52 protein-coding genes, 1 pseudogene and 1 riboswitch (1 of these 54 only partly in view) are annotated in these 57,216 nt (G+C 65.5%); of the genes and pseudogenes, 36 read left to right on the top strand and 17 right to left on the bottom strand.

The annotated features are described in order from the left end of the window. The 5 genes and pseudogenes from F4827_RS21365 to F4827_RS21385 all read left to right on the top strand — a co-directional run. A pseudogene (locus F4827_RS21365) lies at positions 1-408 on the top strand (hopanoid biosynthesis associated radical SAM protein HpnJ); the annotation flags it as partial. After that, positions 405-1,289: a hopanoid biosynthesis-associated protein HpnK gene (gene hpnK / locus F4827_RS21370; RefSeq protein WP_183726836.1), complete on the top strand. Its 885-nt coding sequence runs from the start codon at positions 405-407 to the stop codon at positions 1,287-1,289. The pseudogene F4827_RS21365 and the gene hpnK, both read left to right, overlap by 4 nt. Further along, a complete protein-coding gene (locus F4827_RS21375; protein ID WP_183727252.1) occupies positions 1,283-2,371 on the top strand; it encodes a lysylphosphatidylglycerol synthase domain-containing protein in 1,089 nt (362 codons plus the stop codon). The genes hpnK and F4827_RS21375 overlap by 7 nt, the downstream gene beginning before the upstream one ends. Positions 2,372-2,470: 99 nt before the next feature. Beyond that, positions 2,471-3,052 carry a hypothetical protein gene (locus tag F4827_RS21380; protein ID WP_183726838.1) on the top strand — a complete coding sequence of 194 codons (582 nt, stop codon included), beginning with the start codon at positions 2,471-2,473 and terminating at the stop codon, positions 3,050-3,052. A 69-nt stretch (positions 3,053-3,121) separates the two neighbouring features. Beyond that, entirely contained in the window at positions 3,122-4,135 is a 1,014-nt protein-coding gene (locus F4827_RS21385; protein ID WP_183727254.1) for a patatin-like phospholipase family protein, read from the top strand. 24 nt (positions 4,136-4,159) lie between these two features. Here the strand turns inward: F4827_RS21385 and F4827_RS21390 are convergent, their stop codons facing one another. Then, a complete protein-coding gene (locus tag F4827_RS21390) occupies positions 4,160-4,783 on the bottom strand; it encodes a histidine phosphatase family protein (RefSeq protein WP_183726840.1) in 624 nt (207 codons plus the stop codon). Between the two features lie 69 nt (positions 4,784-4,852). Continuing rightward, positions 4,853-5,009, top strand: a riboswitch (cobalamin riboswitch). A 60-nt stretch (positions 5,010-5,069) separates the two neighbouring features. On the opposite strand from F4827_RS21390, the gene F4827_RS21395 reads away from it, so the two are divergent. From F4827_RS21395 to F4827_RS21460, 14 genes are all read left to right on the top strand, one after another. Beyond that, the gene (locus F4827_RS21395; RefSeq protein ID WP_183726842.1) at positions 5,070-5,291 is read left to right on the top strand and encodes a CbtB-domain containing protein; all 222 of its coding nucleotides are present in this window, start codon (positions 5,070-5,072) and stop codon (positions 5,289-5,291) included. A gap of 12 nt (positions 5,292-5,303) precedes the next feature. Next, entirely contained in the window at positions 5,304-6,047 is a 744-nt protein-coding gene (locus F4827_RS21400; RefSeq protein WP_183726844.1) for a CbtA family protein, read from the top strand. Between the two features lie 345 nt (positions 6,048-6,392). Next, positions 6,393-7,082, top strand: a complete 690-nt coding sequence (locus F4827_RS21405; RefSeq protein ID WP_183727256.1) for an ABC transporter permease — start codon at positions 6,393-6,395, stop codon at positions 7,080-7,082. A 10-nt stretch (positions 7,083-7,092) separates the two neighbouring features. Then, positions 7,093-7,806 carry an ABC transporter permease gene (locus tag F4827_RS21410; RefSeq protein WP_183726847.1) on the top strand — a complete coding sequence of 238 codons (714 nt, stop codon included), beginning with the start codon at positions 7,093-7,095 and terminating at the stop codon, positions 7,804-7,806. A 39-nt stretch (positions 7,807-7,845) separates the two neighbouring features. Beyond that, positions 7,846-8,643 carry an ABC transporter ATP-binding protein gene (locus tag F4827_RS21415; protein ID WP_311674062.1) on the top strand — a complete coding sequence of 266 codons (798 nt, stop codon included), beginning with the start codon at positions 7,846-7,848 and terminating at the stop codon, positions 8,641-8,643. Positions 8,644-8,826: 183 nt separating this feature from the next. Beyond that, positions 8,827-9,807 (top strand): GlxA family transcriptional regulator, encoded by a 981-nt coding sequence (locus F4827_RS21420; protein ID WP_233178495.1) that lies wholly within the window; start codon positions 8,827-8,829, stop codon positions 9,805-9,807. A gap of 146 nt (positions 9,808-9,953) precedes the next feature. Beyond that, positions 9,954-11,171 (top strand): aspartate aminotransferase family protein, encoded by a 1,218-nt coding sequence (locus F4827_RS21425; protein ID WP_183726849.1) that lies wholly within the window; start codon positions 9,954-9,956, stop codon positions 11,169-11,171. A gap of 34 nt (positions 11,172-11,205) precedes the next feature. Then, complete coding sequence (aruF, locus tag F4827_RS21430; protein WP_183726851.1) at positions 11,206-12,312, top strand: arginine/ornithine succinyltransferase subunit alpha; 1,107 nt, start codon at positions 11,206-11,208, stop codon at positions 12,310-12,312. Then, a complete protein-coding gene (gene astA, locus F4827_RS21435; RefSeq protein WP_183726853.1) occupies positions 12,309-13,352 on the top strand; it encodes an arginine N-succinyltransferase in 1,044 nt (347 codons plus the stop codon). Before aruF ends, astA begins: the two co-directional genes overlap by 4 nt. A gap of 16 nt (positions 13,353-13,368) precedes the next feature. After that, on the top strand, positions 13,369-14,832 hold the full coding sequence (astD, locus tag F4827_RS21440) for a succinylglutamate-semialdehyde dehydrogenase (protein WP_183726856.1): 1,464 nt from the start codon (positions 13,369-13,371) through the stop codon (positions 14,830-14,832). Positions 14,833-14,841: 9 nt separating this feature from the next. Further along, on the top strand, positions 14,842-16,206 hold the full coding sequence (astB, locus tag F4827_RS21445; protein ID WP_183726858.1) for an N-succinylarginine dihydrolase: 1,365 nt from the start codon (positions 14,842-14,844) through the stop codon (positions 16,204-16,206). Next, on the top strand, positions 16,190-17,227 hold the full coding sequence (gene astE, locus F4827_RS21450) for a succinylglutamate desuccinylase (protein WP_183726860.1): 1,038 nt from the start codon (positions 16,190-16,192) through the stop codon (positions 17,225-17,227). Before astB ends, astE begins: the two co-directional genes overlap by 17 nt. 230 nt (positions 17,228-17,457) lie before the next feature. Continuing rightward, positions 17,458-18,258: an ABC transporter substrate-binding protein gene (locus tag F4827_RS21455; protein WP_183726862.1), complete on the top strand. Its 801-nt coding sequence runs from the start codon at positions 17,458-17,460 to the stop codon at positions 18,256-18,258. Between the two features lie 363 nt (positions 18,259-18,621). After that, positions 18,622-19,959 (top strand): EAL and HDOD domain-containing protein, encoded by a 1,338-nt coding sequence (locus F4827_RS21460; RefSeq protein ID WP_183726864.1) that lies wholly within the window; start codon positions 18,622-18,624, stop codon positions 19,957-19,959. Between the two features lie 78 nt (positions 19,960-20,037). Here the strand turns inward: F4827_RS21460 and F4827_RS21465 are convergent, their stop codons facing one another. Together F4827_RS21465 and F4827_RS21470 are read right to left on the bottom strand one after the other, a co-directional pair. Then, positions 20,038-21,480, bottom strand: a complete 1,443-nt coding sequence (locus F4827_RS21465) for an HDOD domain-containing protein (protein ID WP_183727262.1) — start codon at positions 21,478-21,480, stop codon at positions 20,038-20,040. A 54-nt stretch (positions 21,481-21,534) separates the two neighbouring features. Next, on the bottom strand, positions 21,535-23,535 hold the full coding sequence (locus F4827_RS21470; RefSeq protein ID WP_183726866.1) for a bifunctional diguanylate cyclase/phosphodiesterase: 2,001 nt from the start codon (positions 23,533-23,535) through the stop codon (positions 21,535-21,537). Between the two features lie 443 nt (positions 23,536-23,978). Here F4827_RS21470 and F4827_RS21475 point away from each other — a divergent pair, with 443 nt between their 5' ends. From F4827_RS21475 to F4827_RS21495, 5 genes are all read left to right on the top strand, one after another. Further along, entirely contained in the window at positions 23,979-25,397 is a 1,419-nt protein-coding gene (locus tag F4827_RS21475; RefSeq protein ID WP_183726869.1) for an EAL and HDOD domain-containing protein, read from the top strand. A 158-nt stretch (positions 25,398-25,555) separates the two neighbouring features. Continuing rightward, positions 25,556-26,119 carry a peroxiredoxin gene (locus F4827_RS21480; RefSeq protein ID WP_183726871.1) on the top strand — a complete coding sequence of 188 codons (564 nt, stop codon included), beginning with the start codon at positions 25,556-25,558 and terminating at the stop codon, positions 26,117-26,119. A gap of 196 nt (positions 26,120-26,315) precedes the next feature. After that, entirely contained in the window at positions 26,316-26,783 is a 468-nt protein-coding gene (locus F4827_RS21485) for a hypothetical protein (protein WP_183726873.1), read from the top strand. A 66-nt stretch (positions 26,784-26,849) separates the two neighbouring features. After that, the gene (gene bamE / locus F4827_RS21490; RefSeq protein WP_183727264.1) at positions 26,850-27,389 is read left to right on the top strand and encodes an outer membrane protein assembly factor BamE; all 540 of its coding nucleotides are present in this window, start codon (positions 26,850-26,852) and stop codon (positions 27,387-27,389) included. A 50-nt stretch (positions 27,390-27,439) separates the two neighbouring features. After that, positions 27,440-27,706 (top strand): hypothetical protein, encoded by a 267-nt coding sequence (locus tag F4827_RS21495; RefSeq protein WP_183726875.1) that lies wholly within the window; start codon positions 27,440-27,442, stop codon positions 27,704-27,706. An 18-nt stretch (positions 27,707-27,724) separates the two neighbouring features. Here the strand turns inward: F4827_RS21495 and F4827_RS21500 are convergent, their stop codons facing one another. Continuing rightward, positions 27,725-28,360, bottom strand: coding sequence for a LysE family translocator (locus tag F4827_RS21500; protein WP_183726877.1), 636 nt, complete (start codon positions 28,358-28,360; stop codon positions 27,725-27,727). Between the two features lie 149 nt (positions 28,361-28,509). On the opposite strand from F4827_RS21500, the gene F4827_RS21505 reads away from it, so the two are divergent. Continuing rightward, the gene (locus F4827_RS21505; protein ID WP_167059470.1) at positions 28,510-28,962 is read left to right on the top strand and encodes an Lrp/AsnC family transcriptional regulator; all 453 of its coding nucleotides are present in this window, start codon (positions 28,510-28,512) and stop codon (positions 28,960-28,962) included. Positions 28,963-29,029: 67 nt separating this feature from the next. On the opposite strand, the gene F4827_RS21510 is transcribed toward F4827_RS21505, so the two are convergent. The 4 genes from F4827_RS21510 to F4827_RS21525 form a co-directional block, all read right to left on the bottom strand. Further along, positions 29,030-32,350: an efflux RND transporter permease subunit gene (locus tag F4827_RS21510; protein WP_183726879.1), complete on the bottom strand. Its 3,321-nt coding sequence runs from the start codon at positions 32,348-32,350 to the stop codon at positions 29,030-29,032. Positions 32,351-32,354: 4 nt separating this feature from the next. After that, positions 32,355-35,504, bottom strand: a complete 3,150-nt coding sequence (locus tag F4827_RS21515) for an MdtB/MuxB family multidrug efflux RND transporter permease subunit (protein ID WP_183726881.1) — start codon at positions 35,502-35,504, stop codon at positions 32,355-32,357. A gap of 5 nt (positions 35,505-35,509) precedes the next feature. After that, positions 35,510-36,877 (bottom strand): MdtA/MuxA family multidrug efflux RND transporter periplasmic adaptor subunit, encoded by a 1,368-nt coding sequence (locus F4827_RS21520; RefSeq protein WP_183726883.1) that lies wholly within the window; start codon positions 36,875-36,877, stop codon positions 35,510-35,512. Between the two features lie 543 nt (positions 36,878-37,420). After that, positions 37,421-38,275: an IclR family transcriptional regulator gene (locus F4827_RS21525; protein ID WP_183726885.1), complete on the bottom strand. Its 855-nt coding sequence runs from the start codon at positions 38,273-38,275 to the stop codon at positions 37,421-37,423. A gap of 764 nt (positions 38,276-39,039) precedes the next feature. Between F4827_RS21525 and F4827_RS21530 the strand changes: the two genes are divergently transcribed. Then, positions 39,040-39,957, top strand: coding sequence for a LysR substrate-binding domain-containing protein (locus F4827_RS21530; RefSeq protein ID WP_183726887.1), 918 nt, complete (start codon positions 39,040-39,042; stop codon positions 39,955-39,957). A gap of 132 nt (positions 39,958-40,089) precedes the next feature. Continuing rightward, positions 40,090-40,827, top strand: coding sequence for an SDR family oxidoreductase (locus F4827_RS21535; RefSeq protein WP_183726889.1), 738 nt, complete (start codon positions 40,090-40,092; stop codon positions 40,825-40,827). Positions 40,828-40,913: 86 nt separating this feature from the next. On the opposite strand, the gene F4827_RS21540 is transcribed toward F4827_RS21535, so the two are convergent. Further along, complete coding sequence (locus tag F4827_RS21540; protein ID WP_167059490.1) at positions 40,914-42,116, bottom strand: ammonium transporter; 1,203 nt, start codon at positions 42,114-42,116, stop codon at positions 40,914-40,916. 451 nt (positions 42,117-42,567) lie between these two features. Here F4827_RS21540 and F4827_RS21545 point away from each other — a divergent pair, with 451 nt between their 5' ends. Then, the gene (locus F4827_RS21545) at positions 42,568-44,298 is read left to right on the top strand and encodes an ATP-binding protein (protein WP_183726891.1); all 1,731 of its coding nucleotides are present in this window, start codon (positions 42,568-42,570) and stop codon (positions 44,296-44,298) included. An 18-nt stretch (positions 44,299-44,316) separates the two neighbouring features. Here F4827_RS21545 and F4827_RS21550 read toward each other — a convergent pair whose 3' ends face one another. Both F4827_RS21550 and F4827_RS21555 read right to left on the bottom strand, forming a co-directional pair. Further along, a complete protein-coding gene (locus F4827_RS21550; protein WP_183726893.1) occupies positions 44,317-44,643 on the bottom strand; it encodes a hypothetical protein in 327 nt (108 codons plus the stop codon). A 172-nt stretch (positions 44,644-44,815) separates the two neighbouring features. Continuing rightward, positions 44,816-45,397, bottom strand: a complete 582-nt coding sequence (locus F4827_RS21555; protein ID WP_183726896.1) for a DJ-1/PfpI family protein — start codon at positions 45,395-45,397, stop codon at positions 44,816-44,818. Between the two features lie 59 nt (positions 45,398-45,456). Here F4827_RS21555 and F4827_RS21560 point away from each other — a divergent pair, with 59 nt between their 5' ends. The 5 genes from F4827_RS21560 to F4827_RS21580 all read left to right on the top strand — a co-directional run bounded on the left by F4827_RS21560 (position 45,457) and on the right by F4827_RS21580 (position 50,572). Further along, positions 45,457-46,008 (top strand): GNAT family N-acetyltransferase, encoded by a 552-nt coding sequence (locus F4827_RS21560; RefSeq protein ID WP_260175361.1) that lies wholly within the window; start codon positions 45,457-45,459, stop codon positions 46,006-46,008. A gap of 2 nt (positions 46,009-46,010) precedes the next feature. After that, positions 46,011-46,529 (top strand): hypothetical protein, encoded by a 519-nt coding sequence (locus tag F4827_RS21565; protein ID WP_260175363.1) that lies wholly within the window; start codon positions 46,011-46,013, stop codon positions 46,527-46,529. Positions 46,530-46,653: 124 nt separating this feature from the next. Continuing rightward, a complete protein-coding gene (locus F4827_RS21570; protein WP_183726898.1) occupies positions 46,654-47,127 on the top strand; it encodes an Rrf2 family transcriptional regulator in 474 nt (157 codons plus the stop codon). A 94-nt stretch (positions 47,128-47,221) separates the two neighbouring features. Further along, positions 47,222-47,866 (top strand): NAD(P)-dependent oxidoreductase, encoded by a 645-nt coding sequence (locus F4827_RS21575; RefSeq protein ID WP_183726900.1) that lies wholly within the window; start codon positions 47,222-47,224, stop codon positions 47,864-47,866. Positions 47,867-47,992: 126 nt separating this feature from the next. Beyond that, positions 47,993-50,572, top strand: coding sequence for a mechanosensitive ion channel family protein (locus F4827_RS21580; RefSeq protein ID WP_183726902.1), 2,580 nt, complete (start codon positions 47,993-47,995; stop codon positions 50,570-50,572). Positions 50,573-50,625: 53 nt separating this feature from the next. Here F4827_RS21580 and F4827_RS21585 read toward each other — a convergent pair whose 3' ends face one another. After that, positions 50,626-51,231 carry a cysteine dioxygenase family protein gene (locus F4827_RS21585; RefSeq protein ID WP_260175364.1) on the bottom strand — a complete coding sequence of 202 codons (606 nt, stop codon included), beginning with the start codon at positions 51,229-51,231 and terminating at the stop codon, positions 50,626-50,628. 125 nt (positions 51,232-51,356) lie between these two features. Between F4827_RS21585 and F4827_RS21590 the strand changes: the two genes are divergently transcribed. Continuing rightward, entirely contained in the window at positions 51,357-51,815 is a 459-nt protein-coding gene (locus tag F4827_RS21590; protein ID WP_027818230.1) for an Lrp/AsnC family transcriptional regulator, read from the top strand. A gap of 116 nt (positions 51,816-51,931) precedes the next feature. Further along, positions 51,932-52,132, top strand: coding sequence for a hypothetical protein (locus F4827_RS21595; protein ID WP_183726904.1), 201 nt, complete (start codon positions 51,932-51,934; stop codon positions 52,130-52,132). A gap of 13 nt (positions 52,133-52,145) precedes the next feature. Here F4827_RS21595 and F4827_RS21600 read toward each other — a convergent pair whose 3' ends face one another. Together F4827_RS21600 and F4827_RS21605 are read right to left on the bottom strand one after the other, a co-directional pair. Beyond that, positions 52,146-54,668, bottom strand: coding sequence for an FUSC family membrane protein (locus tag F4827_RS21600; RefSeq protein WP_183726906.1), 2,523 nt, complete (start codon positions 54,666-54,668; stop codon positions 52,146-52,148). 135 nt (positions 54,669-54,803) lie between these two features. Further along, positions 54,804-55,505: a VC0807 family protein gene (locus F4827_RS21605; protein ID WP_260175365.1), complete on the bottom strand. Its 702-nt coding sequence runs from the start codon at positions 55,503-55,505 to the stop codon at positions 54,804-54,806. Between the two features lie 235 nt (positions 55,506-55,740). On the opposite strand from F4827_RS21605, the gene arfB reads away from it, so the two are divergent. Continuing rightward, entirely contained in the window at positions 55,741-56,145 is a 405-nt protein-coding gene (arfB, locus tag F4827_RS21610) for an alternative ribosome rescue aminoacyl-tRNA hydrolase ArfB (protein WP_183726908.1), read from the top strand. A gap of 141 nt (positions 56,146-56,286) precedes the next feature. On the opposite strand, the gene F4827_RS21615 is transcribed toward arfB, so the two are convergent. The 3 genes from F4827_RS21615 to F4827_RS21625 form a co-directional block, all read right to left on the bottom strand. After that, complete coding sequence (locus F4827_RS21615) at positions 56,287-56,547, bottom strand: DNA-binding protein (protein WP_167059529.1); 261 nt, start codon at positions 56,545-56,547, stop codon at positions 56,287-56,289. Between the two features lie 210 nt (positions 56,548-56,757). After that, positions 56,758-57,000: a hypothetical protein gene (locus tag F4827_RS21620; RefSeq protein ID WP_183726910.1), complete on the bottom strand. Its 243-nt coding sequence runs from the start codon at positions 56,998-57,000 to the stop codon at positions 56,758-56,760. A gap of 203 nt (positions 57,001-57,203) precedes the next feature. Then, positions 57,204-57,216: the 3' end of a YdcF family protein gene (locus F4827_RS21625; RefSeq protein WP_311674076.1), read on the bottom strand. Its footprint extends 677 nt past the window's final position; only the last 13 of its 690 coding nucleotides appear in the window; its start codon lies off the right edge, out of view — the gene reads right to left on this strand; its stop codon occupies positions 57,204-57,206.

Genomic DNA, 57,216 nt, shown 5'->3' on the forward strand with positions numbered 1-57,216 from the left:
ATTCACGGCACCTTTATTCTGGGCCTGCCGGGCGAGACGCAGGAAACCATCGCGAAGACCATCGAGTACGCGAAGGAGATCAATCCGCACACGATTCAGGTGTCGCTGGCGGCGCCGTATCCGGGCACCACGCTCTATAAACAGGCCGTGGAAAACGGCTGGATGGAAGAGAACAAGGTCATCAATCTGGTGAGCAAGGAGGGCGTGCAGCTGGCGGCGATCGGTTATCCGCATCTGTCGCGCGAGGAAATCTATCACCACCTCGAACAGTTCTATCGCCAGTTCTATTTCCGCCCGTCGAAGATCTGGGAAATCGTGCGTGAAATGCTCACCAGCTGGGACATGATGAAACGCCGTCTGCGTGAAGGCGTGGAGTTCTTCCGCTTCCTGCGCGCGCACGAGGCATGACGGCGTCCGCGCTGCCCGGCGCTGAAGTTGCAGCCGCACGCGCGCTCATTTTCACCGCCGACGATTTCGGTCTGCACGAGCGCGTGAACGCGGCCGTCGAGCATGCGCATCGCGACGGCGTGCTCAACGCCGCGAGTCTGATGGTGGCCGCGCCCGCGGCCGCCGATGCCGTGGCGCGCGCGCGGCGTCTGCCGAAGCTGCGCGTAGGCCTGCATCTCGTGCTCGCCGACGGCGCGGCGATGCTGCCGCGCGAACGCATTCCCGCGCTGGTCGATGAATCCGGCCGGTTCGGCGACAACATGGTGCGCGACGGCTTTCGCTTCTTTTTTCTGCCGCAGGTGCGCGCCCAGCTCGCGCTGGAGATTCGCGCGCAATTCGAGGCGTTCGCGGCGACCGGTCTCGCGCTCGATCACGTCAATACGCACAAGCATTTCCATCTGCATCCCACGGTGCTTTCGCTGATCCTCTCGATTGGCCGCGAATACGGTTTGCGCGCGATGCGCCTGCCGCTGGAGGCGGGCGCCCCGTTCGCCTTGCGGCCGTGGCTCGCGCTGGTGCGTGCGCGTCTCGCGCGGGCGGGCGTGGCGCACAACGACTACGTGGTCGGTATCGCCTCGACAGGGGCGATGGACGAAGCGGTGCTGCTCGAAGCCATCGCGCAGCTGCCTGAGCGGGGCGTGGGCGAGATCTATTGCCACCCTGCGATTGCGCCGGCGCCGGGCGAAGGGCCGATCACGGCGTCGATGCAGACTTATCGCCACGCCGACGAACTCGACGCGCTGCTTTCCCCGCGCGTGGCCGAAGCGCTCGTGCGCAGCGGCGTGAGTCACGGCGGCTTTACCGATGTGTTCTTCGCATCGCAGGCGCAGGGCGCATCATGAAGTGGCTCAAATGGCTGGGGCTGCCGGTCGGGATCGCGATCCTCATCGGCCTGGTCGTGCATGACGGCGCGCATGATGTGATGCGCGTGATCGGCACGGCAGGGCCAGTGCTGCTCTGGCTCGTGCCGTTCCACGCGCTGCCGCTGCTGCTCGACGCTTACGCCTGGCATCTGCTGCTCGACCGGCGTGCACCCCTGAGCTTCCTCTGGTGGGTCGCCACCGTGCGCGAAGCGATCAACCGCCTGTTGCCCGCCGCGGGCGTGGGCGGCGAGATCGCGGGCGTGCGCCTCGCGCGCTGGAAGGTGCGCGGCCACGACAAGGGCAGCGAAGCGCGCGCCGCGAGCGAGGTGACGGCCTCGGTGATCGTCGAGGTGTTCGTGACGATTGCCGTGCAGTACGCGTTCTCCGCGCTTGGCGTGGTGCTGATCGTTGCGGCGACGGGCCAGTCGGGATCGCTGGGCACCATCGTCACGATCGCGCTTGCGCTGCTGCTGAGCGCGCCCTTGCCCTTGCTCGCCGTCATCCTGCTGCGCCGGGGCGGCGTGTTCCATGCGATCGAGCGCTGGGCGGGGCGTCTGCTGGGCGCGGATCACCCCGTCATGCAGGGCATCGACGGTCAGCGGCTCGATGCCGATCTCGACCGTCTGATGTCGCGCACGGGCTTGATGGTCCGCGCGTTCTTCTGGCAACTGGGCGGCTATATGCTCGGCGCGTTCGAAACCTGGTGGGCGCTGGCGCTGCTTGGCCACCCCGTTACGGTGGGCGACGCGCTCGCCATCGAGGCCATCACCCAGGCGGTGCGGCACGCGGCCTTCATGGTGCCCGCGGGCCTGGGCGTGCAGGAAGTGGCCGTGGTGCTGCTGGCGCAACTCTTCGGTGTGAGCCAGGAGGTGGCCTTTTCGCTGGCGCTCGTCAAACGCATGCGCGAGGTCGTGTTCGGCGTGCTGGCGCTGCTGTCGTGGCAGGCCGCCGAGATCGTCCGTACGCGCCGCTCATTGCGCGATGCGCGCCCCGCCGATGCCCCGAAACAGGCGCAAGCCCACGCAAGCGCGCGAGCGGTCCGCCACGACCGGACCCTTTGAAGGTACATTGTGGGAAGTAAGCACGCGCTGAGGCTCGCAACGATCGTAGCCGGCGTGTGCTCCACACTCCACCCGACGCGCCAGCCGAGCCTTCACGCCATGCCGCCCACGCATCGTTTCACGCGGTCAGCGACCGCCGGAATCGTCCTGCTGGCGGCGCTCACGCTCGGCGGCTGCGACGCCCCGCGGCTCGATTCGATGCTCGACACCCTGCGCCAGGCCTTCAAGATATTCTTCGATTCGGTCAAGCCCGATGTGCTGCTGCTCAAGGGGCTGACGCCGGGCGTCTCCACGCTCGAACAGGTGCGCGCGCAGATGGGCAAGCCCGAGACCGAACGCGTGTTCGACGACGGCTCGCGCCGCCTCGAATATCCGCGCGGTCCACAAGGGCTCAAGACCTGGATGGTCGATATTGGCCCGAACGGGCGGCTCGTCGCGATCACGCAGGCGCTCACGGCGGAGAATTTCGCGAAGGTGCGCATCGGCATGCGCGAGGACGAGGTGCGCAGCCTGCTTGGCAAGCCGGGCCAGATAGCGGCTTACCGGCTCAAGCAGGAGACCGTCTGGAGCTGGAAGTGGCTCGAAGGGGGCGTGACGCCCGAAGCGTATTTCAACGTGCATTTCGGCCCGGACGGGCGCGTCTCGACGACGTCGCGTTCGGACGTGATGCGGGGGCATTGAGGTTGGGTGCAAGTCGTCCGACTCACGCTTGAGTGAACAACTGGATATTGGACGCAGGAGACGCACATGGTGATGCATCGGCGACGTCCCCCGCGCGTGGGGCTCGTGCTCGGCGGCGGCGCGGCGCGCGGCTGGGCGCATATTGGCGCGATCCGCGCGCTGGAAGAGGCCGGCATCAAGCCGGACGTGGTGTGCGGCACCTCGATCGGCGCACTGGTGGGCGCGGTCTACGCGAACGGCGATCTCGACTGGCTGGAGGACTGGGTGGGCAAGCTCACCTGGCATACGGTGGTGCGCCTGCTCGACTTGCGTTTTTCGGGCGGCCTGCTGGGCGGGCGCAAGGTCATCGACCTGTTCGCGCGGCAGTTCAACGGCCGCGCGATCGACGACCTGCGGATGCCGTTTACGGCGGTGGCCACCGAACTCGATACGGGCCGCGAGGTCTGGTTGCGCGAGGGCGGCGTGGTGGACGCGGTGCGCGCCTCGATTGCGATTCCCGGCATCTTCACGCCGATCTGGCATGACGGCGTCTGGCTTGTGGATGGCGGCCTGAGCAATCCGGTGCCGGTTTCGGCGGCGCGCGCGATGCGCGCGGACACCGTGATCGCCATCGATCTCAATCACGACATTCTCAATGGCCGCGACCTGGGCGGCGCCATCGACACGGTGCCGCGCGAGACGCCGGTGGAACCGCCGCGACCCGTCGCGCCGGGCGACCCGGGCGCGGCCAGCCCCGTGCCCGCCGAACCCGCGCCGCTGCTACGCCGCAACGGCAAGCGCTTCCCAAGCTGGCTGCAGCCGGCGGGACCGGCCACGCTCGGCAGCCCGGATGTGCGCGTGGCGCCGCCGCCCAGTACGCGCGTGCCGTCGCTGCTGAGTTCGATTGCGCAAAGCATCGACATCATGCAGGTGCGTATCACGCGCAGCCGCCTGGCGGGCGAGCCGGCCGACGTGCTGATCCAGCCGCGTCTGGGCGGCATGGGGATCTTCGACTTTCATCGCGCGGGACCGGCCATCGCGGAAGGGCGCGCGGCGGTGCAGTACATGCTGCCGGCGATCCGCGCGCAGCTGGGCTTGGAGTGAGGGCGGCGCGTTGACGGCAGCCCGTTAGTTTGCCGCGACCCACACCCAGCCTTGCGCCGAACGCCGCAACGTCGTGACCGAAAGCGGCGCGATTTCGAGCTGGCGGAAAGTGGCTGACGGCGCGCCCAGTGCATGCAGCACTGCCGCGCGGATCACGCTGGCGTGCGTGAAGGCGATGACTGGCGCGTTACCCTGGTTGCCCTGGTTGCCCGCTGCGGGCAGGGCGTCCAGCCACACGCCAACACGCTTGCGCACGTCATCGAACGATTCGCCGCCGCCCGGTGGCCGGAACGACGGATCGTGGGTCCACGCTGCCAGCGCGTCGGGGGTGTTCTGCGCGATGTCGTTGAGCCGGCAACCGGCCCACGCGCCGTAAGCCGTCTGCGCGAGCGCGTTCTCGATCTGGGCCTCGAAACCGGCTGCGCTTGCGCTTGCCCGCGCGACGGGAGCCGGGCTCGTCAGCACGAGCGGAGCATCGCCGCTGCCGGCGATCGACGCCTGCCAGCGTGCCCGCCACGTCTTGACGGCAGCGATGGCGCGCGCATCCAACGTCTCGAAGCCTTCGCGCGAGCCGGCTTCAGCCGCCAGCACGCCCGCGCGCAAATCGGCATTCGCCGCATGGCTGACCAGCCAGACCTTCATTGCCATCCTGTTTCCTTACTTATCGATTCGTCGTGCACTACATCGTCCATTCCATCGTGCATTCCATCTGGACCGTGCCCCGCTGACGCAGCGCGTAGAATACAGGCTCCACGTCACGCGGAAGCCGGTGCAAGCCCGGCACGGTCGCGCCACTGTGACCGATTGTTTTTGCGAGCCAGCTGTCCCGCAACAAGCAACGGAAGTCAGACCTGCGTGCGTGCGCAACCCTCTAACGTTCTCATCGACGACCGATCAACGACTAACGGGGCGCGTAACCCCAGGAGAAGTCAATATGTCCGAAGCCGTCCTCAACACGGTCCATGTGCCGGCCGCCACGCCGGCGCCCATCCCGCTGCGCGAAATCCTGCCCTGGGCGATCTTCGTGGGCCTCATCCTGTTGCTGGCGCTGTATTTCGTCGGTGCGGAACAGGGCGCGACTTCGATCGTTCCGGGCATGTACGTCCACGAATTCGTTCACGACGGCCGGCACCTGCTTGGCTTCCCGTGCCACTGACCGGGAGCTGACATGGTAGGCAAGCTGTTGGTACGCGGCATGCTCGCAGGCATCGCCGCGGGACTGCTCACGTTCTCGTTCGCGAAATTCGCGGGCGAGCCGCAAGTCGATCAGGCCATCTCCTTCGAGGAAAAGGCCGATGGCGCCAGGGGCGAAGCGCCCGAGCCGGAAATCGTCAGCCGCGAAGTGCAGGCGAGCTACGGCCTGTTCACGGGCGTGATGGTCTATGGCGCATCGATCGGCGGTCTCTTTGCGCTGGTGTTCGCCTGTTTGCGCGGCCGCACCGACCCGATCCCGGCGCGTGCGCTCTCCGCCTGGCTCGCACTGGCGGCCTTCGTGTCGATCTACCTGGTGCCGAACATCAAATACCCGGCGAATCCGCCATCGGTCGGCGACCCGGAGACAATTGGCTATCGCACCGGTTTGTTCTTCCTGATGATCGCCATCTCGATCGCCGTCACGGTGTTCTCGCTCAAGGTGCGCGGCGCGCTTGCCGCGAAGTGGGGGCAATGGAATGCGTCGATTGCGGCGCTGGTGCTGTTCGTCGTGGTGATCGCCGCGATCCAGGCCGCGCTGCCGACGATCAACGAAGTGCCGGGCGCGTTCCCCGCCGTGCTGCTGTGGAAGTTCCGCACCGTGGCGATCGGCATGCAGGCGATCCTGTGGAGCGTGGTGGGTCTGCTGTTTGGCGCGCTGGTCGAGCGTCTGGAACGCGCCAGCGTGCGTCCGCGCTCGCTGGCGGCACGCGGCGCCTGAGTTTCCAGGGGTTTCCCGCAAGCGTTTCCGATGCGACCAGGTCCGCGCTTCTATCGAAAAAGCGACCCGAAACTTGCCAAAACCCACTCAACGCCCCGCTAGCCGGGGCGTTGTCTTTGGGGCGTCCTGAGCGGCTTTCAATTTCATCGCGCCCCTGACAGCGCGGGCGCAATGCCCGGCTGGCGTCGAGTCACAGCCGGCAACGCGGCGATGCTGCGCTGCAACATACCAGCCGCAACCGTTTGAGCAATCTTTTTGACCTTGCGACGATCCGCGCCAATCCCCCAAGGCGCGGTGCATGAGCGCCACCCGGGGCAAACCGACAACGACTTTCCGGAGATGCGCGTGATCCTCTACGGCTTTGGCCCGGTGCTGCTGGCCGGCACGATCCAGACGATCGAACTTTCGCTGCTCTCGCTCGGCGTGGCCGTGCTGCTCGGTCTCGCGGGCGCGGCGGCGAAACTCTCGTTCAACCGGCCGCTCGCGGCCATGGCGACCGCTTACACCACGCTGATCCGCTCGGTGCCCGACCTGGTGCTGATGCTGCTGCTGTTCTACAGCATCCAGATCGGCGTGAATGAGGCCACCGACGCGCTCGGCATGGCGCAGATCGATATCGATCCGTTCGTGGCGGGCGTGCTCACGCTCGGCTTCATCTACGGCGCGTATTTCACGGAGACGTTTCGCGGTGCGTTTCTCTCCGTGCCGCGCGGACAACTGGAAGCGGGCTACGCCTACGGCATGAGCGGCGCGCGCGTGTTCGCACGCATCCTGTTCCCGCAGATGATGCGCTTCGCGCTGCCGGGCATCGGCAACAACTGGCAGGTGCTGGTGAAGGCCACGGCGCTGGTCTCGATCATCGGTCTGGCCGATGTCGTGAAAGCCGCCCAGGATGCGGGCCGCAGCACCTTCAACCTGTTCTTCTTCCTGGTGATTGCGGCGGCGATTTATCTCGCGATCACCACTGTTTCGAACTTCGCGCTGATCTGGCTCGAACGCCGCTATTCGGCGGGCGTGCGCCACGCGCAACTCTGAGGACCGCGCCATGAACGAAATCCTCCAGCAATTTGGCCGCGCGTTTCTCTACTGGGACGGCGAGCATGTTTCCGGCCTCGCGATGACGCTCTGGCTGCTCGTGATCTCGGTGGCGTTCGGCTTCGTGTGCGCGGTGCCGCTGGCGGTGGCGCGCGTCTCGAAGCGCCGTTGGGTGTCGATGCCGGTGCGCTTTTACACCTATGTGTTTCGCGGCACGCCGCTCTATGTGCAACTGCTGCTGATCTACACGGGCGTCTACAGTCTCGCCTTCGTGCGCAGCGAGCCGCTGCTCGACGCGTTCTTCCGCAGCGGCCTGAACTGCGCGATTCTCGCCTTCGCGCTCAATACCTGCGCCTACACGACCGAGATTTTCGCGGGCGCGATCCGCGCGACCTCGCACGGCGAAGTGGAAGCGGCGCGCGCCTACGGCATGAGCCCGCGTACGATGTATTGGCGCATCATCCTGCCTTCGGCGCTGCGCCGCGCGCTGCCGCTGTACAGTAACGAAGTGATCCTGATGCTGCATGCCACCACGGTGGCGTTCACGGCCACCGTGCCCGACATCCTCAAGGTCGCGCGCGACGCCAATTCGGCGACCTATCGCTCGTTCGAATCGTTCGGCATCGCGGCGCTGATCTACTGCGGCGTATCGTTCGTGCTGGTCGCCGCCTTCCGCCGCGCCGAAAAGCGCTGGCTCGGTTACCTTACCGTGCGCTCGCGCTAGACCCGGTTGTTTGAATCAAGCCTTATTTTGGAGACCATCTTGCCTCAGACGACGAACAAGACCGCCATCGGCAGTAAGCTGATCGCGCGCGACATCCACAAGCGCTACGGCGATAACGAAGTGCTCAAGGGCGTGTCGCTCGACGCGAAGAAGGGCGACGTCATCAGCATCATCGGCGCGAGCGGCTCGGGCAAGAGCACGTTCCTGCGCTGCATCAATTTCCTCGAAAAGCCCAACGCCGGCGAAATCATCGTGGACGGCGAAACCGTGAGCACCAAGGCGGGCCGCAATGGCGACCTCGACGTGGCCGATCACAAGCAGTTGCAGCGCATCCGCACCAAGCTCGCGATGGTGTTCCAGCATTTCAATCTCTGGTCGCACATGAACGTGATCGAGAACGTAATGGAAGCGCCGCTGCATGTGCTGGGCTTGCCGCGCAAGGAAGCCGAGGATCGCGCGCGCGAGTATCTGGAGAAAGTGGGCCTCGCGCCGCGCGTGGAAAAGCAGTATCCCTCGCACCTGTCGGGCGGCCAGCAGCAGCGCGTGGCGATCGCCCGCGCGCTCGCGATGCATCCGGACGTGATGCTGTTCGACGAGCCCACCTCCGCGCTCGATCCGGAACTGGTGGGCGAGGTGCTCAAGGTGATGCAAAAGCTCGCCGAGGAAGGCCGCACCATGATCGTCGTCACGCACGAAATGGGCTTTGCGCGCAACGTCTCGAATCATGTGATGTTCCTGCACCAGGGGCGCACGGAAGAAGAGGGCGCACCTGCCGATGTGCTGGGCGCGCCGAAAAGCGAGCGCCTGCGCCAGTTCCTGTCGGGCAGTCTCAAGTAAGCTTGCGGCTCACGAAGAAAGTTGTTCTTGCCGATGATTCGCCCCGCAGCCTCCGCTCCCGCTTCCGCTCCATCCATTAGCGCCACGCCGTGCGCGCCCGTCCCTGCATCGTCCGCGCCGGGTGGCGCGTCGCGCGCGCAGCGCACCACCCAGGTGGCGATTGTCGCGCTGCCGCCCGTGTCGATGTCGGGCGTCGGGCCGATCGTCGATGCGCTCAATCTCGCCAACGAGATCGACGGCCGCGCGCTGTATCGCTGGCAGATGGTGTCGTGGAACGGCCGCCCCGTGCCGCTCGCGGGCGGCGCGCAGTGGCCCGCCGATGCCGCGTTCGGCGATGGCCTGGCGTGCGACTGGCTGATCGTCGTCACCGAGCGCTATCAGCAGTTCGCCGACTATCGCCTGTTTCTCGCCAGCCTCGCGCGCGTTGGGCAGCGCACGCCGCTCGTCACCGGCATCCATCACGGCGTCTGGTGGCTGGCGATGGCCGGGCAGTTGCAGGGCTATCGCGTGGCGGTGAACTGGGAAACCTACCAGCAGTTCGCCGAGCAGTTCGAGCGCACCATCGTCACCCAGCATATCTACGAGATCGACCGCGATCGCGCGACCTGCGCGGGCGGCCAGGCCACGCTCGATTTCATGCTGGCGATGATCGGCCGCGAGCACGGCCCGGAGCTGGTCGACCGTATCGCCGACGCGATGGGCGCGAGCACCTTGCGCAGCGGCGACGAGCGCCAGCGCATTCCCTTCGTGACCGCGCCCGGCGAGCGCCATCCGCGCCTGAACGACGCGCTCATGCTGATGGAGGCGAATATCGAGGACCCGCTCACCACCGACGAGATCGCCGGGCACGTGGGCGTCTCGCGCCGTCAGCTGGAGCGCCTGTTCCGGCAATACCTGAACGCGATGCCGTCGAAGTACTACTTGGGCTTGCGTCTGGCGAAAGCGCGTTCGCAACTGCAGCGCACCAGTAAATCGGTGGTGCAGATCAGTCTGGCGTGCGGCTTTTCATCGGCGGCGCATTTTTCCAATGCGTATCGCGAGCGCTTCGGCGTGACGCCGCGCGAGGACCGGCGCAACTGGATCGAGCGCCAGCACGGCGGCGCGGCCGGCGCGGTGCAGGAGCCGCGCGCCGGGGCGCTGGTGGAGCCGCCGGAGCAGAACTAAAAAAACGCGTCGCCCATGCGCAAGACGTTTGCCGCGTGGTTGCCTACACTGCAAGCCATACGTACGCCAACCGTGTGCGCCGCCGCGCACGGTGTACCCCCATCGAGCCATCTCAACGACCTGTCTCGAACCAACGAGGATTCGCCATGAACGACCAGACTGTGAGCCGCCAGACTTTCGACGAAGTGATGGTGCCGTGCTTTTCGCCCGCGCCGTTCGTCCCCGATCGCGGCGAAGGCTCGCGCGTGTGGGATACCGCGGGCCGCGACTATATCGACTTCGCCTGCGGCATCGCTGTGACGTCGCTCGGCCACGCGCATCCGGAACTGCTCAAAGTGCTGCACGAGCAGGGCAGCAAACTCTGGCACATCGGCAACGGCTACACCAACGAGCCGGTGCTGCGTCTGGCGAAAAAGCTCGAATCGCTGAGCTTCGCCGACCGCGCGTTCTTCGCCAATTCCGGCGCGGAAGCCAACGAAGCCGCGCTCAAGCTCGCGCGCCGCGTCGCCTTCGACCGTCACGGCGAGCAGAAAGCCGAAATCGTCTCGTTCACCCAATCGTTCCACGGCCGCACCTTCTTCACCGTGAGCGTGGGCGGCCAGCCCAAGTACTCCGAAGGTTTCGGCCCGATTCCGCAAGGCATCATCCATCTGCCGTACAACGACATCGAAGCCGCGAAGCGCGCCATTGGCCCGCAAACCTGCGCCGTGATCGTCGAGCCGGTGCAGGGCGAGGGCGGCGTGATTCCCGCCGATCCGGACTTCCTCAAAGCGCTGCGCGAAGCCTGCGACGCGCATGGCGCGCTGCTGATTTTCGACGAAGTGCAAACCGGCGTGGGCCGCACCGGCACCTTCTACGCTTATGAAGACACGGGCGTCACGCCCGACATCCTCACCACCGCCAAGGCGCTGGGCAACGGTTTCCCGATCGGCGCGATGCTCACGACCGAAGCGCTCGCCGCGCATTTCAAGGTGGGCGTGCACGGCACGACCTACGGCGGCAATCCGCTGGGCGCGGCGATCGCGCACAAGGTGGTGGAGCTGATCAGCGATCCGGCCGTGCTGGCGGGCGTGCGTACGCGCGGCGAAGCGATCCGCGCGAAGCTCGCGGCGCTCAACGAACGTTTCGACGTGTTCAACGAAGTGCGCGGCAAGGGCCTCTTGATCGGCGCGCAGCTCAATGCGCGTTTTGCGGGCCGCGCCAAGGACTTCAATGCGGCAGCGGCGAATCACGGCGTGATGATGCTGATCGCCGGTCCCGACGTGCTGCGCTTCGCGCCGTCGCTCATCATGCCCGAAGCGGACCTGAACGAGGGCTTCGCGCGCCTCGAAAAGGCCTTCGAAGACGTGGCTGGCGCGCGCTAAGCCGCGCGCTTCATTCCAGAAACCAGGACCGACGATGCTATTCGTTCGCCCCGCAAGGCTCTCCGATCTCGATGCGATCGCCCATATGGCGCGCACCGCCCAGCCCGTGCTGCATTCGCTGCCGCACGACCGCGCGGCGCTGGAGGCGCGCATCGCGCTGTCCGAAGACTCGTTTCGCGCCGATGTCGATTTTCCGGGCGAGGAGTTCTATCTCTTCGTGCTCGAAGATTCGGCCACGGGCAAGCTGGTCGGCACGTCCAGCATCGTCGCGGCAGCAGGTTATGCGGAGCCGTTCTACGCGTTTCGCAACGACGCGCTGATCCACGCCTCGCGCGAGCTGCATGTGAACCGCAAGATCCATGCGCTCACCATGTCGCACGAGCTGACGGGCAAGAGCCGCCTCGCGGGCTTCTATATCGATCCCGCGCTGCGCGGCGATGCGGCCGCGCACCTGATGTCGCGCGCGCGCATGATGTACGTGGCGATGAACCGCCGCCGCTTTACGCCCGAGGTGTTTTCGCTGCTGCTCGGTGTGACCGACGATGCGGGCGTGTCGCCGTTCTGGGAAGCGGTGGGGCGCAAGTTCTTCGGGCGCGATTTCAAGGACATCGAAATGGCCTCGGGCGGCAGAAGCCGTACCTTTATCGCCGAGGTGATGCCTGCTTATCCGATCTACGTGCCGCTGTTGCCGGAAGACGCGCAACGCGTGCTGGGCGAACCGGATCCGAGCACTTTGCTCGCCTACGAGATCCATCTGGAAGAGGGCTTCGAGACGGACCGCTACGTCGATATTTTCGACGCGGGCCCGGTGCTCACCGCGCAGGTGGATCGCACCGCGTCGGTGGCGGGCAACCAGACGCGCACCGTGCGCGAGAGCGCCAATGCAGTCGATGGCTCGGCGTGGCTGGTCGCCAGCCAGCAGGGCGGCGAATTCCGCTGCGCGCTGGCGACGCTGCCCGCAACGCCGCTGAATGTGTCGCATCGCGGCGCGCATGCGGTGCCGCTTGACGCGCCGCTCGACGCCGCCACGCGCGCCGCGCTCAACGTTCAGGACGGCGAGGCGGTACGCTGCGCGCCGCTTTATCGTCCGGATGAAGACGGACAGGACAACGAGGATGCATCGATGGGAGAGGCGCAATGATCGTAGTACGCGTCGTGCAGACGGGCGATGTGGATGCGCTCGTCGCGCTCGCCCAGGAAACCGGCCCCGGCCTCACCACCTTCAAGCCTGATCGGGATGCGCTCGCCGCGCGCATCGAGCGCACCCGCCGCACGCTGGCGGGCGAGGCGAGCGCCGCCGAAGCGGGCTACTTCTTCGTGATGGAAGACACGGCGACGGGCGACGTGGCGGGCGTGTGCGGCATCGAAACGGCGGTTGGCCTCACGCAACCGTTCTACAACTACCGCGTGAGCACGGTAGTGCATGCGAGCCAGGATCTGGGCATCTGGACGCGCATGCGCGCGCTCAACATCTCGCACGACCTCACCGGTTACGCCGAAGTGTGCTCGCTGTTCCTCTCGCCGCGCTATCGCACGGGCGGCATGGGCGGGTTGCTGTCGCGCTCGCGCTTCATGTTTATCGCGCAGTTTCGCGAGCGGTTTCCGGAGCGTATCTGCGCGGAGCTGCGCGGCCATTTCGATGCCGAAGGCACCTCGCCGTTCTGGCGCGCGGTCGGTTCGCACTTCTATCAGATCGACTTCAATGCCGCCGATTATCTGAGCGCGCATGGCCGCAAGTCCTTCCTCGCCGAGCTGATGCCGCGCTATCCCGTCTACGTCGAGCTGCTGCCGGAAGAAGCGCAGGCCTGCGTGGGCCTCACGCACGCGGACACGGTGCCCGCGCGCCGCATGCTCGAAGGCGAAGGGCTGCGCTACGAGAATCACGTCGATATCTTCGATGCGGGCCCGGTGCTCGAATGCCATATCGCCGATTTGCGCACGGTGCGCGAGAGCGTGCTGGTGCCGGTGCGTATTGGCGACGTAACTGCGGGTGAAGCAGCGGTGGAAGGCAACACGCGCTCGCTGGTGTCGAACACCTCGCTCACCGATTTCCGCGTGGGCTTCGCGCCGGGCGTGGTGCAGGACGGCGCGTTCACGCTGGGCGCGCAGGAAGCGGCGGCGCTGAACGTGAAGGAAGGCGAACAGGTGCGCGTGCTGGGCGCGTCGCACGCAGCACGGTAAAGAAAAAAGGATGACCATGAACGAGCTTTTCATCGATGGCCAATGGTGCGCGGCAAGCGGTCCTGCATTCGCTTCGCGCAATCCCGGCACCAACGAAACCGTGTGGAGCGGCAACGCCGCCAATGCCGAGGACGTGGACCGCGCCGTCAACGCCGCGCGCCGCGCGTTCCCTGCGTGGGCGCAGACGCCTTTCGAGACGCGCTGCGAGATCGTCAAGCGCTTTGCTGCGCTGGTGAACGAGCGCAAGGAAGACCTCGCGCGCGCGATTGGCCGCGAGACCGGCAAGCCGCTCTGGGAAGCGCGCACCGAAGCGGCGTCGATGGCCGCCAAGGTCGCCATCTCGATCACGGCCTACGGCGAGCGCACCGGTGAAAAGCGCAGCGATATGGCCGACGGCGTGGCCGTGCTGCGTCATCGCCCGCATGGCGTGGTGGCCGTGTTCGGTCCGTACAATTTCCCCGGCCATCTGCCCAACGGCCATATCGTGCCCGCGCTGATCGCCGGTAACGCGGTGGTGTTCAAGCCGTCCGAACTTGCGCCAGACGTTGCGCGCGCAACGGTCGAGATCTGGAAGGACGCGGGCCTGCCTGCGGGCGTGCTCAATCTCGTGCAGGGCGAGCGCGACACCGGCATTGCGCTGGCGAACCATCGCCAGATCGACGGCCTGTTCTTCACGGGCAGCTCGGATACCGGCACGCTGCTGCATCGGCAGTTCGGCGGGCGTCCCGAGATCGTGCTGGCGCTGGAGATGGGTGGCAACAATCCGCTGGTGGTCGCGCCGGTCGAGGATCTCGACGCCGCCGTGCATCACGCGATCCAGTCGGCGTTTCTGTCGGCGGGGCAACGTTGCACCTGCGCGCGCCGCATTCTGGTGCCGTCGGGCGAATTCGGCGATCGCTTTATCGAGCGCTTTGTCGAGGTGTCCTCACGAATCGCCGTGGGCGAATACAACGACGATCCGCAGCCCTTCATGGGCGCGGTGATCTCGGCGCGCGCGGCCGCCAAGCTGATTGACGCGCAAACGCTGCTGCTCTCGCGCGGTGCGAAGGCGTTGCTGCCGATGCAGCAGCGCGATCCTGAACTCGGCTTCGTCACGCCCGGCATTCTGGACGTGACCGGCGTGGCCGATCTGCCTGATGAGGAGCACTTCGGGCCGCTCGCGCAGATCATCCGCTACGCCGGTTTCGACGATGCCATCGCTCAGGCGAACAACACGGCCTACGGTTTGTCGGCGGGCCTGCTCGCCGACGATGCGGCGCTCTGGCAGCGTTTTTCGCGCGAGATCCGCGCGGGCATCGTCAACTGGAACCGGCCGACCAACGGCGCGTCGAGCGGCGCGCCCTTCGGCGGGCCGGGCCGCTCGGGCAATCACCGCCCCAGCGCGTTTTATGCCGCCGACTACTGCGCGTGGCCGATGGCCTCGGTGGAAAGCGCACAACTGCAGATGCCCGCGAGCGTTTCGCCGGGCCTTCAATTCTGAGGATCGACGATGAGCAATACCGCCAAGCTGGCCGCCACGGCGCTCGAAGCCAATTTCGACGGTCTGGTCGGCCCCACGCATAACTACGCCGGGCTGTCGTTCGGCAACGTCGCTTCGCAGAACAACGAGAAGTCGGTGGCCAATCCGCGCGCCGCGGCGCAGCAGGGTCTGCGCAAGATGAAGCGCCTCGCCGATCTGGGCTTTGCGCAGGGCGTGCTGCCGCCGCAGGAGCGCCCGTCGATTCGCCTGCTGCGCGAACTCGGCTTCACGGGCAAGGATGGCGAGGCCATCGCGCGTGCCGCGAAAGATGCACCCGAACTGCTGGCCGCGGCCAGTTCCGCCTCGGCGATGTGGACCGCCAATGCGGCGACCGTGAGCCCCTCGGCGGACACGCCCGAGCGCCGCGTGCACTTCACGCCGGCCAATCTGTGCAGCAAGCTGCATCGCGCGATCGAACACGAATACACGCGCCGCACGCTCGGCGCGATCTTCGCCGATCCCTCGCATTTCGTGGTGCACGACGCGCTGCCGGGCACGCCCGCGCTCGGCGACGAAGGCGCGGCCAATCACACGCGCTTTTGCGCGGAATACGGCGTGCGCGGCGTGGAATTCTTCGTCTATGGTCGCAGCGAATATCGCCGTGGGCCGGAGCCGAAGCGCTTTCCGGCGCGTCAGACCTTCGAGGCGAGCCGCGCGGTCGCACAACGCCACGGCCTGAACGAAGCCGATACGGTGTTCGCGCAACAAAGCCCGGACGTGATCGATGCGGGCGTGTTCCATAACGACGTGATCGCCGTCGGCAATCGCACCACGCTGTTCTGCCACGAACGCGCGTTTGTCGATCAGCAGACGGTCTATGAGGAACTGCGTAGCAAGCTGGGGGCGCATGGCACGCCGTTCAACGTGATCGAGGTGCCCGACGCCCAGGTGAGCGTTGCCGACGCGGTCTCGTCGTATCTGTTCAACAGCCAGTTGCTCAGCGCCGCGGACGGCAAGCAGGTGCTGGTGGTGCCGCAGGAATGCCGTGAAAACCCGCACGTGGCGATGTATCTGGACGACCTGACTGCAAGGAGCGGTCCGATCGACGAGGTGCTGGTGTTCGACCTGCGCGAGAGCATGAAGAATGGCGGCGGCCCGGCCTGCCTGCGTCTGCGCGTGGTGCTCGACGAAGCCGAACGCGCGGCCGTCGCGCCCGGCGTGTGGATGAACGACACGCTGTTCGCGCGCCTCGACGCGTGGATCGAAAAGCATTATCGCGATCGCCTCGCGCCGCAGGATCTTACCGATCCGGCGCTGCTGGTGGAGTCGCGTACGGCGCTCGACGAACTCACGCAGATTCTCGGCCTGGGCTCGCTCTATGACTTCCAGCGCTGAAGTCGTGCTGGGCGATTTTCTCGGCGCGACGCTGGGCGGCTGGCGTCCCACCGATCAGACGCAGGGTGTTTGCGCGAACGGTGCGGTGCGCTGGCAGTCGCTCGACGAAGGCGTGTTGCTGCTGGAACCCGCGCGTATCGATGTGACGACGCGCAGCGTGCTGCTCTCCGCAGGCGTGCATGGCGACGAGACCGCGCCGATCGAACTGCTTTCGAAGATAGTCGCCGATATCGCCGCTGGTCGTCTGGCGCTGGCTTGCCGCGTGCTCGTCGTGCTGGGCAACGTCAACGCCATGCGTGTGGCGAAGCGCTATGAAGACGACGATCTCAACCGGCTGTTCGGCGGCCGTCACGCGCGGGTGCCGCACAGCCGCGAAGCGCCGCGCGCCGTCGCGCTCGAAGCGGCGGCCCAGCGCTTTTTCGCCGTTGCGTCCACCACGCCGGGCGCGCGCTGGCATCTGGACATGCACACCGCGATTCGCGCGTCGGCGTTCGAGCAGTTCGCGCTTTTGCCCTATACGGGCGGCGCACCGACGCGGGCGATGTTCGACTGGCTCGCCGATGCGCGTATCGCGGCGGTACTGATCCATACGGAGAAGGGCGCGACCTATTCGTCCTTTACCGCCGACCATTGCGGCGCGACCGCCTGCACGCTGGAGCTGGGCAAGGTGCGGCCGTTCGGCGAGAACGATCTTGCGCGTTTCGCGCATGCCGACGCCGCGGTGCGCCGGCTGGTTGCGGGCGTAACGAACGGCGCAGAGGCCGTCATGCCCCGGGTGTTCACCGTGATCGGCCAGATCACGAAGCAAAGCGACGCCTTCGCGCTGCACGTAGCGGCCGATGTGCCGAACTTCACGCCGTTCGCGCGCGACACCGTACTGGCCGAGGACGGCGATTATCGCTACGTGGTGACGCACGACGAGGAACGCATCGTCTTTCCGAATCCGACGGTCAAGCCTGGCCTTCGCGCGGGTCTGCTGGTGGTCGAGACCACCGATGAAACGCTTGCCGCGCTCGTATAAACCGGCATAAACGCACCGCCCACTTGCGCAGCCACGACACCCAATTGCAACTTCGCGCGTGGGCTCTTTGGCGGGCGCGGCCTGCGGGCACGGTACAATCGCGCCCCTGCGGTTGCTGCGGCGCATCAGAAACGATGCGATCGTTTGAGCCGCATTTTTGGCGCAGCGATCCTGTGCCGCGCCCCGCATATCGACGGAGCGCACCGTATTTCGACTGGATAGAGACACTGATGAACATGAACTGGAACAAGCTGGCCACCTTCGCGCTCTGCACGGCCGTCACCTTCGGCGCGGGCGCGTCGCTCGCGCAAGCGGCCGATCTCAAGGAAATCCGCTTCGGCGTCGAGGCGTCGTATGCGCCGTTCGAATCGAAGTCGCCCAGCGGCGAGCTGCAAGGCTTCGATATCGACGTGGGCAACGCCGTCTGCGCGAAGCTCAAGGTGAAGTGCGTGTGGGTGGAAAACTCGTTTGACGGCCTGATCCCGGCGCTGCAGGCGCGTAAGTTCAACGCCATCAACTCGGACATGAGCATCACGGATCAGCGCCGCCTGGCGATCGACTTCACCGATCCGATCTACGCGATCCCCAACCAGATGATCGCGAAGAAGGGCAGCCCGCTGCTGCCGACGCCGGAATCGCTCAAGGGCAAGCATGTGGGCGTGCTCCAGGGCACGATCCAGGAAACCTACGCGAAGGCCAAATGGGCGCCGGCTGGCGTCGACGTCGTGCCTTATCAGACCCAGGACCAGATCTACGCGGATCTCGTCTCGGGCCGTCTGGACGCTGCGTTCCAGGACGCCGAAGCGGCTTCGAAGGGCTTCCTGAACAAGCCGCAGGGCGCGGGCTTCGCATTCGCCGGCCCGGAGGTGGTCGACGTAAAGCTGCTCGGCGAAGGCGTGGGCTACGGCGTGCGCAAGAACGACGCGGCGCTGAAGGCCGCGCTCAACGGCGCGCTCAAGGAGCTGAAGGCCGACGGCACGATCGACAAGATCGCCGCCAAGTACTTCGACGTGAAGGTCGTGCTGAAGTAAGCAGGCAACGCTGACCAGGCAGCCTGAAGCACGCGATACCGGCCGGTGAGAACTGGCCGGTATTTTTTACATGGTTCATTATTCGGCATCCTGATTAATGCCGTGAAAAGGTCCGTATCGATGCGCCTTTCCGTTTAAGAGCCAGGCGGAAATTTCGTCGAATTGAGTGTTTGCTTCATATGCCGGACGGATCCGCCAGGATAGAATTGGTAAGTTAGAGAAGAGTCGTGTGCGCAGCGATTCGCCTGAAAACAAGGCCGAAAGCGCACGTGCGACGAGCAAGAACGAGTCGACAAGACCCGCCACACGAGACACCACACGACCTTGGCGCCGCCTCAGGCACGGCGCCTCGCGGGGGACACCATGAGCTTCAGTGCCGTAGACCGACCGGGCATGTCGGGCGTCGAAGGCGATCAGTCATCCAGCGGTCCGTTGGCCGATCCCTGGCAGGTTTATTTCGCGCGTCAGCCCATGCTCGATCGCGATGGCATGCTGTGCGCGTACGAAACGCTGCCGCGTGTCGTACGCATCGCGGTGCAAGAGGAAGTGGACCCGCAGGCGAGCGCTGGCCGCGCGCTGATCAAGGGGTTCGCGACGCCGGCTTTGCGCGCTTCGCTGAGCCATCACCCGGCCTGGCTCGATGTGACGCGCGAGGCGCTGTTCGACGACACCCTGCTGCGCCTCGCTCCCGATGGCGTGATGCTCGAATTGCCGGTCGGCATCGGCGCAGACCCGGATCTGATCGCGCGACTCGTCGTCTTGCACAAGAAGCGCTATCGCTTCGCGCTCGACAACGTCACCAAGGCCGACGAATCGTTCGCGAAGCTGCTGCCCTATGTGGACGCGATCAAGATCGATACGCAGGATATCGCGCCCGCGCTGTTGCCGAAGTTCGCGAGCGTCCTCAAGTCGGCGGGCAAGATTCTGGTCGCCCTCAACGTGGAGTCGCCGCAGGCGCACGATCGCGCCCACGCGCTGGGCTTCGATCGCTTCCAGGGCTATTACTTCGCGAAACATCAGGGCGGCTCGCGTCGCGCGAGCGCGCCGCGTCAGGCGCTACTGAACCTGCTGCAACTGCTTGCCGCCGAACCCACGGTGATGCAGCTCGAAGCGGAACTCAAGCTCAATCCCGTTCTGGTGATGCACCTGATGCGTCTTGCCAATTCGAGCAGCTACGCGCTGGGCCGCAAGGTCACGACGCTGCGCGAGGCGATCAACGCGACAGGCACCAACCGCATCGCACGCTGGACGCAACTGCTGCTTTACGCCGATGGCCGCAAGGTCAAGCTCGAAGACGATCCGCTGCTGCAACTGGCGGCCACGCGGGCGCGCTTCATGGAGCTGGCCACGGCGATCCTGCCCGAGGCGGGGCCGAGCGAAGAAGACGCGGCGTTTCTGGTCGGCGTGTTTTCGTTTGTCGACGCGGTGTTTGGCGGCGCGATCGATGACGCGCTGGAAGTACTGCGCCTGCCCAAGCCGATTCGCGCGGCCATTACCCACCGCGAAGGCGTGCTGGGACGTCTGCTCGATGTAATCGAGGCGCTGGAGCAGGGCGACTGGGCAGCCGTCGATATGGCCTGCGCGAGTCTCGCGCCGCTCGACGCGGGCGCGGTGGCGGCGCTTACGCTCACGTCGGCGGAGTGGGCCGGCATGGCCGACCGCAACGCCGAAGCGCAAGGGCTGGAACGGATCGAGGATTGAAGTGCGAGGTTTGAGCGCCAGGGCCTGAAGTGCGTTCAGGCCCTGGCGAAGGCGCTCATGTGCGCTCATGTGCGCTCATCAGGCCTTGGCGGGATGCGCCGCGAAGAAGCGCGCAAGTTCGTGAGCGAGTTCGTTGAGTGCGCTCATTTCCTTCTGCGAGATGCGGCGCGGTTCCTGGCTCATCAGCCAGTCGCCGTAGACCAGCGCCACCGGCGCATCGCCCGGCACCGCCACCGGCAACAACACGAAGGCGCGCGTATCGTCGAAGCGCGCGCGATACCAGCCCGGCAGACGCGCGAGCATCTTCGGGTCGCGCGCATTCTCGATGAAGATGCCCACGGAATTCGCGATCGCCAGATGAAACACATCGGGCTGGAATGCCGCGCTGAACGACAGCTTTTCCAGACCGTCGTCCATCTGCGGACCAAAGCCGCGCTGCGCCTCGAACATGTTCGCGCCGCGTCGCACGAACACCACCGTGCGCGCGAAGCCTAAACCGGCCAGCACGGTTTCGGTGGCCAGCGTGAGCGCCGTGTTCAGCGAGCTGTCGGGTGGCAGCGAGCGCAGATCTTTCACGCCCGCGGTAATGCGCGCCTCGGGATCGAGCGCCTCGCGCGCCATCGCGTCGGCGTTGGCGCGCAGCTCGACGATCTCGCGCATCACGCCATCGTCGGCTTCTTCGCGCGCGAGCGCCAGACTCATCTGCACCAGCGTTTCCGGATCGGCCAGGAGCGCGCGGCCATAGAAGTGGGCGAGGTCGGTGATGTGCTCTTCGCGCGCCTCTTCGGTCAGGCCCGGCGTGGTCAGCACGCGCGCGACTTCGGTCGAATAGTTGGTGATGGCGCGCAGCCATTGCACATTGCGCGGTTCGGTGCCGGCCGGATCGAATTCGCCCATGCCTTCGCGGATCGCTTCGGGCAGACGCCAGCGCGAGGCCGCGTCCTGGCCGATCTCGGCGAAGGTCACGCCCAGCACGTCGATGCAGGCTTCGTCTTCGTCCACGCCGTTATCGCATTCGCGGCGGATCTGATCCCATTCGGGTTCGAGATAGAACACCACCAGCAGCTTGCCGACCTGACGCATCAGCGTGCAGACCACGGCCTCTTCACCGGCGCGCAGGTCGCCGCGCTCGGTGAGCTTGCGCGCGACGAAGCCCGACAGCATGGTGCGGTTGAGTTCGAGCTTGGCGTCGATGCGGCGCGGCGCGCTGTGATGGAAGTGATCGACGATCTTGAGGCCCACCACGAGATGGCCGACCGCGTCCATGCCGAGCACCATCAAGGCGCGCGTCACGGTGGTGATATTGCCGCCGAAGGCCATGTACATCGCCGAGTTGGCCAGACGCAGCACCTTCTGAGTCAGCGCGAAGTCCGACAGCACCACCTTCACGAGCGCGCTGAAGTCGTAGTCGTCGTTCGTCATGGCGGCGACCGTGGTGCGCAGCGATTGCGACAGCATGGGGAAGTCCCCGCGCTCGTTCATGCGAGCCCAGAGCCGGTCGAGCAGGACAGCCTTTACCATCTGAACCATGTCTATTTCGCTAATGCCCTGCGTGTATCGATATCGGTGTCGGCATCAGTGCACGCGATGGACGTGCAGGGAGCGCGACTCGAAACGCTGCGAGAGTTCCTCGGAGGGCAACGCCTTGCAGACGAGCCATCCCTGGATGTGGTCACAGCCCATCTTCGTGAGCAATTCGCGCTGCTCCTCGGTCTCGACGCCTTCAGCGACGAGTTCGAGTTCCAGCGTGCGCGCAAGGCCCACCACGGCGTTGACGATCGCCTGATCGTTACGCGAAGTGAGCAGATTCTCGACGAAGCTGCGGTCGATCTTCAGTTTCGAAAGCGGAAAGCGCTGCAGGTAAGCAAGACTCGAATACCCCGTGCCGAAGTCGTCCACCGCAAAGCGGATGCCCAGACCCGTGAGTTCTTCGAGCAGCTTCACCGCGTGCTGCGGGTCCTGCATCAGCAGGCTTTCGGTAATTTCGAAGACAAGCCGGCGCGGATCGAGCCCGGTGAGCTGGATCGCCTCCTGAACGCTGTCCTTGAAACGCGGATTACGGAACTGCTGCGGCGAAACGTTGACGGCGATGTACTGCAAGGCGATGCCTTGCTCGTCCCATTGCGTCAATTGCATGCAGGCCGCTTTCAAAACCCAGTTGCCGAGATAATTAATCAGGCCGACGGATTCCGCAAGCGGAATAAACGTTGAAGGCGGCACGAGACCGTGCAATGGATGTTGCCAGCGGATCAGCGCTTCGACTCCCACCACCCCGCGCGTCGCGCTGCTGGTGATGGGCTGGAAGTGCAGGGAGAACTCGCCGTTGCGCACGCCATCGTAGAGATCGGACTCAAGCTTGAGCAGCAACGCATCGGTCGGATCGTTGTCGGGTACATGCAACATCAGCGTGTTGCCGCCCGCCGCCTTGGCCGTCTGCAGCGCCTGGTCGGCGCGGCGGATCAGCGGCGTGGTGTCGGGGTGGCCGTCCGCCGGCGCGTCGGTGGTGGCGACTTCTGCGCCCGTGGCTGGCGCTGCCGCCGACTGAATGCGCTGATCGGGATGAAAGGCGATGCCGATGCTGGCCGACAGGTGCACGGGCTGGTCGCGGAACGTGTACGGCTGCAGCACCGAGGTGAGCAGACGGCGTGCGAGCGCTTCGGCGGCCACGCGGATGTCGCCCGGTTCGCCGCGCAGTTGCGGCGTGATCAGAATCGCGAATTCGTCGCTGCCGATGCGTGCGATCAGTTCGCCTTGCAGCGCGAGATGGCTCAGACGGCGCGCGGTCTCGCGCAGCAACTCGTCGCCGGCGTCGTAGCCGAGCGCGCGGTTCACGCGCTGATAGTCATCGAGGTCGAGCAGCAGCAGGGCGACCGGCACGCCATGCGCATCGGCTTCGGCCTGGGCGCGTTCGAGCGCGGGCCCAAGCGCGGCCTGGTTGGGCAGGCCCGTGAGCGGATCGTGATGCAGCGCGTGCATGAGGCGCGCCTGGGCGCCTTGCCAGGCCGACACATCGAAGCCCGCAATCGCAAAACCGTCCATGCCGGCGTAGGAGGCGCGCTGCACGCGCAGCTCCACGGCCATCGGATAGGTGAGGGCCTTGATGAGGTCGACGGTGGTTTTCTCGACGCCGCCGCTTTCCAGCGCGCGCACGAAGAGGGCATCGAGACGCGCGAGATGTTCGGGCGCGACGAGGTCATGCAGCGTGGCGCCGAGCAGGAACTCGCGGTGATAGCCGGCAAAACGCAGGCTCGCGTCGGAGACGTAGAGAAAGCGCAGATTGCGGTCCACGTGCACGAGGAAGTCGACCGCTGCGGCGGTCTGCTCGAACGAGCGCGAGATGGCGTCGGAATGCGGAACCGGCAGATGCGGCGCAGGCGCGCCGCCGCCATCGGCAGCGTTGGGCGCATGGACTGATTTCGCAAACGCGGCCCTGTCGGCGGCGGGCACGAGCGGTGCGCCGCTCGCTGCTGCAAGCGCGGCGCCGCTCGTGCCACCACGGCCGGCGCGCGCCCGCAGGCGGTCTATGACCGTGCGTAGCCAGCCCGGGCGGGGCGCGGTGATCCTGTTCGCTTCCATGTGTATCGCTGGCAACCTGTGTGCTAGTCGGCGTGTATGCGTGGTTCGTGTCAGTCGCGCGGCGTGCGGCCACCGGCATGACACGCCCCATCAAGCCAAGTTATCGACCGCCCGGACAAAATCTTTAGTGGCTGCGCAGAAAAAACGGCCAGATGGCCCCGTCATCGCCAGGCACGATGCCAGCGCGCGCAGATTCAGTTAAAGTGGCGCCGGTCGGACGTCCCCGGCGATGCAGAATGCATGCTCGGCGCCCCGCGCGCAAGAGTTTGGGTTAGTCTTTTGGTTCAGCCTGCTGCGAACCGGGGTGCCAGACCGGCCATTTTCCTGTCCGTCATTTTTTGACCGGTTATTGTCCGATCAGGTCCGCGGGACCGGCTCCCACCAGCGGGAGCCACGCGTGCCGGGTCTTCGAGACCGAATTTATTCGCCCGAGTCTTTTCGCCATGTCCGATTCATCGTCAGCGTCCGCCCGACCGGAGCATCCGGCCGAGCCAGGCGATAGCGGCTCCGGCGCACCGCAGTCCAGTCTGCCCGCGCAGTCCGCAATAAAGCCCGATTCGAACGCCGCGCCAGCCGCGCACGGGTCGCGCGCCCCGGCATCTGCCCAGAGCGCCGCCGCGCAGCCGTTCGTGTATCTGGGCCGTCAGCCTATTCTCGACCGCAACGGCGCGCTCAACGCCTATGAGCTGCTGTTCCGCGGCGGCCCCCAGAACCGCGCCGACGTCCTGGACGACGCGCTCGCCACCGCCCAGGTGATGACCCGCACCATGGGGCAGCTTGGGGTGCAGGCGGTGCTGGGCCGCCACCACGGCTACGTCAACATGAGCCGCGAGCTGCTGTTCGACGACATCGTTCATCTGCTGCCGCCCGACCGCTTCGTGCTCGAAGTGCTGGAGCACGTGGGCTTCGACACGGCAGTGCTGGAGCGGCTCGCCCAGTTGCGCCGTTCGGGCTACCGCATCGCCTTCGACGACGTGAACGCCCTGACCGACGGCCTGCGCCGCGCGCTGCCTTACGCGGACATCATCAAGGTCGATCTGATGCAGACCGAGCGCGCGGCGCTGCCGGCCCTGGCCGCCGCCATCTCCGCCGAGGGCAAGACGCTGATCGCCGAGAAGGTCGAGACGCGCGAGGACTTCGAATACACGCGCGATCTGGGTTTCGACCTGTTCCAGGGTTACTTCTTCGCGCGCCCGCAAGTGCTGCGCGCGCCCAAGGTGCGGGCCTCGCGCCTTGCGCTCGTGCGTCTGCTGGCGCTGGTGGCGGGCGACGTCGGCATTGCCGAGCTCGAAAACGAACTGCGCAGCCATCCGGGCGTGGTGGTGCAACTTCTGCGCCTCGTCAATTCGAGCGCCTATGCGCCGGGCCGGCCGATCTCCTCGCTGCGCGAAGCCGTGCTGGCGGCGGGCACGCGCCAGATCGCGCGCTGGGCGCAACTGCTGCTCTACGCAAGCGGACGCGATCTGCCGTGGGCCTCGGATCCGCTCGTGCAACTGGCGGGCACGCGCTCGCACTTCATGGAACTGGCCGCGCGCAGTCTCGCGCCCAACGACGCCGATTTCGCCGATGCCGCGTTCATGACCGGCATTTTCTCGCTGGTGCACGTGCTGGTGGGATCGACACCCGCACATACGCTTGAGCGCCTTGGACTGTCGCGCGAGATCAGCGAAGCCGTCGATGGCCAGCGCGGCGAACTGGGCATGCTGCTGCGCGTGGCCGAAGCCGCCGAACAGGGCGACGATCAGCTCGCGCAATCGCTCATCGTCCAGGCGGGCGGCCGTTTCGAGGCGCTCACGCCGCCACTGCTCGGCGAGTTGAATCTGTGGGCGAGCGCGTGGTTCTCCGCGTACGCGGATGGCTGAAGCGGCTGGAAAAAGCGCGTAAGGCTTTATCCGCGTGAGAGCTTTGGGTGCGGCATCCTGCGCGCGCGGGCCGAGTGTGGTCCAATAGGACGCTCGCCGCGCCGCGCATTTTGCGTACGAAAACGGCGATCCGATCAAGGACCACGAGGACATCCGACATGAAACCGAGGTATTTCGCGGCCGCCGCCGCGGCGCTGGTCTGCGCCGGTCTTTCGCTGTTCGCGCTGAGCGCGCAGGCCACGCTCAAGCCGGGCGACCCGGCGCCCGACTTCACGACCCAGGCGTCGCTGGGCGGCAAGACCTACACCTATTCGCTCGCCTCCGAGCTCAAGAAAGGCCCAGTGGTGGTGTACTTCTATCCGGCCGCCTTCACCACGGGCTGCACGATCGAGGCGCATGAATTCGCCGAAGCCGTGGATCAGTACAAGAAGTATGGCGCGACCGTGATCGGCGTCTCGCACGACAACATCGACACGCTCACGAAGTTCTCGGTGAGCGAGTGCCGCAGCAAGTTCCCGGTCGCCGCAGATGAAGACTCGAAGATCATCAAGTCCTATGACGCGTCCATGCCCCTGCATGCGTCGATGGCCAATCGCGTGTCCTACGTGATCGCGCCGGACGGCAAGGTCATCTACGAGTACACCAGCCTGTCGCCCGATCAGCACGTCGAAAACACCCTGCGTGCCGTGAAGCAATGGGCCGCGCAGCATCCACAGCAGTAAGCCTGGCGATCGGGCGGCGCGCGACTGAGGCGTGACGGCCTTGCGGTGAGACAACTTCTCATCAAGGGGCCGAGACAGCGAGGCACACGCGCTGCTATCGTGCAGACCGCCTGCGAAATCCCGCCGCTATGCAGTTCGCGCGAGTGCGTTTCAATGGGCTCGCGCCGCTCGCACCCTTCGCGCCGTTCGTTTTCGTATGCCTCTATTCGTCCTGCTCTTTGCCTTCGCCGCGCTTGTGTATGGCGCGCTGCGGGCGTACCAGTCCATCGCTGCGCACTTTGGCGTGGGCGTGGCGCTCGGCGCCGCCGTGGTGGCGGCGCTCATCGTCATCGCGCTCATCGCTTACTGGCTGCAGCGCCGCCGCGACATCGCGCCGAATCTGCATGGCGAGGGCAACTGGACCCATCGCGTCTGCGGTGCGTGGGGCGAAGCCAGGCTCGCGGCCGGCAAGCGGCTGTGCGAGATCACGCAAGGCGCCGAGCACGGCTCCTATATTTTCGCGGACCTGCAAAGCGCGCAGCCCGAACGCGATGCGAGCGGCTGGCACGTCGCGCTGCGCGTGAGCGACGCGCGCAAACCGCTCTGGCCATTACCCATGCCCAGCGAGCGCGAGGCGAAACGCTGGGCGCGCATCTTCACGCTGGCTATTGCCCAGAAACTTTGATCGTCGTAATTTTGTAACTGCCTGATTTTTATGCTTGATTCTTCACTGTTCGTGCATAGATTGCCGATGTTGCGCGCCTGTTTTCTGGGCCTTGCGCTGGCCGCGAGCGCCACGCTTTTTAGCGGCTGCGACCAGCAGAAAGTCGACGACGCCGTCAACGCGATCAAGCCCGATTCGATGGCGTTTGGCGGTTTGAAGATCGGCGTGTCGAGCGTCGAAGACGTACGCCGCCAGGCGGGCAAGCCCGAGATCGTCTGGCAGAACGACGACGGCACCGAACGGCTCGAATATCCGCGTGGCCCGAACGGCCTGAACACGTGGATGCTCGACTTCGACGCCGACGGCAAGCTCGTGGCCATGACCCAGGCGCTGACGGCGCAGAACATCGCCCAGGTGGTGCCGGGCATGACGCAGGATGACGTGCGACGGCTGCTCGGCAAACCGGCCGAGGTCGCGAAATACGCGTTGAGCCATGAGGAAGTGTGGAGCTGGCACTGGGCCGAAGGCGGCGTAACCGGTGACGGCATGTTCAATGCGCATTTCTCGCCGGATGGGCTGGTGGTGCGAACCTCGCGCTCGGATGCGCCGGGGCATGGAACGCACTGAGCTTGCAGTGTGGTGAAAACGAGCGCTTGATTGCGCGGGAGTGGCGAAAGATGAAGCGTCTGGCGTGGTTGTGGAGAATCGTGAAGGGCGACGCACGCGTGCTGTGGTACGCGCTGCGCCAGCCCGGCCGTCCGGTCTGGCTGCTGCCGGCGACGGTGCTGCTCGGGCTTTATGCGCTCGATCCGTTCAATTTCGCGCTGCCGGTGGCGGGCGTGATCGACGATGGCATCATCGTGCCTCTGGTGCTGCACCTGCTGGTGAAGTGCCTGCCGACGGAGATGAGGCGGGCGGGACGGTTTGAAGGGGCGAGGGGATGAGGGGGGAAGGTGCAGCCCTCAACCGTGGCGCGCAAAGGCAAACACCTGCTCCGCGAACAGTAGCAGCGCCACCACGATCATTGCCGCGCCCGAAAGCTGGCTGACGATGCGCGCCGCTTTCGGCCGCGTGCCCAGCACCGCCTTCGACCCCAGCCCGACCACCGAATACACCGACGCGCAGTTGAGCATATGCAGTGCGCCGAGCACCACGATCTGCACGGACACCGACCAGCCCGCGCCGGGCCGCGTGAACTGCGGCAGCAGGGCGACGAACAGCAGGATGGCCTTCGGGTTGAGGCCGCTGATAGCAAAGCCGCGCAGCGCCCAGCCTTGTTTGCTGCTTTGCGCCTGGCCGTCACCGGATGAGAGTTGCGTCGCGGGCCGCAACACGGTCTTGACGCCCAGCCAGAGCAGATACGCGCCGCCCACCACCGTCAGCACCGACAGCACGGCCGGCACGCTTGTCACCAGCGTGCCCACGCCCGCCGCGACCACCAGCGTGATCGCCAGATAGCCCAGCAGCATCCCGCCCACGGCAGGCGCGACTACGCGACCACGCAGCCCCGCTGAAATCGCATAGGCCCAGTCCGCTCCCGGGACCATGACGAGGGAGAACGAGACGATCCAGAACGCGGTCAACAGACTTGCTTGCACTGCTGTACTTCCCTTAATTGACGGTGTTTCGCTCGCGATGAAAGCCTCGGAAGGCACGCGCGCCAAGGTCGCAAATATTAGGGTTTTCCAGCAGAGAAGTGCTCCCTATTTCTTGTCGTCGAGTGTCAAATGGCGCTAGTATTTCGCGTATGGATGCTATTGACCGCAAGATTCTTGCTGAGATTCAGCAGGATGGACGACTTTCAATCACGGAGCTGAGCGAGCGGGTGGGCTTGAGCCTGTCGCCATGCCAGCGGCGGCTGCGCGCGCTTGAGAGCGCGCAGGTCATCAGCGGCTATCGGGCGACGATCGAGCCATCGGCGGTCGGGCTGAATTTTTCGGCGATCGTGTTCGCGACGCTGCGCGAGGGCAGCAGCGAAAACGTGCAGGATTTCGAAGACGCGCTGGTCGACATTCCCGAGATCACGCGCGCCGAGCGCCTGTTTGGCGAGCCGGACTACATGCTGCACGTCGTCACGCGCGATCTGAAGGCGTTCCAGACGCTTTACGACCGCCGTCTGCTGCCCTTGCCTTCGGTGCTGCGGCTCACGTCCACGCTCGTGATGAAGAGCATCTTTCAGGACCGGCCGCTGCCGCTGTAAGGCAAAAAGCGGTTGAAGCCTGCGCCTCAACCGCTTTCGCCATCATCGTCATGACCGCTTCACACGCTCATTGCGCCGCGCGCGGCGGCGGTGCGCTCCTGCCGCGCTTCGCGTCCCACCAGACGCGTAACCGGTCCATATACAGATACACCACCGGCGTGGTGTAGAGCGTAAGCATCTGGCTCACGATCAGCCCGCCGACGATGGAAATCCCCAGCGGCGCGCGCAGCTCCGCGCCTTCGCCGCTGCCGAACGCCAGCGGCAACGCGCCCAGCAGCGCCGCGAAGGTGGTCATCATGATCGGCCGGAAGCGCAGCAGACAGGCCTGGAAGATCGCATCGCGCGAATTCAGACCCTGGCGCGACGCCTCGATGGCGAAGTCCACCATCATGATCGCGTTCTTCTTGACGATGCCGATCAGCAGGATCACGCCGATCAGCGCAATGATGCTGAACTCCGTCTTGAAGAGCAGCAGCGCGAGCAGGGCGCCCACGCCCGCCGAGGGCAGCGTCGAGAGGATCGTCAGCGGATGGATATAGCTCTCGTACAGAATCCCCAGCACGATATAGACGGCCAGCAGCGCCGCCAGGATCAGGACCGGCTGGTTGTCGAGCGATTGCTGGAACGCCTGCGCGGTGCCCTGGAAACTGCCGTGGATGGTCTGCGGCATGCCGATCTGAGCCATCGTGTCGTAGATGGCTTGCGTAGCGTCCGAGAGCGACTTGCCCGGCGGCAGGTTGAACGAGATCGTCGAGGCCACGAACTGGCTCTGGTGATTCACCGAAAGCGGCGTGGTGCCCGGTCCGAACGAGGCGATGGCCGAGAGCGGAATCATCGTTTCCTTCGCGGTGGACACCGCCGCGCCCGAGGACGCGCTCGACTTGCCGCTTGCCGCGAGCGAGTTGGTGGCGAGGTTGCGCGCGGAGTCGGCGGCCAGCGCCGCGGCGCTCGACGCGGTGGTGCCGCCGGTGCCGCTGGTGCCGCCCGTCGATGCGCTCGTCGTGGTGGTGGATGCGGTGACCGTGCCTGCCGTCGCGTTGGTGCTCTGCGCGCCGCTCGCCGTGCCGCCCGAGGTGCTGACCCAGATCTGCTTGAGCATCTCCGGGCTTTGCCAGTATTGCGGCGCGACTTCCATCACGACGTGGTACTGGTTGAGCGGGTTGTAGATCGTCGAGACCTGGCGTTGGCCGAACGCGTCGTAGAGCGTGTTGTCGATCTGCGAAGGCGTGATTTTCAGGCGCGCGGCGCTCTGGCGGTCGATCGTCACCATCGACTCCAGGCCGCCTTGCTGCTGGTCCGAATTCACATCGGCGAGTTCGGGGCGCGCCTGTAGCGCCTCGGTGAGCTTGGGCCCCCACTTGTAGAGATCGGTGGTGTTATCCGCAAGCAGGGTGAACTGGTACTGCGCGTTCGACTGCCGCCCGCCCACGCGGATATCCTGCACGGCCTGCAGGAAGGTACGCGCGCCCGCCACGTTCGAGAGCGGCCCGCGCAATTGCGCGATCACTTCGTCGGCGGACAGCTTGCGCTCGCTCTTGGGCTTGAGCGAGATGAACATGAAGCCGGCGTTGGTTGCGCGGCCGCCCGTGAAGCCCGCGACCGAATCGACGGCCGGGTTCGCCTGCACGATACGCTGCATCTCGGCGAATTTCACTTTCATCGCCTGAAACGAAGTGGACTGGTCCGCCTGAATGCCGCCGACCAGCCGTCCGGTGTCCTGTTGCGGGAAGAAGCCCTTGGGCACGATCACGTAGAGCACCACGTTCAGCGCGATGGTGGCGATCAAGATCAGCAGGATCAGCAGCGGACGCGCCAGCGCCCAGCCAAGCGTGCGCTCGTAGCCGCCCTGCAGGCGCAGGAAGCCGCGTTCGAGCCACTGCGCGAAGCGGCCTTCCTGCTTCTTTTCGTGGTGCTCGTCGAGCAGCCGCGAGCACATCATCGGCGTGAGCGTGAGGGAGACGGCCAGCGACACCGCAATCGCCAGCGACAGCGTGAGCGCGAATTCGCGGAACAGGCGTCCGACGATGCCGCCCATCAGCAGGATCGGCAGGAACACGGCCACCAGCGAGACGCTGATCGAGAGCACCGTGAAGCCCACTTCGCGCGCGCCGATCAGCGCCGCTTCCAGGCGCGTCTTGCCGCTTTCGATATGCCGCGAGATGTTTTCCAGCACCACGATGGCGTCGTCGACCACGAAGCCTGTCGCGATGGTCAGCGCCATCAGCGAAAGGTTGTCGAGCGAGAAGCCCATCAGATACATGGCGGCGAAGGTGCCGATGATCGAGATCGGCACGGCCACGCTCGGTATCAGCGTCGCGCGCCAGTTGCGCAGGAACAGGAACACCACCATCACGACCAGCGCCACGGCGATGATGAGTGTGCGCTCGGTGTCCTTGAGCGAGGAGCGGATCGTCACCGAGCGGTCGGAAGTGGGGATCACTTCCACGTCGGCGGGCAGCGAGGCCTTCAACTGCGGCAGCATCGCGATCACGCGGTCGACGGTCTCGATGATGTTCGCGCCGGGCTGGCGGTACAGGATGACCAGCACCGAATGCTTGCCGTTGGCCAGACCCAGGTTGCGCAGGTCCTCCACCGAATCGACCACTTCACCCACGTCCGAGAGCTTCACGCCCGCGTTGTTGCGGTAGGCGATCACCAGATCCTTGTACTGGCTGGCCTTGCTCGCCTGGTCGTTGGTGTAGATCTGGAAGCGCTGCGGGCCGAATTCGATGTCGCCTTTCGGGCTGTTCGCGTTGGCGGAGGCCAGCGCCGCGCGCACGTCTTCCAGACCGATGCCGTAGTGAAACAGCGCGTGCGGCTCCAGTTCCACGCGCACGGCGGGATTGGCCGAGCCGCTCACGTCCACTTCGCCGATGCCGTCCACCTGCGAGAGCGACTGCTGGAGGACCGTGGCTGCGGAATCGTAGAGCTGGCCCGCGCTGAGCGTGGGCGAGGTGAGCGCGAGGATCAGGATCGGCGCGTCGGCGGGATTGACCTTGTGGTACGTGGGGTTCGAGCGCAGGCTCGTCGGCAGGTCGGCGCGCGCGGCATTGATGGCGGCCTGCACGTCGCGCGCTGCGCCGTCGATGTCGCGGTTCAGGCCGAACTGCAGCGTGATGCGCGTGCTGCCCACCGAGCTTTGCGAGGTCATCTCGCTCACGTCGGCGATCGAACCCAGGTGCCGTTCCAGCGGGCTCGCCACGCTGGTCGCCACGGTTTCCGGGCTGGCGCCCGGCAGTGACGCCTGTACCGAAATGGTCGGGAAGTCCACCTGCGGCAGCGGCGCGACCGGCAGTTTCGTGAACGCGAACAGGCCGGCCAGCGCGATGCCCAGCGCCAGCAGCGTGGTGGCGACGGGGCGCGAAATGAAAGGGCGCGAGAGATTCATCGCGTCATGACTCCGCGTCAGCCGAAGGCGCAGGCGGGGCGGGCGGTGTTGGCGGGGTTGGATTCGAGCCGCCGCCAAAGCGCTTGCGCATGCGTGCCGCGAGCGAATCGAAGGCCAGATAGATCACCGGCGTGGTGAACAGCGTGAGCGCCTGCGACACGATCAGACCGCCCGCGATCGCAATCCCCAGCGGCCGGCGCAACTCCGAACCCGCACCCGTGCCGAGCATCAGCGGCAGTGCGCCGAGCAGCGCCGCCATCGTCGTCATCATGATCGGGCGGAAACGCAGCAGACACGCCTGATAGATCGCCTCGCGCGGCGGCTTGCCTTCGTTGCGTTCGGCGTCGAGCGCGAAGTCGATCATCATGATCGCGTTTTTCTTGACGATGCCGATCAGCAGCACGATGCCGATGATGCCGATGATGTCCAGATCGTGCCCGGTGATCATCAGCGCGAGCAGCGCGCCGATCCCCGCCGACGGCAGCGTCGAGAGAATCGTGATCGGGTGCACGAAGCTCTCGTACAGCACGCCCAGCACGATATACATCGTCACGATGGCCGCGAGGATCAGGAACAGTTCGTTCGAGAGCGAAGCCTGGAACGCCAGCGCGGCGCCCTGGAAGCGCGTCTGGAACGAACCCGGCAGGCCGATGTCCTGTTCCGCCTGCTGGATCGCCTTGACCGCCGCGCCGAGCGACGCGCCCGGCGCGAGGTTGAACGAGACGGTCGTGGCCGGGAACTGCGAGAGGTGCGAGACCAGCAGCGGCGCGGGACGCTCGTGGAACTTCGCGATGGCCGACAGCGGCACCTGCCCCGTCGTCGAAGTCGAGGAGGGCAGGTAGATCGAGTTCAGCGAATCGGTGTAGTGCTGCATCACCGGATCGGCTTCCAGGATCACGCGGTACTGGTTGGACTGCGTGAAGATGGTCGAGATGATGCGCTGGCCGTAGGCGTCGTAGAGCGCGTTGTCGACGGTCGCGGGCGTGATGCCGTAGCGCGCCGCGCTCGCGCGGTCGATCTCGATGAACACCGACGAGCCCTGATCCTGCAGATCGGTGGCCACGTCGGCGAGTTCGGGCACCTGCTGCAGGCGGCGCACGAGCCTGGGCACCCAGGTCGTGAAGTCCTGGATATTGGGCGTCGTCAGCATGAACTGATACTGCGTGGGGCTGACCGTCGAATCGATGGTCAGATCCTGCACCGGCTGCATGAAGAGCGTCGCGCCCGCCACCTGCGAAGTCGATTGCTGCAGATCGCGGATGATCTCGCTGGCGGTTTCGCTGCGGTCGTCGCGCGGCTTCAGGTTGATGAGCATGCGCCCGCTGTTGAGCGTGATGTTCGAGCCGTCCACGCCGATGAACGAGGTCAGGCTATCCACGTTCTCGTTCTTGAGGATCTCGTTGGCGAGCGCCTGCTGGCGCTCGGCCATCGACGCATACGAGACCGACTGGGGCGCCTGCGTGATTGCCTGGATCACGCCCGTGTCCTGCACCGGAAAGAAGCCCTTGGGCACCACCACATAGAGAAAGCCGGTGAGCACCAGCGTGATCGCGAACACCAGCAGCGTGAGGCGCTGGCGTGCCAGCACCCAGTCGAGCGCCACGCCGTAACGGCCAATGATGTAGTCGAAGAACGCGTGCACGCGCGCCTCGAAACGGCGGCTTTCGGCGGGCGGCGTGTGGCGCAGCATCTTCGCGCACATCATCGGCACGAGGGTAAGCGACACCACCGCCGAAATCACGATGGTCACGGCCAGCGTGATGGCGAATTCGTGAAAAAGACGGCCGACCACATCGCCCATGAAGAGCAGCGGAATCAGCACGGCGATCAGCGAGACCGTCAGCGAGATGATGGTGAAGCCGATCTGTTTCGAGCCCTTGAGCGCCGCTTCGAGCGGCGTTTCGCCGTCCTCCACGTAGCGCGCGATGTTCTCGATCATGACAATGGCGTCGTCCACCACGAAGCCGGTGGCGATGGTCAGCGCCATCAGCGAGAGGTTGTCGAGCGAGAAGCCGCACAGATACATCACCGCCAGCGTGCCGATCAGCGAAAGCGGTACGGAAAGACTCGGAATGATGGTCGCGTAGATGTTGGCGAGGAACAGGTACATCACCAGCACCACCAGCACGACCGACATCAGCAGTTCGAACTGCACGTCGCGCACCGAGGCGCGGATCGTGGTGGTGCGGTCGGTGACGATCTGCACGTCGAGCGATTGCGGCAGCGATTCCTGCAACTGCGGCAGGAGCGCCTTGATGTTGTCCACCACCGCGATCACGTTCGCGCCCGGCTGGCGTTGCACGTTCAGGATGATCGCGGGCGTGTCGTTCACCCACGCCCCGAGCTTGGTGTTCTCCGCGCCCTGCACGATGTTGGCCACGTCCGTGAGCATCACCGGGCGACCGTTGCGATAGGCGATGACGGCGTCCTTGTAGGCGTCGGCGTCGGTCAGCTGGTCGTTGGCGTTGATGGTGTAGGCGCGCGTCGGGCCGTCGAAGTTGCCCTTAGGCGTGTTGACGTTGAGGTTCGAGATGCTGGTGCGCAGGTCGTCCAGATTGAGGCCGTAGGCCGCGAGCGCGCGCGGGTTCGCCTGAATCCGCACGGCCGGGCGTTGGCCGCCCGACAGGCTCACCAGACCCACGCCCGCGACCTGCGAGATCTTTTGCGCGAGGCGCGTGTCGGCGAGATCCTGGATCTGCGTGAGCGGCAGCGTCTTCGAGGTGATCGCGAGCGTGATGATCGGCGCGTCGGCCGGGTTGACCTTGGCGTAGATCGGCGGCGCGGGCAGGTCCGAGGGCAGCAGGTTGCCGGCCGCGTTGATGGCGGCCTGCACTTCCTGTTCGGCGATATCGAGCGGCAGGTCGAGGCTGAACTGCAGCGTGATCACCGACGAGCCAGCCGAACTTTGCGACGACATCTGGTTGAGCGACGGCATCTGCCCGAACTGGCGTTCGAGCGGCGCGGTCACGGAGGACGTCATCACGTCCGGGCTCGCGCCCGGATAGAAGGTCTGCACCTGGATGGTCGGGTAATCGACTTCAGGCAGCGCGGACAGCGGCAAGAAACGCAGTGCGACGAGACCGACCAGCATGATCGCCGCCATGAGCAGCGCCGTGCCGACCGGGCGCAGGATAAAGGCGCGGGACGGATTCATGCGGCTTACTGGCCCGAAGTCTCGGAAGCGTGGCGGCGATGGCCGTGGTGCGCGCCGGAGGCCGCATTGGCTCCTGAAGCGGCCGATGCACCCGAAGCGTGCTTGGGATGCGCGGCGGGAATCGTGATCTTCGCGCCTTCGCGCAGGCGGTCCGAACCGTCGATCACCACACGCTCGCCCACGGCGAGCCCCGAGGCGATGCTGGTGCGCTCGGCGTCGATCGGGCCGACCTTGACCACGCGCACCGTGACGGTGTTATCCGGCTTCACCACATACACATACTGGCCTTGCGAGCCGTTGAGCACGGCCGAAGTCGGCACGATCACGGCGTTGTGGATCGTATCGACCAGCAGGCGCGCATTGACGAACTGGTTCGGGAACAGCGACTCGTCGCTATTGGCGAAGCTCGCGCGCAGTTTTACCGTGCCGGTGGTGGTGTCGATCTGGTTGTCGATGGTCTGCACGAAGCCATTCTGCAGCAGCGTGGTGTTGCTGCGGTCATAAGCGGCCACGGACATCTTCGTGCCCGCGTGCAACTGCTTCATGATCGACGGCAGATTGTCTTCCGAGGTGGTGAAGATCACGCTGATCGGCTGCAACTGCGTGAGCACGACGATGCCGTTGGTGTCGCCCGACGTCACGTAGTTGCCCGGATCGACCTGACGCAGGCCGACGCGGCCCGACACGGGCGCGGTGATGCGCGCGTAGGTGAGGTCGAGTTTGTAGGTGTCGATATTGGCCTGATCGGACTTGACCGTGCCTTCGTACTGCTTGACGAGCGAGGCCTGGGTGTCGACCTGTTGGCTCGCGATTGAGTCCTGCGAGAGCAGCGTCTGATAGCGCTTGAGGTCCAGGCGCGCGGTGGCAAGCAGCGCCTGGTCGCGCGCGAGCTGGCCTTCGGCGTTGGCAAGCGAGATCTGATAGGGGCGCGGGTCGATCTGGGCCAGCACGTCGCCCTGCTTGACCATCTGGCCTTCCTGGAAGTTGACGCTTTGCAGCGTGCCCGATAGTTGCGTGCGCACCGTGACGTCGGCCAGCGGCGTGACGGTGCCAAGCGCCGTGATGACGATGGGCATGTCGCCGGACGCGGCCGTCGCCACGCTCACGGGCTGCGGCTGGTTGGCGAAGGCGCCGCCGCCGCTGCGTCCGGCGTGACGACCGCTGCTGCCGCTCGCCGCGCTGGACGCACCTGCGGCGCCGCTCGCACTGCGGCTCCACGGCTGCCAGCGCAGCAGCACGATGGCCGCGACGATCAACACGACCGCAATCGCAATCAGCTTGCCGCGGCTCTTGCGCGGCGCCGCAGCGCCCGTGGGGGGCGAGGGCGGCATGTCTCGACGAGGGGAATCCGGGCGCTTTTCTTGTTGATCCATCGGTCAGGTCGGTTGCGAGTAACGGTGACGTGCGTAGAGACGTTGCGTGTCGGTTGAGCGGATTGGCGCGTGCTAGCGAGAGGCGAAGGCCGCGCGTGCGGCCGCGCTTGCCGATGCTACGCGAGATGCGCGCAAGCTTGATGTCAGGTGAGGGCTGGCGGCCCTGACGTGGCTGGCTGGCCTGGAAGGGCGGGCTGGCGGAGGAGGAACGACGGCAGGTCGGCGGCGCAAGGCGCGACGCGCACGGTGGCGAGCATGCGCTGCACCGATGCCCTGACCGTCCCGCCGCGTGCGTGCTGTTCCCCGGGATGCGCCTCGCAGTCACAGACACACAGTCTGCCTTTGCGACGGCGTACTAATGACTGACCGACGACTGACCGACACCTTACCAGCGGCTCACGCCACCTGAAAAGCATGATGCTACGTTGCGCCCTTTGCTACCGTCCAGTGCCGTTTCTTTCGAGGTGTTACGGAGGTTACAGGTCGTATCGCGCGCGTGTAAGGACTTGGGCGTCGAGGCGTCGGCAGTCGTCGATAAGATTGTCAGCGGGAAGGCGGCGCGGGTCGCACGGGCGCGGGCAGTCGAGCCGTGCCGCCGATCTCCTGCGCGATGCGCTCCACGCATTCGCGCAGCAGCGGCACCGCATGCGAGACCAGCCAGTCGCGCGGACATTGCTGGGCCGCGCCGCCGCAATTGATCGCGTAGAGCTCGCCGTTGGGCCCGGCAAAAGCGCCGGCGATGGCGTTCAGGCCTTCGTACCATTCGCCGATGGCCATGCCGTAGCCCTGCGCGACGGTTTCCGCGAGCGCGGCGTCCATGCGGCTGCTGACGAAGCCCCAGTCGTTCCCCGCAGCGGCCTGCAGGGCCGTGGTCAGTTCCGCGCGCGAGTCGGTGTCGAGCGCCACCAGGTAGGCGCGGCCCACGGCGGTGCGGCTCATGTCGATACGCGAGCCCACTTCGAGGCGCGACACCAGCACGGCCGAGCGCGGCCGGATCGCGTCGATCACCACCATGTCGAGGCGGTCTCGCACCGCCAGGTGCACCGACAGGGCGGTGCGCTCGGCGAGGCGCGTGAGGAAGGGGCGGGCGCGTTCGCGCAGGTCGGCGTTGCGCAGGAAGCCGCTGGACAGTTCGAGCACCGACGAAGTCAGCACGAAGCGCTCGCTATCGGGCAGGCGGGCCAGAAAACCAGTCGAGACGAGCGTGCCCGTCAGGCGCGAAAGCGTCGCTTTGGGAATGCCGGTAAGCTCCGTCAGTTCGCGATTGCCAAGGGGCGTTTCTGCAGCGGCAATCGCGCGCAGGACCGTCAGGCCGCGCGCCAGCGCCGTGACTTCGTCGGCGCTGCCGTCTTTCGAGTCCCGCGCCGCTTCGCTGCGGGATGGGGGGTGGGAGGTCATCGGCAAAGCTCTCAGGTGTGGTTGTTGGTTTGTCGTCTTGTTGTGTGTGTTTTTTGGAACACTATTTCAACTTTTATTGCATCGCGTGCAAACTCGATACGCATGGAAGACGGGGCGAAATCCCGGCGCAAAGCCCAACTGTCGGACGAAAGCCGCACAGCACGGGGAAACGCGGGCCACATCGATATCTAAAAAACATAATCCGCTATGTTTGATAGTTCGCGTAATCTGGCGAGATTTTGCTTGACTTAGTCAGCATATGGGTAAAAAATGGAATCTAATTTCGACAGGATCTGAAATCCTCACATCGCACATCGGTTTGAGTTTCTTTGCACCAATATTGCGCGGTGTTAGGGTTTCGGCGGTCATGGCGCAGTCGTATGGCAAGGGTTTGAATTGATTCGATGACGTTTGAAGCATCGGCCTGAACCCGGAACCTCGCGAACCTTGCGGGGTTTTTAAGTGTCTCGGGTTATGCATAACGCATAAATTGCAATTCCCCCTCTACGATTCGCTGCCGGCCTGATCCAGCGGTCGATTACCGGCTCTCAGGTTCTAGCACGGCCCTCGGAATGGCTAGAACTTTTCAAAGCGTCACGTTCACACGTGGCGCTTTTTTTTCGCGTGCGCCAGCGCACACGGCTCCACCATTCTGCTTCTTATTGGTCCGGCAATACGTGGCATTGCGCGGCAATGCGTATTACCCGAATCGTTCGGCGAGCTTTGCCGTACCATCGCCGATAACCCGTTCGATGGGGCGGCACATGTTATCCGAAGATGAACTCGCCTTGCTCGCAGCGATACGCGAAAGCGGCAGTCTGTCGCGTGCCGCCGCACGCCTGAACAAGGCGCCTTCGACGGTTTCACACGCGGCACGTCAACTGGAGGCCCGCTTTGACGCGCTGCTGTTCGACCGCCGCAATTACCGGCTGCAACTCACGCCCGCCGGGCAATTGCTCGCCGACGAAGCGGGCCGGCTGATGCAGGACGTCGCGCGCATGACGCAGCGTGTGCGCCAGGTGGCGAATGGCTGGGAAGACCGCCTCTGGATCGTCACGGACGAGATTCTCGAATTCGAATTGCTGATGCCGGTAGTGCGCGATTTCGATGCGCTCGAATCGGGCGTCAGGCTGCGCTTCACGCACGAGGTGCTGGCGGGCACCTGGGAGGCGCTGCGCGACGGCCGCGCCGACCTGATCATCGGTGCGACCAACGAGCCGCCCGCGATCGCCGGTTTGCACTGGTTCGAACTGGGCGTGATGGAGTGGGTGTTCGCGGTCGCCGCGCGCCACCCGCTGGCCAGCGAGACGGCGCCGCTTACGCGCGAGCGCATACTCGCCGCGCGCGGCGTGGCGGTGGCCGATTCGTCGCGGCATACCCCTGGGCGTGCATATGGGCTGCTCGGCGGTCAGGACCTGCTGGCGGTGCCCACCATGCGCGCCAAGATACTCGCGCAACGCGACGGTCTGGGCGTTGGCTGGGTGCCGCGCGAGCGCGCCGCGAAGCTGCTGGCGAGCGGCGAACTCATCGAGAAAGAAACCGTCAGCCCGCGCGAACCCAACGTGCTCTACGTGGCGTGGCGCGCCGAACGGCCCGGCCGCGCGCTGCAATGGTGGATCGAGCAGTTGCGCCAGCCGCGTCTGGCAGAGCGGCTCGTCAAGGGGATCGAGGTGAGCGTCTAGGGGCGCACGGGCAAAAACGTTCGAAGATTTCGAATATCCTCATCGGCGAACTCGTACGGCAACGCACTTCGCGCCCGGCATCATGACGTTACGGTCCAGCACGGAACCACTTTCCCAAACCGGAGAAACGTTATGAATCGCTTTGCCAACAAAACTGTCCTCGTCACCGGCGGCACCAGCGGTATCGGTCTTGCCACCGCCCAGGCCTATGCAGCCGAAGGTGCGCGTGTCGTTGTCACGGGGCGCGACGAAGCCGCACTTGCAGCCGCCCGCGACCTTCTTGGCGCTCATGCGCTCGCCTACCGCAACGATGCCGCCTCGCCCGCCGCCTCGCGCGAACTCGCCGCTGCGTTGCGCGAGGAAGGGGTCCAGCTGGACGCCGTGTTCATCAACGCCGGCGTGGCGAAGTTCGCGCCGTTCGATCAGGTCGACGAAGCGCTCTGGGACGACAGCTTCAACATCAACGTCAAGGGTGCGTACTTCCAGATTCAGGCGCTGCTGCCGCTGCTGAACTCGGGCGCATCGATCGTGCTCAACGGCTCGATCAACGCGCATATCGGCATGCCTTCGTCGTCGGTCTACGCGGCGAGCAAGGCGGCGCTGGTGTCGTTCGCGAAGACGCTCTCGGCGGAACTGCTGCCGCGCGGCGTGCGCGTGAATGTCGTGAGCCCCGGCCCGGTCACCACGCCGCTGCACGGCAAGCTCGGCATGGACGACGCGACCAAGGGCGAACTGGCGAAGCAGATCCCGCTCGGCCGCTTCGGTACGGCCGCCGAACTGGCTTCGACGGTGCTGCATCTGAGTGCGCCGGAGTCGGCGTTTATCGTCGGCACCGAGATCATCGTCGATGGCGGCATGAGCCAGCTCTGATCGCAGCGTAGTCGCAAAGAAAAAAGGCGCGGGCGGTGAAAACCGCTCGCGCCTTCTGGCGTCGGGACACAGTGTCGCCTAAGCGGTCACGACACCGATTCGCGCTCCGGCGTCGCCGTGATCTTGTGAATCGACAGATCGGCGCCGTTGTATTCGTCTTCCTGATCGATGCGCAGGCCCACGGTCGCGCGCAGCACGCCATAGACCACGAAACCGCCCACCGACGCCATCACGATGCCGGCCAGCGTGCCGGCGATCTGCGCGCCCAGCGACACGCCGCCGATGCCGCCCAGCGCGCGCGTGCCGAAAATCCCCGCCGCGATGCCGCCCCACGCGCCGCACAGACCGTGCAGCGGCCACACGCCGAGCACGTCGTCGATGCGCCAGCGGTTCTGCACGCAGGTGAACATATAGACGAACAGCACGCCCGCCACCGCACCCGTGGCCAGCGCGCCCAGCGGATGCATGATGTCCGAGCCCGCGCACACGGCCACCAGCCCCGCGAGCGGCCCGTTATAGGTGAAGCCCGGGTCGTTGCGGCCCGCGAGCCAGGCCGACAGCGTGCCGCCCACCATCGCCATCAGCGAGTTCACCGCGACGAGGCCGCTGATCTTGTCGATGGTCTGCGCGCTCATCACGTTGAAGCCGAACCAGCCCACCGCGAGCACCCAGGCGCCCAGCGCGAGAAACGGGATGCTCGAAGGCGGATGCGCGGAGATGCGTCCGTCGCGCGAATAGCGGCCATGACGCGCGCCCAGCAGCATCACGGCCGGCAACGCGACCCAGCCGCCGAACGCATGCACGACCACGGAGCCTGCGAAGTCGTGGAACGGCGCGCCGAAGACATGCGTGATCGCATCCTCGAAACCCAGCCGGTTGTTCCAGACCATGCCCTCGAAGAACGGGTAGATGAAGCCCGTGATCACGAAGGTGGCGAACAGTTGCGGATTGAATTTCGAGCGTTCGGCGATGCCGCCCGAGACGATGGCCGGAATCGCCGCCGCGAACGTGAGCAGGAAGAAGAAGCGCACCAGCTGATAGCCGTTGTGTTCGGCGAGCAGCGAAGCCGGGGAGAAGAACTGCACGCCGTACGCGATCGTGTAGCCGATGAAGAAATAGGCGATCGTCGACACGGAGAAGTCGACGAGGATTTTCACGAGCGCATTGACCTGATTCTTCTTGCGCACGGTGCCGAGTTCGAGGAACGCGAAGCCCGCGTGCATCGCGAGCACCATGGCGGCTCCGAGCAGGAGGAAAAGCGTGTCGGTGCCGGTTTTGAGGTTGTCCATCCTTGCGTCCTGCATTTGCCCTAAAGGAGCGCGTTTGGAGCAAGATGCGGGCCAGGAGTGTGCCGGTTATGCGCCAGCGTGGTGAATCGGGTCGTATGACGAGGCATTCTGACAGTGCGTGAGTGCACCGGAGCGGAACTTGTAGCCGCGCGGGATGCGCCGTCCTTGCGCGTGAGCGTCATGCTGGTGCGAAGCAATTCCAGTGCGTTTCGGCACAATTGCAGTGCTTGCGCGCAAAACTGGTGAGGCGAAGCGCCAGATTGGGGCGATGTATTTAATTATCCTTTCTATATCAGTGGTTTGTTGGTAATTAGAAATAATCGGCGTGGCGAAACGGCGCTGACCCTCAAGCGCCCTGAGGTCTGACAGATACCCCGCACGCGGGGCGCAAACGCCGACATAATGGTGAATCGACACTTTCTGCCGTCCGGACGCTCCGAACCGCCACTCAATGCGCCTCACCACCAAAGGGCTGTTGCTGATCGCGATTCCCGCAGTTTTCGAGTTGACCTTGCTGTCGGCCATCGTCAAGGCCGAGGCCGACGCGGAAGCCGCCGAGCGCATGGGACAGCACAGCCAGGAAGTGCTGGCGCAGGCGGGCCGCGTGCTGGAGCCGGTGCTGGTCGAGTCGGTCAGGTTGCGCGGCGCGGTGGCGGCCAGCGATACACATTTTTCGACGCCGGTCGCCATCTGGATGGACGTGGACCGGCGCATCGACCGGCTGGTCGATCTCGTCTCCGACAATCCGTCCCAGGTCGCGCGCGCGGTGCAGATCCGCCAGGCGGTGCAAAGCTACCGGCAGTGGTCGGACCGCATCCAGGATCTGCTGCACTCGGGCCGTCGTGCCGATCTCGTCGAGCGCTTTCGCACTTTTGCAGATTTCGATGTGCTCGATCGCGTGCGCACCCAGGTCAGCTCGTTCCAGACCGAGGAGCGCCGCCTCGACGTGACGCGCGTGAGCGCTGCCGAACAGGCGCGCGCGCAACAGCAAGCTCTTGTGATGGCGGCTGTGATCGGCTCGATCGCGCTGGTGGCGCTCTCGGTCTGGCTGTTCACGCGCGGCTTGCGCGGGCGGCTCGATGCGCTTTCGGATAACGCCGGGCGGCTGGCGGGCAACGAACCGCTTGCACCGCTCACGAGCGGCAACGACGAAATCGCCCAGCTCGATCTCACGCTGCATCAGATCAGCCAGCGCCTCGTGGAGGCGGAACGTCTGCGGCTGGGTTTCCAGGCCGACCTCGCGCGCCGCGCCGCGCAACTGGCGGCGATCAACGAGAACCTGCGCCAGCAGACCCAGGAAAACGAGATGTTCATCCATAGCGTGTCGCACGATTTGCGCGCACCGCTGGTGAACCTGCAGGGTTTCTCGCGCGAACTCACGCACGCTTGCGACGACCTGCGCGAACGCGTGGCGCGCTCATCGCTGTCGCCCGAGGCGCGCGAGCGGGTGGAGCGCGTCATCAATGAAGATATCGCCGAGGCCTTGCGCTATCTGCAGACCGCGGTGCTGCGCGCCTCGCACATCATCGATGCGCTGCTGCGGCTGGCGCGCGTTGGGCGCGTGGAGTACCGGCGTCAGCGCGTCAATGTGCAGGAACTGGTGCAGCGCGTGGTCGATGCGATGCATGCTTCCGTGCGCGCGCGACAGGCGCAGGTGAGTGTGCGCCCCTTGCCGCCCGTGTGGGGCGATCCCACCGCGCTCGAACAGATCTTCGCGAACCTGATTGGCAACGCGCTTAATTATCTCGATCCGTCACGCGAGGGGCGCGTCGAGATCGGCACGGCCAATGCGCCGCCGGGCGTGGAGTCGCTGCAGATCTTCTATGTGCGCGACAACGGCCTGGGGATACCCGCAGTAGCATTGCCGCGTCTTTTTCAGGCTTTTCAGCGCATGCACGGCAATGTCGCGCCGGGCGAGGGAATTGGACTCGCACTCGTGCGGCGCATGGTTGAACGGCACGGTGGGCGTGTGTGGGTGGAATCCGTCGAGGGCGAGGGCACGACCTTCTATCTTTCGCTGCCCGACGCGCTGGCGGTCGTGCCGCCCGCGCCGGGTGAGGCCGCTGCGTTGATGGCTGCGCACGAGCGCGAACTGCGCGGCGGTGAGGCGGACGAAGCCAGGGAACTGGCCGTGATGGGGGGCGCAGCAGGGAGCGCAGCCGGGGGCGAACAGCGGGCGTAGCAGGGGGGCAGGGGTGCACTAGCAGGCGAAGAGCCGACGTTGCTTGAGCAACTGATGCCCGCGCACCGACCACAGGCAACCTGCGACCGCGAGCACGAACACAATGGCCAGCGCGCCGCGTGGGCTCAGGTAGGGCGCGACGGGAATCTCGCCCGGCGCTGCGAAAGTACGCTGCAGCATGACCAGCGCAGCCCACAGGGACACAGCGGCCTGGATCAGCATGCGCCGGCCGCGTACATGGCGCGCGCGTTCTGCCGAGGTGCCGCGCCGGTTCGAATGACGGCAGAAGAAGGCGATTGCCATCAACGCAACCGCGAGAAGAATGACCCAGTCCGTGAGCGCCATCGCAACACACTCCAGCAATTTGACAATACGTAGAACCGCTATTGTCGGGAGTGCAGATCGATATGGGCATCAGAAGGATCCTAATTTTCGCCCGTGTACGTTAAAGACTGTCAGATGCGTACGCTCCGCGGGTGGCCGAGCGTACGCATAATCCGGGCTTGATCGGCGGGTTTTACGGTTCGATGCGCGTGCCGAGCAGCGCGAGAAACTGGCGCAGCCATTCCGGATGCGCGGGCCAGGCGGGCGCCGTGACAAAGGGCGCGTCGGTGACGGCGCTGTCGATGGCGATGTCGGCATATTCGCCGCCCGCGAGACGCACTTCGGGGGCGCAGGCCGGATAGGCCGAAATGCGCTTGCCGCGAATCACCTCGGCGGCGGCGAGCAACTGCGCTGCGTGACAGATCGCCGCGATCGGCTTGTTGGCACCGGCGAAATATTGAACGATCTCGATGACTTTCGGATTCAGGCGCAGATACTCGGGCGCCCGGCCGCCGGCGATGGCCAGGGCGTCATAGCTCTTCGGATCGATCTCGTCGAAGCTCGCGTTCAGCGCGAACTGATGGCCAGGCTTCTCCGTATAGGTCTGATCGCCTTCGAAATCGTGGATCGCGGTCTTGATGCGTTCGCCGGACTTTTTGCCCGGACACACGGCATCCACCTTGTGGCCCACCGCCTGGAGTGCCTGAAACGGCACCATCGTTTCATAGTCTTCGGCAAAGTCGCCCGTGAGGAAGAGGATCTTCTTGACTGCCATCGCTTGACTCCTGGTTGAGATGGTGGAACGGTTATTGCGCTTTGGGAGCCTACTCCAGCATGATTGACGATTTCACGAACACGCCCGCGGCGCTCGATTGTGCAGTACATCGCTTGCCCGACACCATGATCTGGCGCGCCTACGAGCCGGGCCGCGACGCCCAACCGCTCGCCGATTTGTTTCGCGCGGCGATTCTGACGCTTGCTGCATCGCACTACGACGCCGCGCAGCGCGAAGTCTGGGCCTCGGGCGCAGACGATCTCGCCGGTTTCGACGCGCGCCTGGCACGCGGGGTGACGCTTGTGGCATGCAGCAGCAGCGAGTACGCCGCGTTTGGTCAGCTTTTTCCCAGCGACCACGTGGAAATGCTGTATGTCGCGCCGGCGTGGACGCGCAGAGGCCTGGCGTCGGCGCTTATCGCACGTCTCGAGGCGATCTCGCGCGCGGCACAGGCCATTACGCTCGACACCGATGCGAGCGCGCTGGCGCGCCCTGTGTTCGAACGGGCGGGCTTTTCGCTGGTGGCGCAGGAATCGGTGCGGCGCGGCAGCGTATCATTGCCGCGTTTTCATCTATGCAAACCGCTCAATGCGGTGTCTTTTTCAGGATGACCATGTCTTTGAAGTTATCTCAACGTTGGGCAGGCATGCCGGTTCTGGTGTGCGCGGCGCTTGCCCTCGCGGGCTGCGACAAGCAGAACACGTCGGCGCCCGATCTCAGCAAGCAGTCGGCCGATGCGATGCAACAGGCTGCCCAGAACGCGGCGAGTCAGGCTGCTGCGCAGGCGGCGCAGACGCTCGACAAGGCGGCCAGTTTCGTGAACCAGCAAATCGGCGCAGCGCAGCAGAAGCTCGACGAAACGGCTTCGCAGACGCAGGCGCAAATCCAGTCGAAAAGCGCTAGCGCAAGCGCGTCGATTGCCGACAGCGCCAGCAGCGCCAATGCGTCCAGCGACGAACTCGCCTCGCAGGCGCGCGGTCAGTGGCGCGACGCGGCGAGTGCCGCGCACGCGCTGCTGGGCAATGCCGCCGCGGCCACCGGCACGGGCCTCTCACTGGCCGGGAGCTCCTTGCAGCGTTGGGCCGCGAGCAGTTCGGCGGCAGCCAGCGGCGCGTCGGGTTCGAACCAGTGAGGCGTGCCGCACTACAACGAGCGCGCGCGGGGCGTGAGCTTGACACGGGAAATTAATGTATCTATGATGGTTACACTTCGATGTTGATCACCTATGCAGCCGTGCATTGCGCGGCCGATGTGTCGTGAATACGAGCAGCCGTTTCGCCTTTGCCGTCCATGTGCTCGCGCTGTTGGCGCTGCAGGAGGGCGCGCCGCTGTCGTCGGAGATGATCGCGGGCAGCGTGAACACGAATCCCGCGCTGATCCGGCGTCTTTTGACAATGCTGGCCAATGCGGGCCTCACCAGCTCGCAACTGGGGGCGGGCGGCGGAGCGCTGCTGGCGCGCGAGCCGCAGGCGATCAACCTGCTCGACATTTATCGTGCAGTGGACGATGCGCAGCTTTTCGCCATGCATCGTGAAGAACCGAATCCGGCCTGCATGGTGGGGCGGCACATTCAGGTCGCGCTGCGCGGCATCATCGACGATGCGCAGCGTGCGATGGAAGCGTCGCTGGCCGCGCGCACGCTCGACCAGGTGGTCGACGAGATGCGGCACAGCGAGCGCAAGCTCGAACGCAGTAAAAGTACACGCGGCGCATCGTCTGCCGCACGCTGAACGTAGTGAAGTCATACGCGGGGCTACGCCCCGCTTTTTGGGCCCTTAAATGTAACTATCATGGTTACATAAAATTTCGATCTGGAGTCAATCAATGAGCAAGTCGCTAAAAATCGCCCTGTTTGGTGCAACCGGAATGGTCGGTTCGCGCATCGCCGCCGAAGCGGCGCGACGTGGCCATCAGGTCAGCGCACTCGTGCGCCAGCCCGAGCGCGTCGCGGCGGGCGCCAACGTAGAAGCCGTCAAGGTCGATCTGCTCGATGGCGCGCAAGTGGCAGCGGCCGTGCGCGGCCATGATGTGGTCGCGAGCGCCTATGCGCCGCCGATGAGCCAGCTCGACGATCTGCAGACGGCGAGCCATGCGCTGGTCGAGGGCACGCGCGCAGCGGGTCTGAAGCGCCTCGTGGTGGTGGGCGGCGCGGGCTCGCTGGAAGTCGCGCCGGGCCAGCAGCTCGTCGATACAGAAGGCTTTCCCGCAGCCTACAAGCCAATCGCGCTCGCGCACCGCGAGGCCTCCGCTTACTACCGCACGGTGTCGGACCTCGACTGGACGTTCTTCGCGCCGGCGGCGCTGATCGCTCCGGGCGAGCGCACCGGTAGCTTCCGCACCGGCGCGAACACGCTGATCGCCGATGCGAAAGGCGAAAGCCGCATTTCCGCCGAAGACTACGCCGTGGCCTTCGTGGATGAACTGGAGCAGGGCCGCTTCGTTCGCCAGATCGCCACTGTTGCTTACTGATGGGCTGACGCGCTGCAAGCGCGCTTGCATTCGCTTGCAATCGCTTGCAATTTGCTCAGACCTGCGCGCGACCTCACGTGTGCGAGTGCGGCTACACTGGAACGTCCTGATTTTGCCGCTACGTCCATGACTTCTTGTTCCGGACGGGACGAGGCGGGCGCGCAGGCGCCCGCCTGGCGTTCCGGCCTGCTTGCGCGCATCGCGCGCGCGGCGCGTACCTCGAGCCGCACGTCGTCCCCTGCGTTGTCCCCTGTGTCGTGCCTCAGCCTGCGCCTGTTTCGCCGGCTAGCCGTGCTGGGGATGTGGCTGGCGCTGGGCTGGGGCGCGATCGTCTCCGCTTCGGCACTGGCGGCGGGCCCCAGCGCTGCTGCCGTGCCGGTTTTGCCGGCGCTGCAAAGCCTCATCACGGGGGCGCCCGCGAGCGCATCGGGCGCTTCCGCCGCAGACGCGGCTTCCGCGCCATCGGCGGCCAGCCAGGCCGAATTCAACCGCTCGCTCGACAGCGTGATCTCCACGCTCGATAACGACCGCCAGCGCAACGCGCTGGTTTCCCAGCTCAAGAAGTTACGAAACGTCTCGGAAAACGCCGCGCCGGCGCCTGCGTCCGGCGTGGCGGCGGTCACCTCGGGCCTGCTTGGCGCGATTGCGTCGGGGCTGGCTTCGGTTGAAAGCGATGCACGCCACGGCAGCAGCCCGCTGCATTACTGGGGCAGCCGTTTTAGCGCGGCGGGCGTTGAGATTTACGCGCTCGCATCGGGCGGCGAAGGCGAAAGCCCGGGCCGCATCATCTTCGACATGGCCGCGATGCTGCTGGGCTGGGGCGCCTGCGCGGCGATCCTGCGCTGGCTCGAACGCCGCCTGCTGCGGCGCTTTTCGGTGGATACGGGTTTGCGCCCCAATCCCACCACGATCGAGCTGCTGGTGTTCGTGCTGCATCGCGTGGCGCCGTGGATCGTCGCCTTCGTCGGCGCGCTGGTGGTCGAGCGGGCGCTGCCGCAGGCACTCGGGCGCACGCTCGGCGTGGTGATCGCCTATGCGATCGTCGCGGGCGCGGTGTTCTCGTCGATCTGCCTGATCATGTTTTCGCTGTTCGGCTCGGGCCATCGGCGGGTGGCGGTGCGCATCGTGATTCGCGATGCGCGTCGCCTGCTATGGGCCATCGGCATTTGCGCCGCGCTGGGCGATGCGGCCACCAATTACGAGGTCGCGCATCAGCTCGGCGTGAACCTGTCGGGGCTGGTGTCGACCTTTGCGAATATGACGGCGGCGGTGCTCACGGCGGCGTTTGCGATAGGCTTCCGGCGTCCGGTTGCGCATCTGATCCGCAACCGCAGCTATCAGTTGCGCCACGAACACAAGGCGCTCACCGAAGTGTTCGACGTACTCGCCTCGCTCTGGCAATTGCCGATGCTGCTGCTCGCCGTCGCTTCGATCACGGCGACGGTAGGCGGGCTGAGCAGCAACGAGAATGTGCTGCAGATTTCGGTCGTCACCGCGCTGCTGCTGGTGCTCGCATTCTTTCTGTCGGCGGTGGTGCTGCGCATCACGCGCCCCGATCTGACGCGCGTGCGCCGGCGCTCGCCGTATCTGCGGCGGTTGCTGCGTTTCGCGGGCACGCTGCTCGTGCTGTTCGTGTGGCTCGCGTTTTTCGAATCTTGCGCGCGGCTCTGGGATATCTCGCTTGCGCGCATCATCGAAGCCAGCGTCGCCGCGCGCGGCATCGCTCACGCGATCTTTGCGATTCTGGCTACGGTATTCCTCGCGTGGCTCGTGTGGATCGTGATCGATACGGCGATTCTCGAAGCGCTCAACCCGAGCGGCCCGCGCACCAAGGGCCGCGCCCCCAGCACGCGCGCGCGCACCATGCTGCCGTTGGTGCGCAATGCGCTGCTCGTGTCGATTCTCACGATTGCGGGCATCGTCACGGCGGCGAATCTGGGCATCAACGTGACGCCGCTGCTGGCGGGCGCGGGTGTGATCGGTCTGGCGATTGGTTTTGGCGCACAGTCGCTTGTCACCGACCTGATCACGGGCCTGTTCATCATCATCGAGGAAACCATTTCGGTGGGCGACTGGATCGACCTCGACAACGGTCACGCCGGCACCGTCGAGCATCTGTCGATTCGCACCGTACGGTTGCGCGACGGGCAGGGCGCAATTCACTCGATCCCGTTCTCGCAGATCAAGATCGTGAAGAATCTCTCGCGCGATTTCGCCTTTGCCGTGTTCGAAGTGCGCGTGCCGTTTGCCGTCGATCTGGATACGGTCACGCGCATGATCCGCGAGACCGGTGCGGAACTGGTCGCCGATTTCCGTTATCGCCGCGAGATTCTCGGGCCCGTGGAAGTGTGGGGACTCGATCGCTTCGATCCGAACTGGATGGTCGTGAAAGGGCAGATCAAGACGCGCCCGCTGCAACAGTGGAGCGTGGCGCGCGCCTTCAATGCGCGCCTGAAGCGCCATATGGACGAGGCGGGCATCGAGATGCCGGTGCCGCAGATGCAGGTGCATATGTCGTCGCGCGGCGGCGACGAAGCCCAGCGCGAAGCGCCGGGCGCAGGGCAGACAGCGGCGCAGGCCCATGCGGAGGAAGCCGCGACGCGCTCCGTGGCGCGCGATGCGTCGCATGAACCGCGCCCTGCGCCGCCCCCAACCGCCAGCCCTGAGGGCGCGCCGCCGCAGATTCCTACCGCCGGGCGCAACTAGGCGCGCGATGAAGTGATGGGGACGGTGATGAGGAAAACGAAGCTGTGGCCGGATCAGGCCGCGTGCAACTGCACGAGCGGCACGATGTCGTTCACGCCGGTGGCGATTTCCTCGGCCTGCACGCCATAAACATGCAGGGAGACGCACGGCCCGGCGGTATCGCCAAGGGCGCGCGAGAGCCGATGGATGCCCGCGCGTCCGCGTCCGCCGAAGGCCACCGCACCCGCTGAACGTGCATGCGCGCGCAGCACCGTCGCGCCGTCGCGCGCCGCATCCCATCGATAGAGCGTTTCGGTCAGCGTACCTTGCAGCACGGCGTAGCCGCACCAGGTACGGTGTGCGTGGATCGGGCTCGCCTGTCCCGGCAGCCAGACTAGCGCCGCGACCGCATAACGTCCCTGCGGGCAGGCCGCGACCAGATGCCGACTGTAGCGCGTGGCGCAGCCCTCGCGCTGGGAGGGCGTGACCAGCGCGGGATCGCGCCAGGCGAGGGCCAGAGCGGCGCGCATGCCCCGCGCGAAGACCGGGCAGCGCGACGGATCGTCGGGCGTGCTGCAGGCGTCAAAAGCCGCGTCGAGCGCAGCGCAAAGCCGTGCCACGGCGGCTTCGTGGTCTGAGGCTGCGGCCAGCAGCAGGGCGGGGTCGGTAGGGGCGTTCAAGGCATCTCTCGTCGCGTTCGTCTATACAGAGAGTTATAGCGCCCGATGCACAGAAAGAGTTTCCATTATTTTTTGCGATGGCGGCGTAAAATAGAAGAAATTTCTATCTTACGGGGTGGCGGCGAATGGATATCATCGACAGAAAGCTCGTGGAGCTGCTGCAGCAGGATGCGACCATGCCCGTCGCCGAGCTGGCGCAGCGCGTCAATCTTTCGCAGACGCCGTGCTGGAAGCGCGTGCAACGGCTCAAGGAAACCGGCGTGATACGCGCCCAGGTGGCGCTGTGCGATCCCAAGAAGCTGGGCGTGGGTACGACGGTATTCGTCAACGTGCGCACCAACCAGCACACCGAGGCCTGGGCGCAGACCTTCACGCGCGCGGTGCAGGATATTCCCGAGATCGTGGAGTGCTACCGCATGAGCGGCGAGACCGACTATCTGCTGCGCGTGGTGGTGTCGGATATCGACGATTTCGACCGTGTCTACAAGCAGCTGATCCGCTCGGTGCCGCTGTTCGACGTGAGTTCGAGTTTCGCGATGGAGCAGATCAAGTATTCGACGGCGATGCCGGTGCGCGGCACCTGATGCGCGATTGCGCCGTCAGATTGTGATGCCCGCTATTGCTCGAACCGCAAGCCGTCTGCAAGGCGTCGCGGCGTAGAATGCCCGTTCTTTCCCCATCGCCGGACAGGCCAGGAACCATGAACGATACGCGCAAGAAGAACCCCACCTTTGGCGTTGGCGTGATGATCGTAGTGGTGGTGCTCATCGTGATCGGCACCGTGCTGTTCAACGCGCTGCGCAGCAAGCGCGAGTACGACGCAACGGTTGGCGCGCAGACGTCGAGCGCCGCGTCGGGCGTCGCCGCGAGCGCGGCGCAGGCGCGCGGCGCGGCGCAATAGAAAAAAACCGCGCTTATTCTTCTGGCAGCCGGATCAGGCTCGCATCCTTGCGGATCAGCCACGACGCCGCGAGCATCTGTTTGCACTGGTGCGCCAGCATCTTCAGATCCTGGGCAAGATCGTTCGTCGCGCCGAGTGTTCGTTCCGTCTCCACCACCAGCGTGTCGAGATCGCGCGTCATGCGGCGGGTGATCTCGATCTGATCGTCGGGCACTGGCGCGCCCGCTTCGGCGGCAACGAGGTTGTCGCGCACGCAGTTCAACGCCTGATCGAGCGCGGCCAGTTTCACGGTGGGGGTGAGCTCATCGGCGTTTGCCGCGCTACGTAGCAGCGGCGCGCTGGCCGTGATCTGCGAGGCGAGGACGTGGCTGCGCACCAGCAGATCGTTGAGTTCGGGCACGAACTTCTGCGCTGATTTCGGTTCGAGCATCATGCGCTGAAACGCCTGGCCGAGGTTCGCGAAGGCGACGTGCACGTTCTTGCGCGCAAGACGATAGCGGAAGTCGCGCGCGAGCGAGGGCACGGCGGCGCCAGCCGAAGCCGAAGGCGCCGAGGTCTGCGATGCGGTCTGCGCATTGGTCTGTGACGCGCTTTGCAAAGTGGTCTGTGAAGCGGCCTGTGAAGCGCCCTCCCGATCCAGTTGTGCTTTGGCCTGCGCCGACACCTTCGCGCCCACCGCGGCGACCGGTCCGGGCGGCATGCCCACCGCCGCAGCGCTTTCCAGCGCGAGCGCCTCCTGTTGCTGGGTTGCCTGTGCGGGCACGCGCGCCGCGGTTTCCGTGAGTATCGGCCCGGCGAATGCCGGCTGCGCGGTGCTGGCGCGCCCGCTCCACCATCCGCTCGCCTCCAGGTAGCTGCGCGTCGCGGCGATCATGTCGTGCACGAGCTTGCCCATCAGCCGGTATTCCCAGTACGGGAACAGATGGCTCGCGCCGATCGCGATCATGCACCCCACCAGGGTGTCGATCGCGCGTTCGCCAATGATGCGCATGCTGCCCGGCGCGAGCAGATGGAACATCAGCAGCACATAGGCCGATGTGAACACCACGCTTGCCGTGTAGTTGAACAGCAGCAGGCTGTAGCTCATCACCATCGCCGCGAACATGGACACCAGCAGCACCAGCGGCTGCTTCACCAGCAGGATCAGCGCGATGCTGGCCACGCAGCCGATCAGCGTGCCGACGATACGCTGCGCGTTGCGCTGGCGCGTTAGCGAATAGCCGGGCTTCAGGATGATGATGGTTGTCATCACGATCCAGTAAGCGTTGGTGAGCGGTAAAAGCCGCCCGAGCCAGAAGCCTGCTGCCACCGCAATCGTCACGCGCAGCGCGTGACGGAAGCTCGGCGAGGCCATGGTGAGATTCGAGAAAATCTGTAGCCAGGAGACGCGCCGGTTGGTGACGAAACGCGTGAGCGCTTCGTCGATGCGCAGTTCGGTTTCCGTCGTGGGCACTTCGCTCGCGAGGCTGCGGCGCATGCGATCGATCAGGCGCGTCGCGCTCCAGATGCGCCGGAACGAGGCCGAAATCGCGGCGTAGGCTTCGGGGTCTTTGGTCGGCAGATCGCGCCGCTTGAGCATTTCGAGTTCGAACTCGATGGCGCGCAACTCGGCCTTGACGTTGACATTGGCACGCGGCGCCTCGTTCTGCAGCACGGCGAGGCCAATGTCTTCGAGATCGGCTGCGGCCTTGCGGATCAGATCGCGATAGAACACCAGCAGATCGGAGCCGCCGAAGGTGTTGCGCACCAGCGGGTAATCGGTATGCGCGCCCACGAACAGCTCGTGCAGATCGACCGTGTTGATGAACAGGTTGAAGTGCATCGCGCGGCGCGCATCGACACGCCCGCTCCTCAGTTTGGGCAGATTGCGCAGCACGATGTCGCGTGCCGCGTCCTGACGCTCGACTGCTGCGATCTGCCTGGCGACGAGATTGCGGTAACACTCGTCGAGATCGTTGTCGAGATCGAAAAACTGCGCGCGCGCGAGCAGATAGTCGGCGCAGGCGAACACGCTTTCGGCGAGCGCCTGCTGTTCGATGCGATCGAGCATCAGGCGGCTCACGAGAGTCGACCAGCCCGTGTACCAGAGTCCGCCCAGCAGGATCCACGCGGCGTTGACCAGCGCCTGGTGCGGTGTGAAATGCTCTTCGAGCGTCATCACCATCATGAACAGCGTGGCGAAGCTGATCTGTGGCCAGCGGTTGCCGTAGACCACGATCAGCGAAAGCACGAAGGTGAGCGGAACGACCGTGGCCCAGAGCGCGATCGGGCTGAAGGTGGCAAGACCCGTGGCGTATGCGGATAGAAAACCTATCGCGCTGCACGCGAGCATTTCGTTGCGCTTGTATTTGAGCGGGCCGGGCATGTCGACCACACACGCGCCGAGCGCGCCGGTCGAGATGGTGAAACCCAGCTCGCTTTTGTCGAACACGAAGAGGCACAAAATGGCCGGAAGCGAGATGCCGACCGCGATGCGCAGACCGCCGTAGAAGTACTGGCTATAAAGGAACTTCCTGATTTCTACGGAGTAGCGCATCGACTGCCATGGTGTTCGGATGCGGACGAAAGCGCCGCGGACTGTGGCGCTGAGTTTAAATGATTTCGGGCGCGATCCGTCCGTCTCTGTATTCGGGGTTTCCCGCGCGCACGCGCGTGAGCGGCGCGCGCGCCGTCAGCCCGCTGCGCCGCCGGAAGGATCGGTGGTGCCGACGGTTGAGCCCACCGGCGCGCCCATTGCGGCTGCGTCGCCGAGCAGCCCGTGCGTGCCGCGAATGCGGCGCATGCGCGTGCGATACCAGAAGGTCCACGCGAGCAGCGCGCCGAACATGCAGTAACCGAGAACCGGCGAGATCACGAGGAAGCGCTCGATCGGCCAGGTGGCGGCCAGGTAGGTGCGCAGCGAGGCATCGGCGATCAGGCCCGCGCCCCACACCAGGGTAAGCAGACGCATCGCGGCCGCGAACTTGCGGTTTTCCGTCCAGAGTAGTTCGAGCCGCGCGACGCCTTCACTCGTTTCGCGCGCGACCGTGGCGCGCGTCAGATAGAACACGATAGGCCGTCGCGCCAGCAACGAAAGCAGGAAGGTCACGCCGATCGCGCCGGTGGAAAAGCTCTCGCGCATCAGCAGCGCACGCGTGCCGCCGCCGAATGCCATCGCGACAAGCGACAGGACGATGCCGAGCAGGATCACGGCCGACAGCGCGTCGACGCGCCTGAAGCGGATCAGTTCGACGATGGTCCAGGCCAGCGGCGGCACCGCCGAGGCAATCAGGCCGCCGACTTCGCCCCAGTAAGGTTGGGCGAGCCGGTACGCGACCCAGGGCAGCAGCAGATTGACCGCCAGTTCGGCGACGAATGCTGGACGCACTTTCATGGGATGCGCTCTCCAAAAAAAAGATGAACGAAGTATGGTTCAAGCGCCGCGCATCGGCAAACGGGCCTTGCCTGCATGCTCACGCGCAGAACGCGAACGGTCCACGGTGTTGCATCCCGCGTGCCTGGGCCGCGCGCGCTTGTTGAGGTGCATATCGCGGCGCGGCGCTTCATGCGACACTGCGAGCGTTGCGGGCTTCATCTCAGAGGCCGTCTTCCGCCATTTTTCCTTCGCCATGTCCGAGCGTCTGTCCATCCCGCCGAACGAAATCGAACTCGTCGCCGTGCGCGCGCAGGGCGCGGGCGGCCAGAACGTCAACAAGGTGTCGAGCGCGATCCATCTGCGATTCGATATCCGCGCCTCGTCGCTGCCCGAAGTCATCAAGATGCGCCTGCTCGCGCTCAACGACCGGCGCATCACGCACGAAGGCGTCGTCATCCTCAAGTCGCAGGAGTACCGCACGCAGGAGCAAAACCGCACGGCCGCGCTTGCGCGTCTGGATGCGCTGATCGAAAGCGTGAGCGTGACGCGCAAGGCGAGGGTGGCAACCCGGCCCACGCGCGCGTCGAAGTTGCGGCGTCTGGACGGCAAGGCGCGCCGCGGCGAGGTCAAGACGGGGCGTCAGCGCGTGACGGAGTGACGCGGAGATCGCGTTGGGGCGAGTGATGGAGGGAAAGCAGGAGGGAGATCAAAAGCAGAAGACAGCGCGCGACCGCCACGATCGCGCGCGAGTGACGGCGGCCGACGCCGTTCAACCCATCGGGGTGCGTACGGGTGTGTCTTAGTGCGTGGTTTCGGGCACGTCGAGGATCAGGATGATGGTCCAGTCGGCTTCGCCTTCATGGTGATACTGGCGCTCCGCGACAATGAACGGCTGCTGCTTGCCTTGCGGGCCGAGGAACAGCACGTCGCCTTCCATCGGGAGGCATTCGACCGGGGGCAGTGCGAGGAACGCCTCGGTGCCCTTGCCGCGCGGCATCAGCTTTTCGATCTTGCGGGATGCCGCTTCGGTCCATTCGATGTCGAGCTGGATGTTGCTCATGGATGTTTCTCCGCGCGAGTCGCGCACAAAAGTAGGGGAATTCGAGGTGCGCGACTTTAGCATAACCCGCGCGCGCGCCGACCAGTGGGCGCGTTGGCGTTGAAACCTCAGTAGTGACGCGCGCCGGATAGTAAAAAAGCCGAAACCGGGGACCGGAATCGGCTTTTCGAACCTCTTGCGTTCCAGCGTCCTTGCGGACGCATGGCCGCTTTACTGTTCGGACTTCGGCGGCGCCTTGTGATGCGGATGGCCGCCCTTCTTGTGATGCTTCATGGGCGCTTCGGACGGCTGCGGCATCGCCTGTTGGCGCGCCTGGAGATCCTGCGCGCGCTGCTCGACGTCGGCAGCCTTCGCCGGGTCGGTGCTCATCATGATGCCGTTGTCCGATTGTGCATAAGCGGCGCCCGTCAGAGCGGACAGCGAAATCAGGACTGCGAGGGACACTTTTTTCATCACTACCTCCGAAGGAGCGGTTTATGGACCCAGCTGGTGCCTGTCGAGCAGGATAAGGCACGTCAATTCTAACGACCCTGACGTCATTCCCGATGACGCGGCGTAAGGCTCGCGCATGCGATTTACAACGCCTTACCTATCCTCATTCCTATCCTGGCACATCTGACCCGATCTTGATTGCGACATGCCCTCGGGACATGAGGCTAGAACCAGCCG

The organism is Paraburkholderia bannensis, from assembly GCF_014200455.1.
Taxonomy (GTDB): domain Bacteria; phylum Pseudomonadota; class Gammaproteobacteria; order Burkholderiales; family Burkholderiaceae; genus Paraburkholderia; species Paraburkholderia bannensis_A.

Coding starts and splice junctions, on each gene's coding strand:
- F4827_RS21390 (WP_183726840.1), bottom strand. CDS start 4,783: ATGGCAATGAAGGTCTGGCTGGTCAGCCATGCGGCGAATGCCGATTTG.
- F4827_RS21590 (WP_027818230.1), top strand. CDS start 51,357: ATGGATATCATCGACAGAAAGCTCGTGGAGCTGCTGCAGCAGGATGCG.
- F4827_RS21420 (WP_233178495.1), top strand. CDS start 8,827: ATGTCGGGCGTCGGGCCGATCGTCGATGCGCTCAATCTCGCCAACGAG.
- arfB (WP_183726908.1), top strand. CDS start 55,741: ATGTCCGAGCGTCTGTCCATCCCGCCGAACGAAATCGAACTCGTCGCC.
- astA (WP_183726853.1), top strand. CDS start 12,309: ATGATCGTAGTACGCGTCGTGCAGACGGGCGATGTGGATGCGCTCGTC.
- F4827_RS21480 (WP_183726871.1), top strand. CDS start 25,556: ATGAAACCGAGGTATTTCGCGGCCGCCGCCGCGGCGCTGGTCTGCGCC.
- F4827_RS21560 (WP_260175361.1), top strand. CDS start 45,457: ATGATTGACGATTTCACGAACACGCCCGCGGCGCTCGATTGTGCAGTA.
- bamE (WP_183727264.1), top strand. CDS start 26,850: ATGTTGCGCGCCTGTTTTCTGGGCCTTGCGCTGGCCGCGAGCGCCACG.
- F4827_RS21535 (WP_183726889.1), top strand. CDS start 40,090: ATGAATCGCTTTGCCAACAAAACTGTCCTCGTCACCGGCGGCACCAGC.
- F4827_RS21455 (WP_183726862.1), top strand. CDS start 17,458: ATGAACATGAACTGGAACAAGCTGGCCACCTTCGCGCTCTGCACGGCC.
- F4827_RS21600 (WP_183726906.1), bottom strand. CDS start 54,668: ATGCGCTACTCCGTAGAAATCAGGAAGTTCCTTTATAGCCAGTACTTC.
- astE (WP_183726860.1), top strand. CDS start 16,190: ATGACTTCCAGCGCTGAAGTCGTGCTGGGCGATTTTCTCGGCGCGACG.
- F4827_RS21520 (WP_183726883.1), bottom strand. CDS start 36,877: ATGGATCAACAAGAAAAGCGCCCGGATTCCCCTCGTCGAGACATGCCG.
- F4827_RS21620 (WP_183726910.1), bottom strand. CDS start 57,000: ATGAAAAAAGTGTCCCTCGCAGTCCTGATTTCGCTGTCCGCTCTGACG.
- F4827_RS21545 (WP_183726891.1), top strand. CDS start 42,568: ATGCGCCTCACCACCAAAGGGCTGTTGCTGATCGCGATTCCCGCAGTT.
- F4827_RS21605 (WP_260175365.1), bottom strand. CDS start 55,505: ATGAAAGTGCGTCCAGCATTCGTCGCCGAACTGGCGGTCAATCTGCTG.
- F4827_RS21555 (WP_183726896.1), bottom strand. CDS start 45,397: ATGGCAGTCAAGAAGATCCTCTTCCTCACGGGCGACTTTGCCGAAGAC.
- F4827_RS21510 (WP_183726879.1), bottom strand. CDS start 32,350: ATGAATCTCTCGCGCCCTTTCATTTCGCGCCCCGTCGCCACCACGCTG.
- F4827_RS21525 (WP_183726885.1), bottom strand. CDS start 38,275: ATGACCTCCCACCCCCCATCCCGCAGCGAAGCGGCGCGGGACTCGAAA.
- F4827_RS21475 (WP_183726869.1), top strand. CDS start 23,979: ATGTCCGATTCATCGTCAGCGTCCGCCCGACCGGAGCATCCGGCCGAG.
- aruF (WP_183726851.1), top strand. CDS start 11,206: ATGCTATTCGTTCGCCCCGCAAGGCTCTCCGATCTCGATGCGATCGCC.
- F4827_RS21580 (WP_183726902.1), top strand. CDS start 47,993: ATGACTTCTTGTTCCGGACGGGACGAGGCGGGCGCGCAGGCGCCCGCC.
- F4827_RS21540 (WP_167059490.1), bottom strand. CDS start 42,116: ATGGACAACCTCAAAACCGGCACCGACACGCTTTTCCTCCTGCTCGGA.
- F4827_RS21410 (WP_183726847.1), top strand. CDS start 7,093: ATGAACGAAATCCTCCAGCAATTTGGCCGCGCGTTTCTCTACTGGGAC.
- F4827_RS21615 (WP_167059529.1), bottom strand. CDS start 56,547: ATGAGCAACATCCAGCTCGACATCGAATGGACCGAAGCGGCATCCCGC.
- F4827_RS21595 (WP_183726904.1), top strand. CDS start 51,932: ATGAACGATACGCGCAAGAAGAACCCCACCTTTGGCGTTGGCGTGATG.
- F4827_RS21530 (WP_183726887.1), top strand. CDS start 39,040: ATGTTATCCGAAGATGAACTCGCCTTGCTCGCAGCGATACGCGAAAGC.
- F4827_RS21485 (WP_183726873.1), top strand. CDS start 26,316: ATGCCTCTATTCGTCCTGCTCTTTGCCTTCGCCGCGCTTGTGTATGGC.
- astD (WP_183726856.1), top strand. CDS start 13,369: ATGAACGAGCTTTTCATCGATGGCCAATGGTGCGCGGCAAGCGGTCCT.
- F4827_RS21380 (WP_183726838.1), top strand. CDS start 2,471: ATGCCGCCCACGCATCGTTTCACGCGGTCAGCGACCGCCGGAATCGTC.
- F4827_RS21425 (WP_183726849.1), top strand. CDS start 9,954: ATGAACGACCAGACTGTGAGCCGCCAGACTTTCGACGAAGTGATGGTG.
- F4827_RS21465 (WP_183727262.1), bottom strand. CDS start 21,480: ATGGTAAAGGCTGTCCTGCTCGACCGGCTCTGGGCTCGCATGAACGAG.
- F4827_RS21505 (WP_167059470.1), top strand. CDS start 28,510: ATGGATGCTATTGACCGCAAGATTCTTGCTGAGATTCAGCAGGATGGA.
- F4827_RS21460 (WP_183726864.1), top strand. CDS start 18,622: ATGAGCTTCAGTGCCGTAGACCGACCGGGCATGTCGGGCGTCGAAGGC.
- F4827_RS21400 (WP_183726844.1), top strand. CDS start 5,304: ATGGTAGGCAAGCTGTTGGTACGCGGCATGCTCGCAGGCATCGCCGCG.
- F4827_RS21470 (WP_183726866.1), bottom strand. CDS start 23,535: ATGGAAGCGAACAGGATCACCGCGCCCCGCCCGGGCTGGCTACGCACG.
- F4827_RS21575 (WP_183726900.1), top strand. CDS start 47,222: ATGAGCAAGTCGCTAAAAATCGCCCTGTTTGGTGCAACCGGAATGGTC.
- F4827_RS21550 (WP_183726893.1), bottom strand. CDS start 44,643: ATGGCGCTCACGGACTGGGTCATTCTTCTCGCGGTTGCGTTGATGGCA.
- F4827_RS21565 (WP_260175363.1), top strand. CDS start 46,011: ATGTCTTTGAAGTTATCTCAACGTTGGGCAGGCATGCCGGTTCTGGTG.
- hpnK (WP_183726836.1), top strand. CDS start 405: ATGACGGCGTCCGCGCTGCCCGGCGCTGAAGTTGCAGCCGCACGCGCG.
- F4827_RS21395 (WP_183726842.1), top strand. CDS start 5,070: ATGTCCGAAGCCGTCCTCAACACGGTCCATGTGCCGGCCGCCACGCCG.
- F4827_RS21495 (WP_183726875.1), top strand. CDS start 27,440: ATGAAGCGTCTGGCGTGGTTGTGGAGAATCGTGAAGGGCGACGCACGC.
- F4827_RS21515 (WP_183726881.1), bottom strand. CDS start 35,504: ATGAATCCGTCCCGCGCCTTTATCCTGCGCCCGGTCGGCACGGCGCTG.
- astB (WP_183726858.1), top strand. CDS start 14,842: ATGAGCAATACCGCCAAGCTGGCCGCCACGGCGCTCGAAGCCAATTTC.